General features: G+C 67.0%; 48 protein-coding genes. 18 read left to right on the forward strand and 30 right to left on the reverse strand.

All coding sequences use genetic code 11. The annotated features are described in order from the left end of the window. Positions 1-168: 168 nt before the first annotated feature. A complete protein-coding gene (locus ACE3SS_RS03230; RefSeq protein WP_374591297.1) occupies positions 169-720 on the reverse strand; it encodes a hypothetical protein in 552 nt (183 codons plus the stop codon). 196 nt (positions 721-916) lie between these two features. Between ACE3SS_RS03230 and ACE3SS_RS03235 the strand changes: the two genes are divergently transcribed. Next, a complete protein-coding gene (locus tag ACE3SS_RS03235) occupies positions 917-3,748 on the forward strand; it encodes a M16 family metallopeptidase (RefSeq protein WP_374591299.1) in 2,832 nt (943 codons plus the stop codon). 48 nt (positions 3,749-3,796) lie between these two features. On the opposite strand, the gene ACE3SS_RS03240 is transcribed toward ACE3SS_RS03235, so the two are convergent. From ACE3SS_RS03240 to ACE3SS_RS03260, 5 genes are all read right to left on the reverse strand, one after another. Continuing rightward, a complete protein-coding gene (locus ACE3SS_RS03240; protein WP_374591302.1) occupies positions 3,797-4,120 on the reverse strand; it encodes an H-NS family nucleoid-associated regulatory protein in 324 nt (107 codons plus the stop codon). A gap of 275 nt (positions 4,121-4,395) precedes the next feature. Then, positions 4,396-5,673, reverse strand: coding sequence for a lytic murein transglycosylase B (gene mltB / locus ACE3SS_RS03245; RefSeq protein WP_374591305.1), 1,278 nt, complete (start codon positions 5,671-5,673; stop codon positions 4,396-4,398). A gap of 51 nt (positions 5,674-5,724) precedes the next feature. Beyond that, entirely contained in the window at positions 5,725-7,824 is a 2,100-nt protein-coding gene (locus tag ACE3SS_RS03250; protein WP_374591308.1) for a transglutaminaseTgpA domain-containing protein, read from the reverse strand. Between the two features lie 4 nt (positions 7,825-7,828). After that, positions 7,829-8,848, reverse strand: coding sequence for a DUF58 domain-containing protein (locus ACE3SS_RS03255; protein WP_374591311.1), 1,020 nt, complete (start codon positions 8,846-8,848; stop codon positions 7,829-7,831). 37 nt (positions 8,849-8,885) lie between these two features. Beyond that, on the reverse strand, positions 8,886-9,836 hold the full coding sequence (locus tag ACE3SS_RS03260) for an AAA family ATPase (RefSeq protein ID WP_374591314.1): 951 nt from the start codon (positions 9,834-9,836) through the stop codon (positions 8,886-8,888). Between the two features lie 72 nt (positions 9,837-9,908). Here ACE3SS_RS03260 and ACE3SS_RS03265 point away from each other — a divergent pair, with 72 nt between their 5' ends. From ACE3SS_RS03265 to rfbC, 13 genes are all read left to right on the forward strand, one after another. Beyond that, positions 9,909-10,892, forward strand: a complete 984-nt coding sequence (locus ACE3SS_RS03265) for a histone deacetylase family protein (protein WP_374591318.1) — start codon at positions 9,909-9,911, stop codon at positions 10,890-10,892. Between the two features lies 1 nt (position 10,893). After that, positions 10,894-12,162, forward strand: coding sequence for a mechanosensitive ion channel domain-containing protein (locus ACE3SS_RS03270; protein WP_374591321.1), 1,269 nt, complete (start codon positions 10,894-10,896; stop codon positions 12,160-12,162). 99 nt (positions 12,163-12,261) lie between these two features. Next, on the forward strand, positions 12,262-14,424 hold the full coding sequence (gene ppk1 / locus ACE3SS_RS03275) for a polyphosphate kinase 1 (RefSeq protein WP_374591324.1): 2,163 nt from the start codon (positions 12,262-12,264) through the stop codon (positions 14,422-14,424). 45 nt (positions 14,425-14,469) lie between these two features. After that, positions 14,470-14,946 (forward strand): histidine phosphatase family protein, encoded by a 477-nt coding sequence (locus ACE3SS_RS03280; protein WP_374591327.1) that lies wholly within the window; start codon positions 14,470-14,472, stop codon positions 14,944-14,946. Between the two features lie 57 nt (positions 14,947-15,003). Beyond that, positions 15,004-15,495, forward strand: a complete 492-nt coding sequence (locus tag ACE3SS_RS03285; RefSeq protein WP_374591330.1) for a tol-pal system-associated acyl-CoA thioesterase — start codon at positions 15,004-15,006, stop codon at positions 15,493-15,495. Next, the gene (tolQ, locus tag ACE3SS_RS03290) at positions 15,492-16,181 is read left to right on the forward strand and encodes a protein TolQ (RefSeq protein WP_374591333.1); all 690 of its coding nucleotides are present in this window, start codon (positions 15,492-15,494) and stop codon (positions 16,179-16,181) included. Before ACE3SS_RS03285 ends, tolQ begins: the two co-directional genes overlap by 4 nt. Before the next feature lie 2 nt (positions 16,182-16,183). Then, entirely contained in the window at positions 16,184-16,627 is a 444-nt protein-coding gene (locus ACE3SS_RS03295; protein WP_374591336.1) for a biopolymer transporter ExbD, read from the forward strand. A 31-nt stretch (positions 16,628-16,658) separates the two neighbouring features. Continuing rightward, on the forward strand, positions 16,659-17,492 hold the full coding sequence (locus ACE3SS_RS03300) for an energy transducer TonB (RefSeq protein ID WP_374591339.1): 834 nt from the start codon (positions 16,659-16,661) through the stop codon (positions 17,490-17,492). A 210-nt stretch (positions 17,493-17,702) separates the two neighbouring features. Then, a complete protein-coding gene (locus tag ACE3SS_RS03305; protein ID WP_374591342.1) occupies positions 17,703-20,255 on the forward strand; it encodes an ATPase, T2SS/T4P/T4SS family in 2,553 nt (850 codons plus the stop codon). Between the two features lie 190 nt (positions 20,256-20,445). Next, positions 20,446-21,516 carry a dTDP-glucose 4,6-dehydratase gene (gene rfbB / locus ACE3SS_RS03310; protein ID WP_374591345.1) on the forward strand — a complete coding sequence of 357 codons (1,071 nt, stop codon included), beginning with the start codon at positions 20,446-20,448 and terminating at the stop codon, positions 21,514-21,516. 7 nt (positions 21,517-21,523) lie between these two features. Continuing rightward, complete coding sequence (gene rfbD, locus ACE3SS_RS03315; RefSeq protein ID WP_374591347.1) at positions 21,524-22,420, forward strand: dTDP-4-dehydrorhamnose reductase; 897 nt, start codon at positions 21,524-21,526, stop codon at positions 22,418-22,420. A gap of 8 nt (positions 22,421-22,428) precedes the next feature. Next, positions 22,429-23,319, forward strand: coding sequence for a glucose-1-phosphate thymidylyltransferase RfbA (rfbA, locus tag ACE3SS_RS03320; RefSeq protein WP_374591349.1), 891 nt, complete (start codon positions 22,429-22,431; stop codon positions 23,317-23,319). Continuing rightward, positions 23,316-23,882, forward strand: a complete 567-nt coding sequence (rfbC, locus tag ACE3SS_RS03325) for a dTDP-4-dehydrorhamnose 3,5-epimerase (protein WP_374591351.1) — start codon at positions 23,316-23,318, stop codon at positions 23,880-23,882. The genes rfbA and rfbC overlap by 4 nt, the downstream gene beginning before the upstream one ends. A 54-nt stretch (positions 23,883-23,936) precedes the next feature. On the opposite strand, the gene ACE3SS_RS03330 is transcribed toward rfbC, so the two are convergent. The 14 genes from ACE3SS_RS03330 to ACE3SS_RS03395 form a co-directional block, all read right to left on the reverse strand. Next, positions 23,937-25,115 carry a DUF1972 domain-containing protein gene (locus tag ACE3SS_RS03330; protein WP_374591353.1) on the reverse strand — a complete coding sequence of 393 codons (1,179 nt, stop codon included), beginning with the start codon at positions 25,113-25,115 and terminating at the stop codon, positions 23,937-23,939. 337 nt (positions 25,116-25,452) lie between these two features. Further along, complete coding sequence (locus ACE3SS_RS03335; protein WP_374591355.1) at positions 25,453-26,547, reverse strand: glycoside hydrolase family 99-like domain-containing protein; 1,095 nt, start codon at positions 26,545-26,547, stop codon at positions 25,453-25,455. Between the two features lie 36 nt (positions 26,548-26,583). After that, positions 26,584-27,804, reverse strand: a complete 1,221-nt coding sequence (locus ACE3SS_RS03340) for a lipopolysaccharide biosynthesis protein (protein WP_374591357.1) — start codon at positions 27,802-27,804, stop codon at positions 26,584-26,586. 7 nt (positions 27,805-27,811) lie between these two features. Continuing rightward, complete coding sequence (locus tag ACE3SS_RS03345; RefSeq protein WP_374591359.1) at positions 27,812-28,966, reverse strand: glycosyltransferase family 4 protein; 1,155 nt, start codon at positions 28,964-28,966, stop codon at positions 27,812-27,814. Then, positions 28,963-30,204: a glycosyltransferase gene (locus ACE3SS_RS03350; RefSeq protein ID WP_374591361.1), complete on the reverse strand. Its 1,242-nt coding sequence runs from the start codon at positions 30,202-30,204 to the stop codon at positions 28,963-28,965. Before ACE3SS_RS03350 ends, ACE3SS_RS03345 begins: the two co-directional genes overlap by 4 nt. Continuing rightward, positions 30,201-31,277 carry a glycosyltransferase family 2 protein gene (locus ACE3SS_RS03355; RefSeq protein ID WP_374591363.1) on the reverse strand — a complete coding sequence of 359 codons (1,077 nt, stop codon included), beginning with the start codon at positions 31,275-31,277 and terminating at the stop codon, positions 30,201-30,203. Before ACE3SS_RS03355 ends, ACE3SS_RS03350 begins: the two co-directional genes overlap by 4 nt. Before the next feature lie 23 nt (positions 31,278-31,300). Then, positions 31,301-32,788 carry an O-antigen ligase family protein gene (locus ACE3SS_RS03360; RefSeq protein ID WP_374591365.1) on the reverse strand — a complete coding sequence of 496 codons (1,488 nt, stop codon included), beginning with the start codon at positions 32,786-32,788 and terminating at the stop codon, positions 31,301-31,303. Continuing rightward, positions 32,785-33,480: an exosortase-associated protein EpsI, B-type gene (gene epsI, locus ACE3SS_RS03365; RefSeq protein WP_374591367.1), complete on the reverse strand. Its 696-nt coding sequence runs from the start codon at positions 33,478-33,480 to the stop codon at positions 32,785-32,787. The genes ACE3SS_RS03360 and epsI overlap by 4 nt, the downstream gene beginning before the upstream one ends. Beyond that, positions 33,477-34,355 carry an exosortase B gene (gene xrtB, locus ACE3SS_RS03370; protein WP_374591369.1) on the reverse strand — a complete coding sequence of 293 codons (879 nt, stop codon included), beginning with the start codon at positions 34,353-34,355 and terminating at the stop codon, positions 33,477-33,479. The genes epsI and xrtB overlap by 4 nt, the downstream gene beginning before the upstream one ends. Positions 34,356-34,370: 15 nt before the next feature. Next, positions 34,371-35,738 carry a GumC family protein gene (locus ACE3SS_RS03375; RefSeq protein ID WP_374591374.1) on the reverse strand — a complete coding sequence of 456 codons (1,368 nt, stop codon included), beginning with the start codon at positions 35,736-35,738 and terminating at the stop codon, positions 34,371-34,373. A gap of 308 nt (positions 35,739-36,046) precedes the next feature. After that, positions 36,047-36,856, reverse strand: coding sequence for a GTP cyclohydrolase FolE2 (gene folE2 / locus ACE3SS_RS03380; protein WP_374591376.1), 810 nt, complete (start codon positions 36,854-36,856; stop codon positions 36,047-36,049). Between the two features lie 126 nt (positions 36,857-36,982). Further along, positions 36,983-38,872 carry a 1-deoxy-D-xylulose-5-phosphate synthase gene (dxs, locus tag ACE3SS_RS03385; protein WP_374591378.1) on the reverse strand — a complete coding sequence of 630 codons (1,890 nt, stop codon included), beginning with the start codon at positions 38,870-38,872 and terminating at the stop codon, positions 36,983-36,985. A 13-nt stretch (positions 38,873-38,885) separates the two neighbouring features. Then, the gene (locus ACE3SS_RS03390) at positions 38,886-39,779 is read right to left on the reverse strand and encodes a polyprenyl synthetase family protein (protein WP_374591380.1); all 894 of its coding nucleotides are present in this window, start codon (positions 39,777-39,779) and stop codon (positions 38,886-38,888) included. Beyond that, positions 39,776-40,033, reverse strand: a complete 258-nt coding sequence (locus ACE3SS_RS03395) for an exodeoxyribonuclease VII small subunit (protein WP_374591382.1) — start codon at positions 40,031-40,033, stop codon at positions 39,776-39,778. The genes ACE3SS_RS03390 and ACE3SS_RS03395 overlap by 4 nt, the downstream gene beginning before the upstream one ends. A gap of 257 nt (positions 40,034-40,290) precedes the next feature. On the opposite strand from ACE3SS_RS03395, the gene ACE3SS_RS03400 reads away from it, so the two are divergent. The 3 genes from ACE3SS_RS03400 (at position 40,291) to ACE3SS_RS03410 (ending at position 43,285) form a co-directional block, all read left to right on the forward strand. Further along, positions 40,291-41,427, forward strand: coding sequence for an aromatic ring-hydroxylating dioxygenase subunit alpha (locus ACE3SS_RS03400; RefSeq protein WP_374591384.1), 1,137 nt, complete (start codon positions 40,291-40,293; stop codon positions 41,425-41,427). A gap of 83 nt (positions 41,428-41,510) precedes the next feature. After that, a complete protein-coding gene (locus tag ACE3SS_RS03405; protein WP_374591386.1) occupies positions 41,511-42,437 on the forward strand; it encodes a DMT family transporter in 927 nt (308 codons plus the stop codon). Beyond that, positions 42,434-43,285, forward strand: a complete 852-nt coding sequence (locus ACE3SS_RS03410) for a sulfurtransferase (RefSeq protein WP_374591388.1) — start codon at positions 42,434-42,436, stop codon at positions 43,283-43,285. Before ACE3SS_RS03405 ends, ACE3SS_RS03410 begins: the two co-directional genes overlap by 4 nt. Positions 43,286-43,309: 24 nt before the next feature. Here the strand turns inward: ACE3SS_RS03410 and ACE3SS_RS03415 are convergent, their stop codons facing one another. Continuing rightward, positions 43,310-44,080: a ZIP family metal transporter gene (locus ACE3SS_RS03415; protein WP_374591390.1), complete on the reverse strand. Its 771-nt coding sequence runs from the start codon at positions 44,078-44,080 to the stop codon at positions 43,310-43,312. Positions 44,081-44,249: 169 nt separating this feature from the next. Between ACE3SS_RS03415 and ACE3SS_RS03420 the strand changes: the two genes are divergently transcribed. Continuing rightward, positions 44,250-45,788, forward strand: a complete 1,539-nt coding sequence (locus tag ACE3SS_RS03420; RefSeq protein WP_374591392.1) for an exopolyphosphatase — start codon at positions 44,250-44,252, stop codon at positions 45,786-45,788. 37 nt (positions 45,789-45,825) lie between these two features. On the opposite strand, the gene ACE3SS_RS03425 is transcribed toward ACE3SS_RS03420, so the two are convergent. The 9 genes from ACE3SS_RS03425 to ACE3SS_RS03465 form a co-directional block, all read right to left on the reverse strand. Next, positions 45,826-46,248, reverse strand: coding sequence for a TssQ family T6SS-associated lipoprotein (locus tag ACE3SS_RS03425; protein WP_374591394.1), 423 nt, complete (start codon positions 46,246-46,248; stop codon positions 45,826-45,828). Continuing rightward, positions 46,245-47,939, reverse strand: a complete 1,695-nt coding sequence (locus ACE3SS_RS03430) for a serine/threonine-protein kinase (protein WP_374591396.1) — start codon at positions 47,937-47,939, stop codon at positions 46,245-46,247. Before ACE3SS_RS03430 ends, ACE3SS_RS03425 begins: the two co-directional genes overlap by 4 nt. A gap of 150 nt (positions 47,940-48,089) precedes the next feature. Further along, a complete protein-coding gene (gene nusB, locus ACE3SS_RS03435; RefSeq protein ID WP_374591398.1) occupies positions 48,090-48,620 on the reverse strand; it encodes a transcription antitermination factor NusB in 531 nt (176 codons plus the stop codon). Continuing rightward, positions 48,617-49,081, reverse strand: a complete 465-nt coding sequence (ribH, locus tag ACE3SS_RS03440; protein WP_374591400.1) for a 6,7-dimethyl-8-ribityllumazine synthase — start codon at positions 49,079-49,081, stop codon at positions 48,617-48,619. The genes nusB and ribH overlap by 4 nt, the downstream gene beginning before the upstream one ends. Positions 49,082-49,093: 12 nt before the next feature. Next, on the reverse strand, positions 49,094-50,203 hold the full coding sequence (gene ribBA / locus ACE3SS_RS03445; protein ID WP_374591402.1) for a bifunctional 3,4-dihydroxy-2-butanone-4-phosphate synthase/GTP cyclohydrolase II: 1,110 nt from the start codon (positions 50,201-50,203) through the stop codon (positions 49,094-49,096). Positions 50,204-50,298: 95 nt separating this feature from the next. Next, on the reverse strand, positions 50,299-51,396 hold the full coding sequence (gene ribD / locus ACE3SS_RS03450; RefSeq protein WP_374591404.1) for a bifunctional diaminohydroxyphosphoribosylaminopyrimidine deaminase/5-amino-6-(5-phosphoribosylamino)uracil reductase RibD: 1,098 nt from the start codon (positions 51,394-51,396) through the stop codon (positions 50,299-50,301). 40 nt (positions 51,397-51,436) lie between these two features. After that, positions 51,437-52,018, reverse strand: a complete 582-nt coding sequence (locus tag ACE3SS_RS03455) for a GspH/FimT family pseudopilin (protein WP_374591406.1) — start codon at positions 52,016-52,018, stop codon at positions 51,437-51,439. Between the two features lie 5 nt (positions 52,019-52,023). Then, positions 52,024-52,464: a type IV pilin protein gene (locus ACE3SS_RS03460; RefSeq protein ID WP_374591408.1), complete on the reverse strand. Its 441-nt coding sequence runs from the start codon at positions 52,462-52,464 to the stop codon at positions 52,024-52,026. 10 nt (positions 52,465-52,474) lie between these two features. Continuing rightward, positions 52,475-56,548, reverse strand: a complete 4,074-nt coding sequence (locus tag ACE3SS_RS03465; RefSeq protein WP_374591410.1) for a pilus assembly protein — start codon at positions 56,546-56,548, stop codon at positions 52,475-52,477.

A 56,548-nucleotide genomic window follows, 5' to 3' on the forward strand; every position in this document is an offset into this window, starting at 1 on the left:
TCCAGCAGCCCAGCGCCTGCAGCGTCTTGTGATCCAGCATCCCGTCCTCCCGCTTCTGCCGTTACCGGCATCAGCATAAAGAACGGCTCTCAGCTGCCCACGGAATTCTTCGATGAACCAAAAAAAAGGCCGCTGAACAAGCGGCCTTTTTGTTGGGGCGGACAGCGCTCAGGCGTTGGACTTGCCGGCGGTTGGCGAGGCACCCAGGCGGGCCATCAGGCGCGCCAGGGGTGAATCTTCGGGCAACGAGGGCTCTGGTTCCGCTTCAAAATCCATCTCGGCCAAGGTCACGCTGGCCGGCAGCAGCAGTTGCTGCAAGCGCATCAGGTCGTTGAACGCCTCCTGCGGGAAGCCGGCGCGGTCACCGCGGTGGTCGAGCATCAGCTCGTCGAAATAGGCCTGCACGCTGGCGCGGTCCGACCAGATCTCGGCCAGCTTGTTGGCGATCTTCGGGTAGTGGGTCAGGATGAACAGCGGGCGGTTCTCGGTGGGCAGCGTCAGCGCCCAGCGCACGGTGCCGGTGGGCAGCTCCTGGCGCGCCGGCGCCTGCCGCATCACCTCCGGCTTCGACGACTGCATCTGCGACCGGGTGGGCGCGAGGTTGCCGATCAGGCCCTCGCGGTCGAGAGCCTTCTTGGCCTCTTCGACGTCCACGGGTTCAAAGTCCAGCGCGTCCAGCATCTTGGGGGCGGGCTTGTGGGTGGCAATGATCGACTTCATGTTGTGTCTCCACGCTAGGTATCTGTAAACGGAGATTACATCTTTTCAGAATGTAACGAGAGCGGGAGGGTGCCTACGAGTCGTGACCCAGTTCTCGGTTTGCGGCTCACGAGGCGCAAAACCCCGCGAATGAATGGGTACCCTAAACTCGCCCGCTTGTCGCTGGGGCGCGCATGCGCAGATGGGTAAGGGGCTTATGAATTCGATTCAACGGTTTGCATGGGTGGTTGGCCCGCTGGTGTTGGGGTGGGGCTGTGAGTTCGGGGGGGCGCTGGGGGCGGGGGTAGCGGCGGCTGGCGCGCCAGCTCCGGCGACCGCAGCCCGGGCGCCCGCGCTGCAACGTCCGGCGGCGCCGGTTGGCGCGGCAGGGCTGTCGCCGATGGCGTCGGTGGAGGGCATCACCGAGTACCGTCTGCCCAATGGGTTGCAGGTGCTGCTGATCCCGGATGCCAGCAAACCCACCACCACGGTGAACGTGACCTACCGCGTCGGCTCGCGTTTCGAGAACTACGGCGAGACGGGCATGGCGCACTTGCTGGAGCACCTGCTGTTCAAGGGTTCGCCCAAGCATCCGCAGGTGTGGTCCGAATTCAACCAGCGCGGCCTGCGTGCCAATGGCAGCACCTGGTACGACCGCACCAACTACTTCGCCAGCTTCGCCGCCAACAACGACAACCTCAAGTGGTACCTGGCCTGGCAGGCCGATGCGATGGTGCACAGCTTCATCGCCAAGCGCGATCTCGACAGCGAGATGACGGTGGTGCGCAATGAGATGGAGATGGGCGAGAACGACCCGCAGAACGTCTTGTTCGAAAAGACCGTGGCGGCCATGTACCACTGGCACAACTACGGCAAGGCCACCATCGGCGCGCGCTCCGACGTCGAGGGTGTCGACATCACGCGTCTGCAGGCCTTCTACCGCACCTACTATCAGCCCGACAACGCCACGCTGATCGTGTCGGGCAAGTTCGAGCCCGCCCAGGTGCTGGGCTGGGTGCGCGAGTTCTTCGGCCCGATCCCGAAGCCGGCCCGCGCGCTGCCGCGTCAATACACCCAGGAGCCCGTGCAGGATGGCGAACGCAGCCTGATGCTGCGTCGCGTGGGCGGCGTGCCGTTGCTGTTTGTCGGCTACCACGTGCCGGCGGCGGCCGACCCCGATTACGCCGCGATCAAGGCGCTGGGGGTGATCCTGGCCGACACGCCATCGGGCCGCCTGCACAAGCGTCTGACCGAGCAGCATCTGGCGGCGTCGGTGTTCTCGTTCACCGAAGGGCTCTACGAGCCGGGGTTCATGCTGTTCGGCGCGGAGCTGGGCGCCAAGCAGGACAGCCAGGCGACCCGCGAGGCGCTGCTGGCCACGCTCGAGTCGATCCAGACCGAGCCGATCACCCAGCGCGAGCTGGAACGCGCCAAAGCCAAGTGGCTCAAGAGCTGGGACCTGGCCTTTGCCGACCCGCAGCGCGTGGGCGTGGCCCTGTCGGAGGTGGTGGCCCAGGGCGACTGGCGCCTGTTCTTTTTGACGCGCGACCGCGTGCGCGACCTCAAGCTCGAAGACGTGCAGCGCGTGGCACAGGCCTATCTGCGACCGGCCAACCGCACCTTCGGCGAATACCAGCCGACCGAGTCGCCCGAGCGCGCGCCGCTGCCGGCACGGCCCGACGTGGCCGCGATGTTCAAGAACTACCAGGGGCAGGCGGCGTCGGCGCCGGCGGAAACCTTTGATACCTCGCCCGCGAACATTGATGCCCGCACCCGCACCTTTGCGCTGTCGAACGGCATGAAGGTGGCCTTGCTGTCCAAACCCACGCGCGGCGCGGCGGTGCACGCCAGCCTGACGCTGCGCTTCGGCGACGAGAAATCGCTAGCCGGCTGGGGTGATGCCCCGGCCATGCTGGCGGCCCTGCTCGACAAGGGCACGGCCACGCTCGACCGCGAGGCGGTGCAGGACCAGCTCGACGCCTTGCGCACCGAGGTGGCGGTGAGCAGCCAGCCGGGCGGTGTCACCCTCAACATCACCTCGCGGCGCGAATATTTTGCGCAAGCCTTGGCGCTGATCGGCGACATGCTGCGCCAGCCCGCCTTGCCGCCGGCCGTGCTCGAAGAAGTGCGGCGCCAGTCGCTGTCCACCCTGGAGCAGCAGCGCAAGGAGCCCGAGGCCATCGTGGACAACGCGCTGGGCCGCTACGGCAACCCCTATCCGGCGGGCGACGTGCGCTATGCCCGCAGCTTCGACGAAATCGGCGCCGACCTGAAGGCCGTGACCATCGAGCGGGTGAAGGAGTTTCATGCCCGCTTCTACGGCGCCAACTACGCGCAGTTCGGTGCCGTGGGCGATCTCGACGAAGTGCAGACCCGCCAGGCGCTGGAGGCCGCCTTTGGCCTCTGGAGCAGCGCGGCGGCCTACACGCGGGTGCCCGATCCGCTCGTCGCCGTGGCGGGCACCCGGCTTGAATTTCGCACGCCGGACAAGCAAAACGCCACGTTGTCGATCACGTTGCCCTTGCCGCTGACCGACCGCGATGAAGACTACGTGCCGCTGATGCTCGCCAACCATCTGCTGGGCGCTGGCGGCGATTCGCGCCTGTGGAACCGCGTGCGCGAAAAGGAAGGCCTGTCGTACAGCGTGGAAAGCTCGGTGCAGTGGAATCCGTTCGACGCGCATTCCACTTGGCTGGCGTCGGCGATATTTGCGCCGCAAAACCGCGAGCGGGTCGAGAAGGCCATGCGCGATGAAATCGCTCGTGCCCTGGCGCAAGGGTTCACGTTGCAGGAATTGAATGCCGGCAAACGCAGCCTGCTGAGTTTCCGGCGCCTGGCTCGGGCGCAAGACCCGCGCTTGGCTGCCGGGCTGGTGCAAAACCTGCATCTGGGCCGCACGTATGCCGAATCGGCGCGCGTTGATGCCGCCATCGACAAGGTGACCCTGGCTCAGGTCAACGAAGCCCTGCGGCGCTATATCAAACCCGAGCGGATGGTGTGGGCCGTGGCGGGAGACTTGGCTGCGGTGCCGGCCGAGCAGGCGAAATAAATAAAAAAGCCGGCACGGGGCCGGCTTGATTGCAATGGAGCGCGAAGCTCAGATTGCGAAGTCTTCGAGCTTCTTGCCCGACGCCACGGCGGCTTGCACCCACTTGGGTTGCAGGCCGCGGCCTGTCCAGGTTTCGCCGGTGGCCGGGTTGCGGTACTTGGGGGCCACCTTGCGGCCCGCATTGGCCGACTTACCCGCGACCTTGCCACCCAGATCTGCCATCGTCAGGCCATGCTCGGCCATCAGCGACTTGATCTGGTTGATCACGCCGGAACGCTCGGCACGGCGAGCGTCTTGCAATTGCTTTTCAAGCTCGACCTGTTGCTTCTCGAGCGCGGCTTTTTGTGCGAGCAGACTTTGATATGAGCTCATGGGTTTCCTCAAGACGACTAGGTAATGATTGGGGGCACGCCGTGCGGCAGGAGTATCGGATATCGGCGGTTCATCGATATTTGAATGAACCTGAATGTGACCGAATGGGATCGTACACCCCATTAAACCCGATGAATACAGAGAAATTATAGTGATTTCCCAAATGGCTGTGCAATTTGTGCTTGCCAACTTGCTGACGCAAACCCCTGCCTGAGGGGGGAATAAGCTGCCGCATGAGGAATATGCCGCAGCTTATTGGGTTTTGTGGCCCTGATTTACCGGGCCTGCGCCACCGCCTTGCCCAGCTCAATAACCGCCATCGCGTATGGGCTGGATTGGTTGTAGCGCGTGATGGTGTAGAAATTGTCGGTGCCCACCACATAGTTGGGCGCGTTGGCGCCATTTTCGAGTTTGACCAGTGCCAGCAGCCCTTCGTGGTGCTGGCCTGATGCGCTGAGTTGCACACCCAGTTGCTGCATTTCGGCGGCGGTGAAACTCGGCACGATATCGGGCGCCAGCAGGTGGTCGAGATTGGCGCTGGCCGGGGGCAGGGCGCGCACCGAGTAATAGTTGGCCATGTCGCGCGTCCAGCCAAATTCGGCCAGATAGTGCGCCACGCTGCCGATGGCATCGGCCGGACTGTGGATCAAATCGATGCGGCCATCGCCGTCAAAATCGACCGCGTATTTGCGCCACGAACTCGGCATGAACTGCGGCAGACCCAGCGCGCCGGCGTAGGAGCTGTTGATTTCGAGCGGGTTGGCGTGAATATCGCGGCACAGCAGGTAGTACTGCTCCAGCTCGTTGCGGAAGTACGCACTGCGGTCGCGCGGGGCATTGGCCGGAAAGTCGAAACCCAGCGTGACGAGCGCATCGAGGATGCGAAAGCGGCCCATGTCTCGCCCGTAAATGGTTTCGACGCCGAGCAGCCCGACGATGATTTCAGGCGGCACGCCATATTCGCGCTGCGCCTGCTTGAGCCAGGCTTCGTTGTCGTTCCAGAAGGCCACGCCGGCCTTGACGCGCTTGGGTTCGACGAAGCGGGCGCGGTAGACGGTCCAGTTCTTGGGCGTGCCAGCGGGGGCGGGCAGGATGAGGCGCGCGACGCCGGGCTGGTAGCGCGCTTCGGCGAAGGCGGCCTGCAGCCAGGTCACCGGCAGTTCGGTGCGCTGGGCGACGTCGTGGATCCAGGCTTGCACATCGGCGCGCTCGGCGTAGGGCACGCTGCCGGGTTCGGCGGTGGGGGGCAGGGTGGCGGCTGCCGCGCTGCCGTTGGTGACGGCGGCGGCGACCGGTTCGTTGCCGGGCTCGTCTGCCGGGGTGGGGCTGCTGGCGGCGTCGCCGGGGGCACTCGGGGCTTGGCTGACGGCCGGGGCGCTGGCGGCCGCGCGGTCGGGTGCCGGGGCGACGGGGGTCGTCGGATCGAGGGATACCGACGAGGCGCAGCCGGCCAGGGCCGCGATGAGCGCGGCCACGCCAGCGGCCGATAGCGCGGCGCCGATGTGGGTCGAACAAGAGGGCTCGAGGCGCGAAGGCAGGCAGGGTGTGGTCATGGGCAGAAGCAATCGAGGGCGATGCCGCGCACGGGCCTTGCCGAGCGGGCGTCAGGCGTGCGAGCGGGGTGGTTCGGTGGCACGGAAGGCAGCCTGGAACGCTGCGGTCTGGGTAAGCATACGCGCCGCGCGCAGGGTGGCGCGTGCCTGACGTGTATCGAACTTTTGCTTGCCGGGCCGCGAAGGCGCGCCGTAGCGCTGGGCGTCGAGCTCGCGCAGCAGCCGCATCAGCGGCTGGGCGGTCAGGTTGAGGTGTTCGTGCAGATAGTGGGCCAGGGTGAGCGGGGGCCAGGTTTCGGCGGCCTGGGCGCCGGCGCGGTTCAGGGTGCGAACGATGCGGGCGTAGGCCAGCAGCCAGGGGTCGTGTTGACGGCGCTCCCACCAGGCCCAGGCGGCGGCCAGCAGGCTGATGCCGCTGAACAGCCCGGTGAGCAGGTAGGCCAGGTCCGTCCAGTCGGGCGAATTCATGCCCAGCTTGCGCAGCAAATCGAGCTGCTTGCCTTGCGAGTAGTTGAGCACCCACTGGTTCCAGCGGTTGTTGGCGGCGTCCCACCAGGCTCGCAGGTGGTCGGCCCAGGCCGGGTTGACGCGCCCGAGGGCGCCGCCCACGAAGCCCGGCAGCGGGCGCAGGCTGCGGCCGTGCTCGATGCGATCGGGCGCCACGGCGGCGGTGGGGTCGGCGCGCACCCAGCCTTCGCCCGCCTGCCAGTATTCGGCCCAGGCGTGGGCATCGCGGTTGCGCACCACGAAGTAGCCGTCCACCGGGTTCAACTCTCCGCCCTGGTAGCCGGTGACGATGCGGGCTGGCACGCCCATGGCGCGCATCAGCACCACGAAGCTGGCCGCGTAGTGTTCGCAAAAGCCGGTCTTGCGGTCGAGCCAGAACTCGTCGATGGCGTCGGCGCCGTTCTCGCCGTAAGCGCCTGGCGCCAGCGTGTAGCTGTAGCCGCCGCTGCGGATGTGCTGTAGCAGCAACTGCGCGGCGTCGCGGGCGCTGGGGTGGTCGAGCTGGTGCAGCTGATCCAGCGCCCAGGCGCGGGCGCGGGCGTGGCGGCCAGGGGGGAGGTCGAGATAGGTGTGCAGCGCCGGGGTGATCTGGGTGGGGCCGTGGGCAAAGTGCGTCCAGGCGTGGGTGCTGAGCCGCACGCGGTCGGTGATGGGCTGGTTGGCGCGCCAGCCCAGGCCCAGTGGTGCCACTGCGAGCGAGGGGCTGACGGCGTTGACCTGCGGCGGGCTGGGCGAGGCTTCCAGCAGCGCCACGGTGCTGATGCGCGAGGGCTCGATCGTCACCTCGACGTTCACGGGCTCGCCGGCCAGGCGAATGGGCTGGTCGGCGGGGGCCAGGGCCAGCCATTCCTCGGTGGAGGCTTCGCGCCACTGCACGCCGTCGGTGAAGGCCAACACCGGCCCGCGAAAGTACAGCGAGCTGGGTTTGGGCACGGGGCCGCCGCCGAAGCGCACGCGCATCGCGATGGAGTCGTCTTGCGCGAGCTCGCTCACCTGCCCGAGCTTCAGGTGGCCCGACAGCCCCATCTGCCCCGGCGCGTCTTCCGGGCGTCCCCACAGCGGCCCCATGCGCGGGAAGAGCATGAACAGCACCACCATGATCGGCAACCCGATGGCGGCGGCGCGGGCAGCCAGGCCGGCGGCCAGACTCAGCGGCGGCCGACCGGCGGGCAGGTGCGCCAGGGCCAGCGCCGTCAGCAAGCCCCAGATCGACACGACCATGGCCAGCGCCGTGAGCAGCGACTGCGAATACATGAACTGCGTCAGGATCAGGAAGAAGCCGAGGAAGAACACCACGAAGGCGTCGCGCCGCGCGCGCAGTTCGAGCGTCTTGAGCGCGGTCAGCGACACCACCAGCGTGATGCCCGGCCCCTGGCCGAGCAGGCTGCCGTGGCTCACGAAGGTCAGGCCCAGCGCGGTGAGCAACACCGCCGTGAGCCAGAAGCGGTTGGGCAGCGGGCCTTCCGTCCAGGCGAGCCAGGCGCGCCACAGCAGGGCGAGGGCGCCGAACGCCACGGCCCAGCCCGGCAGGCGGGCGGCGTGAGGCGCGAGCGTCCAGGCCACCACGCCCAGCAGAAACAGCGTGTCGCGGCTGTCACGGCTGACGTGGCTGAAGCGGGCGCGGGCCGGGGCGAGCTTCGGCATGGCGTCAGCGCCCCTCGGGGGCCAGGGCCAGCGCTTCGAGGCAGCGCTGGCGGTGCGCGTCGCCCGAGTCGGGCTGCAGTTCGGCGTGGGGCAGGCGCAGGCCGTAGGCGGCGCCGCTGCGGTCGGCCAGCAGGACCCAGGCGGTCAGGCGCGACAACCGCGCCTCGCCCGATTCGCCACCAGGGCCGCCGGCCAGCTGCCAGTCGAGCCACCACTGCGGACGCTGGCGGGCATCGCGGTCGCGGCTGACCAGCGAGCCGGTGGCCTCCAGCGTGCGGGACGACTTCTTCCAGGCGATCTGGCGCAGCGCGTCGCCGCGTTGGTAGTCGCGCACACCGTCGAGCTCGCCCTGCGCCACGGTGGCGCGGTGCGGATGCGGGCTGGGCGTGAACGTGCTGGGTGGCAGCGGCGCGGCAGGTGTTTCGGGGTGGGGATAGACCAGCACGCGGGCGGCCGGGTACCACAGCGACCAGCTTTGAAACAGCCCGAACGGATAGCGCGTGAGCACCGTCACCCGGGGCAGCTCGACCCAGCCGCGTCGCGTGGCCGTCACGCCCAGGCGCACGATGCTGGAGCTGCCGGCCGGCACGTCGGTCCAGACGTGGCGTTGCTGGCCTGCGGCGGGCAGCCCGGCGTACAGGCCGATGCCGTAGCGCGGGCGGGTGTCGGGGTTGTCGAGCACGACTTCGATCCAGAGCGCTTCGCCGGCATGCACCGATGCGGGGGGGCGCAGGTGCAGGCTGAGCCCGCGCAGGTCGTCGTGCGTCATGTGAATCGACACCGCCCCGCAACCGGCCAGCAGAAAGGTCAGCAGATAGCCGAGGTTGAGCTGGTAATTGATGGATGCAATGAGCAGCACCAGCAAGGTCACGGCAAACAGCCAGCCGGGCCGGGTGGGCAGGATGTAGAGATTGCGGTGCGTGAGCGTGCTGCGCTCGCGGCGCGGGTGGCGGCTTTGCCAGTAGCGCTCCCAGCGCGCGCGCAGCCCCATGGGCGGATGAGGGTGCGTGGCGGGGCGCGGCATGGCGCGAGGTCGAGGCGGCGGCGGGGCGTCGGGCGGGTCAGCGCAACGCGATGGCTGCCAGCATGGCCTGGGTCTGCTCGACGCTGCCGCGTCCGGCTTGGGCCACCGGTACCAGACGGTGGGCGATCACCGCGGCGGCCACGGCCTGCACGTCGTCGGGCGAGACGTGCTCGCGCTTCTTGAGCAGCGCACGGGCGCGTGCCGCGTTGAGTAGCGCCAGCCCGGCGCGCGGACTCAGGCCCTGCGTGAACCAGTGGCCGCTGCGCGTGGCGGCGATCACGGCCTGCACGTAGTCGAGCAGGGCGTCGGACACGAAGATGCGCCGCACCGCTTCTTGCGCCTGCATCAGTTGCTCGGGCGCCATCACGGCCTTCAGCGCGGCAACGGCCTCGCGCCGGTCGCGCCCGGCGAGCAACTGGCGCTCCGACCACGTATCGGGGTAGCCGAGCGTGACGCGCATCATGAAGCGGTCGAGTTGCGACTCGGGCAGCGCAAAGGTGCCGAGCTGGTCGCTCGGGTTCTGCGTGGCGATCACGAAGAACGGCTCGGGCAGGGCATGCGACTGGCCCTCGATGGTCACCTGCTTTTCTTCCATCGCTTCGAGCAGCGCGCTTTGCGTCTTGGGCCCTGCGCGGTTGATCTCGTCGGCCAGCAGCACCTGCGTGAAGACCGGGCCAGGGTGGAAGACGAAGCGCCCGCTGCCCGAACCGCCGTTGGCTTCGCTCGGCCGCTCGTAAACCGTGACGCCGGTCAAGTCGGACGGCAGCAAGTCGGCGGTGAACTGCACCCGCGCGAATTGCAGCCCCAGCGACGCGGCCAACGTGTGCGCCAGGGTCGTCTTGCCGACACCCGGCACGTCTTCGATCAGCAAGTGGCCGCCGGCCAACAGACACGTGATCGAGTCCTCTATCTGCGGGCGTTTGCCCACGATGATCGTGCTAACCTGATCGATCAGGGTCGACAAAGAGGCATGCAAGGGTGTGGTCATGGATTCATACCTTATCAGGCTTGATCTGTGTCGGCTGGCTCTCGCATAACTTGAGTCCGCAGGTTTGACTCCATGTTCGGTCTGGCTCGTTTCTTTTCACCGCGGCGTCATCGGGCGGTCACCACCGGCTACTTCACCCATCCGGCCTGCCTGGATCACGACATGGGCGACGGCCACCCCGAATGCCCCGAGCGCCTGGTGGCGATCGAGGACATGCTCAAGGAGTCGCCCGCGCTCAACGCCAAGCTGATTCGCCGCGAGGCTCCGGCAATCGACCTGCGCCGCGTGCGGCTGGCCCACGAAGAGGGCTACATCGCCAATTTGCACGATTTCATGCAGCAGGTGGCCGCCAGTGGCAAGACGCGCGCCATCGAGCCCGACACCTGGGTCTGCCCCGGCAGCTGGTCGGCCGCCGTGCACGCGGCCGGCGCGGCCGTGGCGGCCACCGACGCGGTGCTCGACGGCGAGGTCACCAACGCCTTCTGCGCGGTGCGCCCGCCCGGTCACCACGCCACGCGCCGCGAGGCCATGGGCTTTTGCTTCTTCAACAACGTGGCCATCGCCGCCCGCTACGCGCTCGACGTGCGCGGCCTCAAGCGCGTGGCCGTGATCGACTTCGACGTGCACCACGGCAACGGCACCGAAGACATCCTGGCCGGCGACGACCGCGTCATCATGGTCGGCCTGTTCCAGCACCCGCTCTACCCTCACAGCGGCACGCCGCCTGCGGCCTCCAACATGCACAACCTGGCGCTGCCGGCGCGCACGCGCGGCATCGAGGTGCGGGCGCAGATCGAAACCCACTGGCTGCCGGTGCTCAACAACTTCAAGCCCGAGATGATCTTCATCTCGGCCGGCTTCGACGCCCACCGCGACGATGGCCTGGCCGAGCTGGGCCTGACCGAGGCCGATTACGAATGGATCACCCAGCGGCTGGTCGAGGTGGCCCGGCGGCATTGCCAGGGGCGCATCGTGTCGTGCCTCGAGGGCGGCTACAACCTGGGGCCGCTGGCGCGCAGCGTCGAGGCCCATCTGCAAGCGTTGACGCGAGATTGACATGAACCACGCCATCAGCCCCGACGAGTTGCAAGCTCTGCTGGGCAACCTGCTCAAGCCTTCCGCCCTGATCGAGGCCGGGGTGCTGGCCGCCTGTCTGGCGCTGTCGTGGCTCGTGGCGCGCGCGTTGCGAGGGGCAGCCGATCGGTCGGGTTCGATCTGGTTCGGGCGGCGCATCGTCGATGGCGTGCTGTTTCCGGTGCTGGCCCTGCTGCTGGCCTTCGTGGCGCGCCGCGCGCTCGTCGGACTGGTGCCGATGGCAGTCTTTCGGCTGGCGGTGCCCGTGCTGGTGTCGCTGGCGCTGATCCGGTTGTGCGTGCGCGTGTTGCAGGCGGTGTTTCCGCGTTCGCAGCTCATGCGCGCCACCGAGCGAACGATCTCGTGGCTCGCCTGGGGGGGCGTGGTCTTGTGGATCACCGGCGTGCTGCCGCTGGTGCTCGACGAGCTCGACGACGTCGCCTTCAAGATCGGCAGCGCGCATGTGTCGGTGCGCAACCTGATCGAGGGCACGTTCAGCGCGGGCATCGTGATGGTGGTGGTGCTGTGGCTGTCGTCGGCCATCGAGGCGCGGCTGCTCAAGGGCGCGACCAGCGACGAGCTCTCGATGCGCAAGATCGCCGCCAACGCCACGCGCGCCGGGTTGATGTTCATTGGCCTGCTCGTCGCGCTGTCGGCCGTGGGCATCGACCTCACGGCGCTGTCGGTGCTCAGCGGCGCGGTTGGCGTGGGCCTGGGCTTCGGCTTGCAGAAGCTGGCGGCCAACTACGTGAGCGGCTACGTGATCCTGGCCGAGCGCTCGCTGCGCATCGGCGACCTCGTCAAGGTGGACAACTTCGAGGGCCGCATCACCGACATCAAGACGCGCTACACGCAGATCCGCTCGCTGAGCGGGCGCGAGTCCATCGTGCCCAACGAGATGCTCATCACCCAGCGCATCGAAAACGCCTCGCTGGCCGACCCGAACCTGCTGCTGTCCACCGTGGTGCAGGTGGCCTACGGCACCGATATCGAGGCGCTGCGCGCTCGGCTGGTCGAGGTGGTGCGGGCGGTGGATCGCGTGCTGCAGGATCCGCCGCCGGCCGTTTACCTGACGGCCTTTGCCGCCGACGGCCTCGAGTTGACCGTGGTGTTCTGGATTCTCGCGTTGGAGGGCGGGCACACGAGCGTGCGCTCGGACGTCAACCTCGCCATCCTGCGCAAGCTCACCGAACTGGGCATCGACATCCCGTTCCCGCAGCGCGTGATGCACATGCCCAGGCAGTCCGACTGAGGCGGTTTGCCGCCACGCGCGCCGCTGGCCTTGCGCTGGCAGCTGTCACGCGGATGATGTACCGTAGCAGGTCACATCACAGGTAGGTGCTTCAGCCCAATGTCGTCTCATTCCTTGCCCGCCGCCATCGCGTCCGAGCCGCCTGCATCGACCGCCACATCGACCGAGCAGTCCGACCGGGCTGCTCCTGACGAGTCCATCGCTGTCGAGCCGATTCAGCTTGCCGACGAACCGCTGCGGTTGCTCAGCCGCGAGCGCGCCATTCTCGAATTCAACCGCCGCGTGCTGGCGCAAGCCCGGCGCGACGACGTGCCCCTGCTGGAGCGGCTGCGCTATATCTGCATCGTGTCGAGCAACCTCGACGAATTCTTCGAGGTGCGCTATGCCGATTACGTCGAGGCGGTGCGCTCGCCGCACTCGGGGCTGACGCAACGCGATCTGCTCGAAGCCTCGTCGGCCGCGCATCAACTCGTGCGTGAGCAATATGCCTTGTTCAACGACGTGGTCATGCCCTCGCTGCGCGAGGCGGGCATCGTGGCGCTGCATCACCACGGCCGCAACGCCGAGCAGCGCCGCTGGGTGGCGCAGTTTTTTGAAAAGCAGGTGCGCCCGCTGCTCATGCCCATCGGGCTCGACCCGGCCCATCCCTTTCCGCAGGTGGCCAACAAGTCGCTCAACTTCATCGTCAAGCTCGGCGGCACCGATGCCTACGGGCGCGACAACTCCATCGCCATCGTCAAGGTGCCGCGCGTGCTGCCGCGCGTGATCCGTCTGCCCGAGTCGATCGCCGGGGGACAGCAGGCCTTCGTGCTGCTGTCCAGCGTGATCCGGGCGCATCTCGACGATCTCTTTCCGGGGCGCGCGGTGGAGTCGTTCTCGCAGTTCCGCGTCACGCGCGACACCGATCTCGATGTGGACGAGGACGACATCACCAACCTGCGCCAGGCGCTGCGCTCGATGATGAGCACGCGCCAGTTCGGCAAGGCGATCCGGCTGGAGGTGGTGGACACCTGCCCGCCCGAGCTGTCGAGCTTTCTGCTGCAGCAGTTCGGTCTGACGGAAGAGGCGCTGTACCCCGTCAACGGACCGGTGAATCTGGTGCGCCTGGGCGCCCTGATCGATCAGGCCGATGCGTCCGAGTTGCGCTTCCAGTCGCATGAGCCGGCCTGGCCGCGCGGCTTGTCGCGGCAGGAGCCGATCTTCGACCAGCTCAAGCGCGGCGACGTGATGCTGCACCACCCTTGGGAGTCGTTCGACCCGGTGGTCGAGTTCTTGCGCCAGGCTGTCGAAGACCCCAACGTGCTGGCCATCCGCCAGACCATCTACCGCACCGGCAGCGAGTCCGCCCTGATGGAGCTGCTGCTCGAGGCCGTGCGCCGCGGCAAGGAAGTGATGGTGGTGGTGGAGCTGAAGGCGCGCTTCGATGAAGAAGCCAACATCAACTGGGCCGACCGCCTGGAGGCGCTGGGCGCGCAGGTGGTGTATGGCATCGTGGGGCTCAAGACCCACGCCAAGATGCTGCTCGTGACGCGCCGCGAGGGCCTTCGCCTCAAGCGCTACGCTCACCTGTCCACCGGCAACTACAACGCCAAGACCGCGCGGCTCTATACCGACGTGGGCTACCTCACGGCCAGCACCGACCTGACCAACGACGCCGATCTGGTCTTCCAGGAGCTGGCCAGCCTGACGCGGGGCAAGAGGCCCAGCCAACTGCTCGTGGCGCCGGGCGAGCTGCACAAGCGCACCATCGAGCTGATCGGCAAGGTGGAGCAGGCCGCCCGCAAGGGGCGCACGGCGCGCATCGTGGCCAAGATCAACGCGCTGACCGACCCCGATCTGATCGACGCGCTGGTCGCGGCTGGCCGGGCGGGGGCCGATATCGACCTCATCGTGCGCGGCGCCTGCATGTTGCCGCCGGGGCTGGCCGGGCAGACCGACCGCATTCGCGTGCGCTCGGTGGTGGGCCGCATGCTCGAGCACTCGCGAGTGCTCTATTACCGCTGGGGCGACGGGGCCGACGACGAGGCGCTGTACCTGTCGAGCGCCGACTGGATGACGCGCAACATGCTGCGTCGCATCGAGATCGCCTGGCCGGTGCGCGACGCGGCCATTCGGCAGCGCGTGATCGACGAATGCCTGGTGCCCTATCTCCACGACCGGCGTGACAGCTGGCTGCAGCGGTCCGACGGGCGCTACGAGCGCATCGACGATGCCGGAGTCAGCGCTCAGCAGGCCTTGATGCGGCGCTACACCGCGCGGTGACGCAGCCGGCGCGCCGGACCGACCAGAAAAGAAGAGGCACAGGGCATGGATCTGATCTTGTGGCGCCACGCCGAGGCGCACCCGTTGCGCGAAGGCGCGCTGTTCGATGCGCAACTCGACTTGCAACGCGCGCTCACGCCCAAGGGCGAGCGACAGGCGCAGCGCATGGCGCAATGGCTCAACCAGCGTCTGGCCGAGTCCACCCGGGTGCTGGTCAGCCCCGCGGTGCGTACCCAGCAGACGGCCCACGCGCTGGGGCGCAGCTTCAAGACGCTGCCGGCGCTGGCGCCCGATGGCACGGTCGAAGACCTGCTGGCAGCCGCGCGCTGGCCCGACTCGAACGAGCCCGTGCTGATCGTGGGGCACCAGCCCACCCTGGGTTGGGCGACCTCGCGCCTGCTGTGCGCCATCGACCAACCCTGGTCCATCAAGAAGGCGGCGGTGTGGTGGTTGCGCTACCGCGTTCGCGAAGGCGTGGGGCAGGTGGTGCTGCAGGCGGTGCAGTCGGTCGATTGCCTGTGATCGCCCACGCGTTGGGGGCCTGACTGCGGTGCCAGACAGGGTTGCCATAATCGGGGCATGACGACCTCGTTCGACAGCACGGCCCCACGGCCCGACTTCGTATTCCCGGTGCGTGTCTACTGGGAAGACACCGACGGCCAAGGCGTGGTGTTCTACGCCAACTACATCAAGTTCTTCGAGCGCGCGCGCACCGAGTGGCTGCGCGTGCTGGGGTTTGGCCAGATGCAGCTCAAGCGCGACGCCGGCGGCCTGTTCGTGGTGGGCGAGACTACCGCGCGCTACTTGCGCCCGGCCAAGCTCGACGATCTGCTGAGCGTCACGGTGCGGGTGCTGCAGCAGGGTCGATCCAGCCTCACCTTCGAGCAGCAAGTCTGGCGCGGCGACACGCTGCTCACCGAGGGCGAGATCCGCATCGGCTGGGTCGAGCCCGATCCGCTCACCGGCGACTTCCGCCCGCGCCGCATCCCGGCCGTCGTGCTGGCCCGCTTGCAGACTGCGGCATCGGCCGCTGCGCCCGACTCATCCTCATCTCTGATGGCCTCCGCATGAATCAAGACCTGTCCATCGTCCACCTGGTGCTGCACGCGAGCTTCGTGGTGCAGTTGGTGATCGCCGTGCTGCTGCTGGTCTCGCTGGCCAGCTGGACGGTGATCTTTTCCAAGCTCTTCGGCCTGGCGCAGGTGCGTTCGGCCAATGAAGAATTCGAGCGCGAGTTCTGGTCGGGCCGCAACATTCAAGAGCTGTATGGCGACGCGGCCCGCGAGGCCGGGCCCCATGCCCCGATGGAGCGCATCTTCGCCTCGGGCATGCGCGAGGTCATGAAGCTGCGCGAGCGCCGCATCACCGATTCGAGCGCGCTGCTCGACGGCGCCCGCCGCGCCATGCGGGCCAGCTTCCAGCGCGAGCTCGATGCCGTCGAGTCACGTCTGTCGCTGCTGGGCTCGGTGGGCTCGGTGTCGCCTTACGTGGGGCTGTTCGGCACGGTGTGGGGGATCATGCACGCCTTCACCGGCTTCGCCGCCTTGCAGCAGGTGACGCTGGCCACGGTGGCGCCGGGCATTGCCGAGGCGCTGGTGGCCACGGCCATCGGCCTGTTCGCCGCCATCCCGGCGGTGCTGGCCTACAACCGCTTTGCGCGCGACATCGACCGCATCGCCATCCAGCTCGAAACCTTCATCGAAGAGTTCTCGAACATCCTGGCACGCAACGTCGGCCAGTTGCCGGGAGCGCACTGAGCATGGCCGCCCTGGCCAATCGTGGCGGCAGCCGCCGCCGGCGCACGATGAACGAGATCAACATGGTCCCGTTCATCGACGTGATGCTGGTGCTGCTCATCATCTTCATGGTCAGCGCGCCGCTCATCACCACCGGCATGGTCGACGTGCCCTCGGTGGGCCACGCCAAGGCCCAGCCGCCCAAGGTGGTGGAGGTGGTGATCCGCGACGGCGCCAAGCTCGAGATGCGGGTGGACGGCCAGGCCGTCGGCACCTACGAGCTCGACCAGCTGATCGGCCAGGTGCAAGCCGCGCAGGCCGACGCGGCGGGCGGGGCCGAGCAGGTGCCGGTGATCATCAGCGCGCAGCGCGACGTGCGCTACGAAGAGGTGGTCAAGGTGATGGACAAGCTCCAGCGCGCCGGCGTGCCTCGCGTGGGGCTGGCCGTGCGTACCACCGGCAACTGAGTCGGCACGACGACGCCAACTTCGCCGACGCATGAGCGCCCAACTGCTTCAAGACCCGCTGCGACCGCGTTCGATCGACGCCTCGGCGCGCGGCGGCCTGCTGGCGTTGGCGGCGCACGCGCTGCTGGTGGTGGCGCTGAGCCTGGGCGTGAGCTGGCACATCAAGACGCCCGAAGGCGGCGAGGCCGAGCTGTGGTCCGAGATCCCGAAGGCCGCTGCGCCGGCCCCGGCGCCCGAGCCGCCGCCGCCACCCGCCGAAGCCGCCAAGCCCGAGCCCCCGCCACCCGAGCCGGCTGCGGAGCCCGAACCCGAGCCGCCCAAGCCGGCTGAAATCGCCATCAAGAAGGCGCCGCCGCCCAAGCCCAAGGTCGAGCACAAGCCCAAGCCGGAGCCGAAGCCGCAACCCAAGCCGAAGCCCGAACCCAAGCCCGCCAAGGTCGAGCCGCCCAAGCCGGCCAAACCCACGGCGGCCGAGCAGGCCCAGGCGGCGGCCATTGAGGCGGCACGCAAAAAAAACCTGCAGCGCATGCTGGCCGGGGTGGGGGGCAGCGACGAGTTGTCCGGCAACCCGAACGTGGGGCGGGGCGCCTCGATTTCGCGCGGCTATCCGGCCAAGGTGGCGGCGGCCATCAAGCGCAACCTGGTGTTCCCCGATGCCATCAACGGCAACCCGGCGGCGGTGGTGTCGGTGCGCTGCTCGCCCAATGGCCGCATCCTGGCGCGGCGCCTGGTGCAGTCCAGCGGCGTGCCGGCGTGGGACGAGGCCGTGCTGCGCGCCATCGATCGCACCGAGATGCTGCCGCTCGACGACAACGGCGGCGTGCCCGCCAGCATGGAAATCGAGTTCAGGCCGCGCGATCTCTGAGGTGGCGGTTTCAGCACCGTCCGAGGGCGTCGTTTCACGCGCGTAAAGCGTGAAACTATTCCGCTTCAGGCGGCCAATTCCGGCGCTTCGTTCTGACAACAGGCCCTAGCATCAAATCAGGTGCGTCTTGCCCGTGGAGCCCGTGCCGGCTTCGTTGGACGCGCAATGCTTGATGCCTCGCCGAGTCCGTCTTGGCGAGAGAGGAATGTCATGACCGACTTGTCCGTGCCGCCGCTGAACGATCCTGGATCGAACGAGTTCGAGAGCGCTTCGCACGACGTGCGCGCCGCCGAGTCGCGCGAGCGCAAGACGCAGCACCGGCACTTTCTGTGGCCGATGCCGCCTTACGCCAGCTACCCGGCCGCGCTGGAGCAGCACGAGCCCCTGCCGTGCGAGATCGAGGGGCTGAACGGCCGCTTGATGCGCGGTCGGCTGATCTTCTTCGTGCCCGAAGAGTCGGTGGCGCACGTGCAGGTGCCGCCGGCCCGCACGACGATGCCGCTGCGCTTCGGGCAGTTCCGCGCCCTCACCGTCACCCAGCCCGTCGGGCCCGATACCTCGCATGCCCACGACCCGCACGCCACCATGCTCGAAGAGCGTCCGCGCGTGCCCTACGTGGTGCATCTGGCGGCGGGCGGCACGCTGGTGGGCGAGACGATCGGCTACGTCGAGCAAGAGTTCGGCTTGTTCCTGTTTCCGCCCCAGAGCGACGACGGCGCCGTCCGTCGCCTGTTCGTGCCGCGCGAGGCCTTCGTGGCCTACGAGGTGGGCGATCGCATCGGCGATGTGCTCGTGGCGCACGACGCCGTCACGCCCGAGCAGGTCGAGCAGGCCGCCGTGCTGCAGCGCCGGCTGCGCACGCAGAAGCTGGGCGACATCCTGCTGACCAGAAAGATCGTCTCGCCCGATCAGCTGCTGTCCGCCATCGACCAGCAAAGCAAGATGCCGATGGTGCGTATTGGCGAGGCGTTGATCGCGATGGATCTGATCTCTCAGACGCAGCTCGACGAAGCGCTCGAGCAGCAAAAGAGCGACCGCACCGTGCCGCTGGGCGAGATCCTGGTGCGCCACCACATGGTCACGCGGCAAGACCTGCAGACCGCGCTGGCGCGCAAGATGGGCTACCCGCTGGTCGACGTGCAGAAGTTCCCGGTCGAGGCGGCCGCGCTGCGCAAGGTGCCGTTCGTGGTGGCCGATCGCCTGCGCGCGCTGCCGCTGCTGTTGCGCGAAGGCACGCTGATCGTCGCGGTCGAAGACCCGGGGCGCCGCCTGGCGCTGGCCGAGCTGGAGTTCGTGACCCAATGCAAGGTGGTGCCGGTGCTCGCCCAGCACACCGAGATCGACGGCGCCGTGCAGGACGCCTACTCGAAGATCGGCGCCGAAGGGGCCTATCGCGGTGGCGCGACGATCGACGATGCCATCGAATTCGAGCAAGACGATTCCGGCCGATTGGTCGAGACGCTCGAGCGCGAGGGGCTGGAGTCGGAGCACGACGATGACCGACCCATCGAGCAGAGCGACAACTCGCTGGTGCGGCTGATCAACACGATGATCATCGAGGCGCACAACGATCGCATATCCGACATCCACATCGAGAGCTACCCGGGGCGCGACAAGATCAAGATCCGCTTTCGCAAGGACGGCATCCTGCGGCCCTACCTGGAGCTGCCCTACACCTACCGCAACGCCATCATCTCGCGCATCAAGATCATGTGCGACCTCGACATCTCCGAGCGTCGCAAGCCGCAGGACGGCAAGATCAACTTCGCGCGCTTCTCGCCGCAGCACCGCATCGAGCTGCGCGTGGCCACCATCCCGACCAACAATGGCCTCGAAGACGTGGTGATGCGGATCCTGGCCTCGGCCAAGCCCATCCCGCTCGACAAGCTCGGCCTGAGCGGCACCAACTTCACGCGCTTCAAGGAGGCCATGGAGCGCCCCTACGGCCTCGTGCTCTGCGTGGGCCCCACCGGCTCTGGCAAGACCACCACGCTGCACTCGGCGCTCAGCCACATCAACGTGCCCGAGCGCAAGATCTGGACGGCCGAGGACCCGATCGAAATCACCCAGCCGGGGCTGCGCCAGGTGCAGGTCAACCCGAAGATCGACTGGACCTTCGCCCGGGCGCTGCGGGCTTTCTTGCGCGCCGACCCCGACGTGATCATGGTGGGCGAAATTCGCGACGAAGAAACCGCGCACATGGCCATCGAGGCCTCGCTCACCGGTCACCTGGTGTTGTCCACGCTGCACACCAACAGCGCACCCGAGACGGTGACGCGTCTGCTCGACATGGGCATGGACCCGTTCAACTTCGCCGACTCGTTGCTGGTGGTGCTGGCCCAGCGCCTGGTGCGCCGGTTGTGCCCGAGCTGCCGGGTGGCCGAGCCGTTCAAACCCGAGGTGCTGGACGAGTTGGTTGAGGACTACCTCGGCATCTGCCCGCCCGACGACCCGCGCTTCACCCGCGAGGCCTTGCTGAAAGAGTGGCACGAGCGCTTTGCGCAAAACGGCCAGCTGGTGCATTACCACAGCCCGGGTTGCGGCCGCTGCGAAAACACCGGCTTCAAGGGGCGGGCCGGCTTGCACGAGCTGATGACGATCTCGCGCGACCTGCGGCGGCTGATCCAGACCGGCGCCCGTGCCGAAGAACTGCAGGCCTGCGCGCTGCGCGAAGGCATGCACACCTTGCGGCAAGACGGTATCGAGAAAGTGCTGCAAGGCATCACCAACATCGAAGAAGTGCGCGCCACCAGCAACATGTAAGCCGTGCACAGTCACCCCCCTTGATTGAGGTGGGCGCGCCGCGTGAAATCGGGCAGCGAATCTCGGCAGCAAGGCCAAGGCTGCGGGTAAGCCACAGCGGGCGAGTGCGCAGGCGGATTTCAAACGTCCGTATAGTTCGCCCTATGATTCACGGCCCTTTGGGCTGACTAGATAACGGTGTCGATTTCTCATGTTGCTGATCACAGGCGGAGCGGGTTTCATTGGTGGCAATTTCGTCCACCACTGGTTTGAAAACAATCAGGAGCCCGTGGTCGTGCTCGACAAGCTGACCTACGCGGGCAACGCGCAGACTATTGCGCCCTTCATTGCCGATGGCCGCGCCACCCTGGTCAAGGCCGACATCTGCGATCGCGACACGGTGCGGCACCTGCTCGCGCACCATCGTCCGCGCGCCATCCTGCACTTCGCTGCCGAGAGCCACGTCGATCGTTCCATCCACGGCCCGGCCGAATTCGTGCAGACCAACGTGGTCGGCACCTTCAGCATGCTCGATGAGGCCCGCCTGTACTGGTCGGCTTTAGAGGGCGCCGAGCGCGAGGCCTTCCGCTTCCTGCACGTCTCGACCGACGAGGTCTACGGCTCGCTGGGCGACCACGACCCGGCGTTCAGCGAAACCAAGGCCTTCGAGCCCAACAGCCCGTATTCGGCGAGCAAGGCCGGCAGCGACCATCTGGTGCGCGCCTACTTCCACACCTACGGCCTGCCCACGCTCACCACCAACTGCAGCAACAACTACGGGCCCTATCACTTCCCCGAGAAGCTGATCCCGCTGATGATCCTCAACGCCCTCGACGGCAAGCCGCTGCCGGTCTATGGCGACGGCCTCAACATCCGCGACTGGCTCTACGTGCGCGACCACTGCGAGGCGATCTGCCAAGTGCTGAAAAAGGGCCAGCTCGGCGAAACCTACAACGTCGGCGGCATCAACGAGATCCGCAACATCGACGTGGTGACCACCGTGTGCCGCAAGCTCGATGCGCTGCGTCCGCGCGCCGACGGCAGCCAGTACGAAAGCCTCATCACCTACGTCAAGGACCGGCCCGGCCACGACCGCCGCTACGCGATCGACCCCACCAAGATCCAGCGCGACATCGGCTGGAAGCCGGCCGAGACCTTCGAGTCGGGCATCAGCAAGACGGTGCAATGGTTCTTGAGCAACACCGAGTGGGTCGACCACGTGCGCTCCGGTGCCTACCGCCAATGGATCGACACCAACTACGCCAACCGCACGGCCGGTTGAGATCCGCATGAACATTCTTTTGCTCGGCAAGGGCGGCCAGGTGGGGTGGGAGCTGCAACGTGCGCTCGCGCCGCTGGGGCAGGTCGTGGCCCACGATGCCGATACCGCCGATTTCACCCAGCCCGATCAGGTCGCCGCCCTGGTGCGCTCGGTGCGCCCGGACGTGATCGTCAATGCGGCCGCGCACACGGCGGTGGACAAGGCCGAGAGCGAGCCCGAGCTGGCGCGCGTCATCAACGCCACCACGCCCGGCGCGCTGGCCGGCGCGGCCCGCGAGTTGAACGCGCTGCTCGTGCACTACAGCACCGATTACGTCTTCGACGGCAGCGGCGTCGTGCCGCGCGACGAGTCGGCCGCCACCGGCCCGCTCAGCGTGTACGGCCAGACCAAGCTCGAAGGCGAGCAGCTTATCGCGCAAAGCGGCTGCCAGCACCTGATCTTTCGCACCAGCTGGGTCTACGCGGCGCGCGGCGGCAACTTCGCGCGCACCATGCTGCGGCTCGCCGCCGAGCGCGACATGCTCAGCGTGATCGACGACCAGGTGGGCGCGCCCACCGGCGCCGATCTGCTGGCCGACGTGACGGCGCACACGATCCGCGCCACGCGGGCTCGGCCCGAGCTGGCCGGCCTCTACCACCTGGTGGCCGCCGGCGAAACCAGCTGGCACGACTACGCGCGCTTCGTGATCGAGTGGGCGCGTGCCAACGGCGGCGTGAACGGCCAGGCCATCAAGGTGGCGCCCGATGCCATCCGGCCGATTGCCACCAGCGCCTACCCCACGCCGGCGCGGCGGCCGCTGAATTCGCGGCTGGCGACCGGCAAGCTGCGCGTGGCTTTCGATCTGACCCTGCCGCACTGGCAGGCTGGCGTGCATCGCATGCTGACTGAAATCTCCGGGAAGTGAGCAAGACCATGAGCGTGCAACGCAAAGGCATCATCCTCGCGGGCGGGTCGGGCACCCGCCTGCATCCGGCCACGCTGGCCATCTCGAAGCAGTTGCTGCCGGTCTACGACAAGCCGATGGTCTACTACCCGCTGAGCACGCTGATGCTCGCCGGCATACGCGACATCCTGCTGATCTCGACGCCGCAAGACGTGCCGCGCTTCCAGGCCCTGCTGGGCGACGGCAGCCGCTGGGGCATCAACCTGAGCTACTGCGTGCAGCCCTCGCCCGATGGGCTGGCGCAAGCCTTCATCCTCGGCCGCGAGTTCATCGGCAACGCCCACAGCGCGCTGGTGCTGGGCGACAACATCTTCTACGGGCATGACTTCCAGGGCCTGCTGCGGCGCGCCACCAGCCGCGACAGCGGCGCGTCGGTGTTCGCCTACCACGTCAACGACCCCGAGCGCTATGGCGTGGTCGAGTTCGATGCCAACCGCAAGGCCATCAGCATCGAAGAAAAACCCAAGGTGCCGCGCAGCAACTACGCCGTCACGGGGCTGTATTTCTACGACGCGCAGGTGTGCGACATCGCGGCCGGCATCAAGCCCTCGGCGCGCGGCGAGCTCGAGATCACCGACGTCAACGCGCATTACCTGCACAAGGGCGAGCTGTCGGTCGAGATCATGGGTCGCGGTTACGCCTGGCTCGACACCGGCACGCACGACTCGCTGCTCGAGGCCGGGCAGTTCATCGCCACGCTTGAAAAGCGTCAAGGCTTGAAGGTGGCATGCCTGGAAGAAATCGGCTACCGATCGGGGTGGGTCTCTGCCGAGCAGATCGAGGCGCAAGCCCAGCCCATGCTCAAGAACGGCTATGGCCAATACCTGATGAAGATGCTGCAAGAAAAGGTGCTGCCATGAAGCTCATTCGCACCGACATTCCCGATGTGGTGATCATCGAGCCGGCCGTGTTCAAGGACGAGCGTGGCTCGTTCACCGAAAGCTACAACGACGCGCGCTTTCGGGCCGCGCTTGCCGAAGCGGGGCTGCCAACGCCGCGCCCCTTCGTGCAAGACAACCAGTCCGTCTCCAGCAAGGGGGTGCTGCGTGGCATGCACTTCCAGGCTGCGCCGCATGCGCAAGGCAAGCTGGTGCGGGTGGTCAAAGGTGCGGTATTTGACGTGGCCGTGGATGCCCGCCCCGAGTCGCCGACCTTCGGGCTGTGGGTGGGCGCCGAATTGTCCGCCGAGAACCACCGCCAGCTGTGGATCCCCGAGGGCTTCGCGCATGGCTTTCTGGCCCTCAAAGACGACACCCACTTCTTGTACAAGACCACCGACTACTACAACAAGGACGCCGAGCGTGCCGTGGTCTGGAACGACCCGGCGGTGGGCATCCGCTGGCCGCTCGACGGGGCACCGGTGCTGGGTGCCAAGGACGCTGCAGTGACCACCACGCTGCGGCAGGCCGTCGCGGCGGATTGATCCGCAAAGAAACAAGGGGGCTTGCGGGCCCCCTTGGTTTTGGTGCGTGGGTTGTCAGCGGATCGTGCCGCGTGTGCTGGTCACTTGCGGATGCAGTTGCGGGGCCTTGCGCGTGTGCGCTTCGAGCAGGCGCTCGTATTGGCCGAGGATCATGTCCCACTGGAAGCTGTCGGTGTGGCGGGCGCGGCTGGCCTTGCGCATCTGATCGAGTTGCTCGGGGTGCTGGATGAGCTGATCGAAGCGCAGCGAGCATTCGACTGCGTCTTTGAAATAGACCGCGCCCTCGCCGGCGACCCAGCGGTTGAAGCGGTTGTCTTGCGCGATCACCGCGTTGCCTGCGCCCAGCGCCTCGACCAGCGAAGGGTTGGTGCCGCCGACCTGATGGCCGTGCACGTAAGCGAGGTTGTGAAAGCGCAGCGAGGCGAGGGTGTTCTGGTCGTAGATCGGGCCCAGGAAGCGCACTTCGCTGCCGGCGGCCTCCATGACGGCACGGTGATAGGGCTGGTTGCCGTCGTACTTGCCGAGCACCGCCAGCGTCATGCCTCGTGGCTTGCTTGAAAAGCCCTTGACGATCTCGAGGATCGAGTTCTCGGGCTCGGGTCGAGCGATCACCGTGAAGTAACGATTGGGTTCCAGGCCGAGCGCGCGAATCGGCTCGTCGGGGGCCGACTCCACCACGGGCGAACCGTAGGGAATCATGACGATCTTGTCGGGCGACACGCGCGTCGACAGGTGCTTTTTCATCTCGGGGTGGTCGGCGATCAGGTGGTCGCCCAGCCAGCAGCCGAACCAGTCGTTGAGCCAGAACCAGGTCTTGGCGACGCGACCCCACTTGGCGCGCTTCCACTCGATACCGTCCATGTTGATGAGGTTGGTTACGCCCTTCATGCGCAACCAGCCGCAGAACACGGCGGTGTTGTAGCCCAGGGTGAGGCACAGCTCGCCCGACTCGCCGGCATGCATGGTGGACTTCCAGTCGAACAGGATGGTGCCCAGCGGGCCCTGTTGCTTGATGGGGATGTGCACGCGGCGCACGTCGCCCCATTTGTCTTCGGTGATCGGGCCGTCGCCATCTTCTTGGCAGTAGACCGTCACGTCCCAGCCGCGTGCCGTGAGGTAGAGCGACAGCTGCTCGGCAAAGGTTTCAAACCCGCCGTGGGCGGCGGGGACACCTCGAATGCCAAGAATACGCAGGCGCTTGGCGGGGGTGTTTGCTCGGTGAAGAAAGGGCATGAAGTACTTCCGGTGACTCATTCAATTGCCGCAGGCATCTGCATCGCAGCAGCGGGCAATGAGACATCGCATGTCTGGCGCAGGGTTCGTTGTGCGTATCGCGACATGGTTCTCGAACTGTATAGCTGGCTGCGGCGGCACAGGCTTGCGATTCCCTGGGGTTGTTCCCGGGGGGACACCCATCTAGGTGGTTTCGTTGTCACTATCGGCTGCCCTTGTCTACAACGAAGGGAGCCAAAACCCTTGTGCGGCGCACGATTGCCGAGGTGGCGTGACATGTGCACGCCGCAAGGGCCGGCGACGTGTCTGGCGTTTGCGCCGCCGTGGCGACGTCGCCTCAGCGCGAAGGCGTGCCGAAGACGGCCCGGGCGGCTTCGAGGTAGCTCAAGCCGGTGCCCTTGGTGGGCTCGATGTAGGAGCCTTCGCCGAACTCGTTCCAGCAGCAGATCACGCTCAGCGGGGCCTTGGCGGGGTTGGCCAGCATCAAGGCCTTGGCGGCGGCCAGATGCTGCTGGAACTGCGCCGGGGTGCTCACGCTCTGGTCGTGCGCGGGGTCGGCGCTGCCACCCCAGGGGCGGTTGTCCCAGCCGGACGTGGTCGGGATCACGTACGGCAGGTCGGACTTGGCCATGAACCAGCGCCAGTGGGCGCGGTAGGCCGCGTCGAGCTCGGCGTAGGAGTGCGACAGGCGCGGCTGGGCCGGCGCCGCATGGTAGTTGTACGCAAAGTAGGCCGAATAGCCCATCTGGCTGCCCGCGCCGTGCGTGAGCGGGTCGTCGGCGCCGGTGCCGCCCACGAAGTAGAGGCCGGGCAACCCCGCTGACCGGGCCATGGCCTGGGCGCGGTCGAACAGCTGCCGGGCGCTGCCGCCGAAGGCGCGGGCCTTCTTGTCGATGTCTTCGCCGCCCATGATGAAGACCACCGGCTTGCCGTCGATCCGCACGTATTCGGGCCGGGTCAGGTAGTGGTCGAGCCAGTAGGCGATCAGGGCGTAGAAGTCTTGCCCTTGGCGCGGCCGTCCATCGTGGTTGGCGTACATCATCGCGAATTGCACGCCGCGCTTGTCCGGGGCGCGCAGGTAGGCGTTGACGGCCTGCGCCATCAGCGGGCGCTGGTGCTCTTCGCCGAGCCAGTAGGCGTCGAACACCACGAAGCCGATACCGTATTGCTGCATCCAGGCCAGGTGCTGGGCCATCGGGGCGTCGTCGCCCTCGTGGTACCAGCCCAGCGTGGGTTTGCGCTCGGGGTAGGCCTTGATGGGCTCCCAGGGCAGGTCGTGGCCGAGACCGAGTTCGTGGTCGCGCCAACCCGGGAAGTAGAAGACGCCGGTTTGCGGCGCGGCGAAGCTCGGCGTGGCGGCCAGCGTGATGATCGACGCGGCGGCGAGCAGGGCCTGCCGGGCGGCGCGAACGAGCGAATTGATGCGGGGCATGGTGAGCACCTCGGGGGTGGTGGTCGGGTTGGGAGATCAGGCGTGGCGACGCCGGTGTTGCCAATGCAGCCAGCCATAAGCCAGCACGAGGGCGGCCACGCTGGCGATGTTGGTGAGCTGCCAGCCGGCCAGACCATGCTGTCGCAGCATCATCGCGCCGGCCGACAGCAGCACCACCAACTGAGCAGCCACCAGCCAGACCTTCTTGCTTTGCAGACCGCGCGCCACCAGCGTCAGGCCGGCGCCCGTCTCGACGAACTGCATGAACAGCATGCAGCCGAACAGCGGCAGCAGCGGGGCCAGGCCGGTGTACTTCTGGCCGAACAACAGGTTGGCCAGCGCGGTCGGGTTGACCATCAGCACGGCGGCTCCGCAGGCCCCGATGCCGGCGAACACACCCAGCGTGCGGGCGGCGTAGCGGGCAAAGTTGCTGCCCGTGCCGGCCGCGGCGCGGCGCGACAGCTCGGGCAAGAGGATCTGTGCGAGCACCGGCGCCACGCGGCTGGCACCCTGGTTGAGCTTCATGCCGGCCTGATACAGCCCCAGCACCGCCGGGCCCATGAAGGTGTTGATGATCAGGCTGTCGAGCTGGCTGTAGGTGGTGAACAGGCCGAGCTCCAGCGCGTAGGCCCACGAGCGGCGCAGCGTGCCGGGGGTGGTGCGCAGCGGGGCCGGGCGGACGGCGCCGAAGTAGCGGTGACAGCGCAGCCGCGTGAGCAGCATGCCGCTGCAGCGCGAGGCAGCGAAGGCCCAGGCAGCGGCCACGGCGTCGTGCAGCCACAGCGTCACGGTCAGCATGACCACGATGTGCCAGGCGGACACCAGCGAGGCGGTGATCGTCTCTTCGCGAAATTGCGACTTGGCGCGAAAGCCCAGCGTGTAGAGCTCGTTGAACGACTCGCAGGTCTGCGCCACCAGCAGCGCGCCGAACAGCGCCGCGGCATGCGGGCTGAGCCAGGGCAGCGTGCACAGCCCCACGCCCAGTGCGACGCCGCCCAGCGTGAGGCGGGCGGTGAGCACCTCGTCCATCGTGCGCTGCGCGTGCTCGGGCTCGCTGCCGAAGCGGTGCAGCACCATCGTGCCGAAGCCGTAGTTCACCGGGATGGTGAGCAGCGTGGCAATGGCCAGCCAATACGAAAACGCGCCAAAGTCGGTCGGCCCGAGCACGCGTGCCAGCACCACGAACACCAGCATGCCCGAGCCCAGGCGCAGGGCGTGTCCGGTGAGGGCCAGCAAGAAACCTTGGGCGAGATTCATCGGGCGGTCAGAGCTTGCCGCGTTGTCGCAGGTGCTCGCGGAAGGTGCTCACCAGCACGCGAGCCGAATCCGCCCAGTCGAAGGCCTTCACGCGCTCCAGCCCCTTGGCGGCCAGGCTGTGCGCGAGGGTGTCGTCGCTCAGCACCCGCCGCATCTGGTCGGCCAGTTGCCCGGCGTCGTGCGGGGCGGTCAGCAAGGCGGCGTCGCCTGTCACCTCGGGCAGCGAGGTGGTGTTGGACGTGATCACCGGCACGCCGCTGGCCAGCGCTTCGGCCACCGGCATGCCGAAGCCCTCGGCGAACGCCGGGTAGACGAACAGGCGGGCGTGCCGCATCAGCATCGGCAAGGTGTCGTCGCCGACCTTCTCGAGCAGCTTGATGCGGCTCTGCAGCCCGAGTTCGTCGATGGTGGTGAAGATGCGGTCGAAGGTGAAGTCGCGCTGCCCCACGATCACCAGCGGCGGCGCGTCGGCCGGCAACTGGGCGTAGGCGCGGATCAGGGTCTCGTGGTTCTTGCGCGGCTCCAGCCGACCCACGGTGAGCAGGTAGCCGCGCGAGCTCAGGCCCAGAGCCGACAAGCGTGGCGCGTCGCGCGAGTCGTCGTTCGAGGCAGGGCGAAAGCGCTGCGTGTCAACGCCGTTGTAGGTGACGCGGATGCGATTCGCGTCGACCCCGTAGTGGCGGGCGATGTCCTGCTTCGAGAACTCGCTCACCGAGAACAGCACGTCGGCGTGCCGCGCAGCGTGGCGGAAGGTGAGCTGCGATTGCCACACGAAGGTCTTCGGGAAGAACTGCGGGTAGGTCTCGAACAGCACGTCGTGGATGGTGACGGCGCAGTCGCCCAGGGGAAGCAGTGGCAGGCGGTACTGCATGTGCAGCAGGTCGATGCCGTGGCGCAAGCGCAGCCAGGGCAGTTGCACCGCGAGGCGCCAGACGGCCCGGCCGTGCGGCATCGAGACCAGCTGCACATTGGGCGCGGCGAACTCGGGGTGCGCGGCGCGCAGCGAGGCGGTGTCGCCGAGAAAGAACACGAAGTCGAGATCGGGCGCCTGCACGATGGCTTGGCGATACAAGCCGAGCACGTGGCTGCGCGAGCCCTGGAAGATGCCGTCCCAGGTGTGGAAGTCCACGCCAATGCGAGGGCGCCGTGGCTTGTTGCTCATGGGTGAGCACCTCGATCAGCAGAAGCTCGCAGCCACTCGATGGTGGAGAACACGGTGTCGATCATGGCGGGGGCGGAGAACAAATGGCTGACGGCCTGACGCTGCGCAAGCTGCGTGGGCGGCACGGGTTGGTCGAGCGCCTGCTCGATGGCGCGGGCGAAGTCGGCGGGCTCGTCGGCCAGGGTGAAGCAGGCCTGTACCTCGGGCTGCAGGCCTTGTACGCCGATGCGGCTGCTCACCAGCGCGGCGCGGGTGAAGAGCATCTCGACCGACTTGAGGTTGACCCCGCTGCCGGCGCGCACCGGGTTGACCAGCACGCGGCCTTGGCGCACCACCGCGGCCATGTCCGGCGGGTTGGCGAGCAGCTCGATGCGGCGGTCGCTGGCAGCCAGACGCCGCACCTCGTCGCTGGGGTCGGAGCCGGCCAGCAGCACGCGCAGACCGGGGCGCTTGATGAGCGGCAGCGCGGCTTCGATCAACCAGCGCACGGCGTCCACGTTGTTGGGCGTGCGCAGGTTGCCGAAGTAGACGACGTCGAAGCGCGGCTCGGTGGGCACGCTCAGCGCCTGGGCGTAGCCGGCATCGACGATGGTGGGCAGCCACTCGACCTGCGGCAAGCCTTGCGCTCGCCACCAAGCGCGGTCGTCGAGCGAGATGTCGAACACCACTTGCGCGGCGCGCATCACGCGGTGCTCGAAGCGCCGCAGCCCGATCACATTGGCCAGCAGCCCCAGGCGCTGCTTGAGGCTGGGCGCATGCGCGAGCTGGCGCTGCATGTAGAGGTGCTCGATGTTGTGCGAGCGGTAGATCAGCGGCACGCCCAGTTGGCGGCTCAGCCACATCGCGCAGGCGCCGCCGTACAGGCCGTCGAGCCAGATCACGTCGGGTGCGAAGCGGCGGGCGTCGGCCAGGCACTGGGCGCGGTCGAGCGTGACCCAGCGCGACGCGGCGTGCGAGGGCAGCCAGGCCAGGCGCAGCAGACGCTGCACGATCTCGCTGGGGCTGCGCGTGATCGGCGTGAGCGTGGCCGGGTTGCAGGTGGCGCGCAGCTGCTGCAACAGCGCGGCGTCGGGGTGCGTGCCGCGGCCCTGGTCCACCCAGCCGTGAAAGGCCAACTGGGCACCGCCTTGTCGCAGCGCTTGCAGGCGGCGCCACACGTCGACCCGCCCGCCCGAGTTGGCCGGCAGCGGGGTGTCGTTGGCAACGACCAGGATGCGCGGCGCGCGGGCCGTGCTCATGGTGCGACGGGGCCGCCCGGAGAGGGCAGGGGAGAAGTCAGGCCATCCCACAAGCCGCGCGTGGCTGCACGGGCCTGCGGAAACTGGCGCTTGAGCACCATCTTCACGCTTTGCCACAGCGAGCGCGCCACCACCCACGGTAGGTTGCGACGAGGCAGGCGCAGGCGGGCGAACAGCAGGCGACTGCGGTGCAGGTGGAAGACCGAGAACGGCGAACCGCCCGATGGCGCCGTGCCGATCGATGCGCCTTCTTTGTGGAAGACCCAGGCATCGGCCGCGTAGCCCACGGCATGCCGACCGCGTCCGCGCAGGGCCCAGTCGAGCTCTTCGTAGTACAGAAAATACTGCTCGCCCATCAGGCCCACGTCGTCGAGCCAGGCGCGCGTGGCGAGCATCGAAGCGCCCAGCGGGTAGTCCATCTCGCGCTCGATGCCTTGCACAAAGGCGGGGTCGTGGGCGCGCACGGCGCTCAGCGGCGTGAAGGCGCCCAGATGGCGCGACTCGGCCGTGCGCGGGTTCATCGCGCCGCCGCCCAGCGCCTGCACGGTGTCGGGGTGCGCGTGGTAGACCACGGTGCAGCCCCACAGCCCGACCTCGGGGCGGCGCGCGGCCGCAGCGGCGAGGCAGGTGATGGTGTCGGGGCGCACCTCGGTGTCGTTGTTGAGCAGCCAGAACCATTGCAGGCCAGTTTGCTTCAAAGCCAGGCGCAGGCCCACGTTGTTGCCGCGGGCAAAGCCGATGTTGGCCTGGTTGTCGATCAGCACGATGCCGGCGCTCGACGTGGCGCCGCTGTCTACGGCGGGCTTGCTCAGCTCGGCCAGGGTCAACGGTGTGCCGGGGTGCCAGCGTTGCCAGGCGCCAGCATGCTGCTGCACTCGCTCGGCCAGACCGAGTCGCAACTTTTCAAGCGAACCATCGGGTGAGGCGTTGTCGCACACGATCAGCTGAGCGAAGCCGGTGAGCGACGCAAACAGGCTGTCCACGCAGGCCAGGGTGTCGCGCCAGCCGTTGTAGTTGAGCAAGACGATGCACAACGGGGACGACGATTGCTGAATGGCCGCTGGCGAGGTCATGCGGGTGGTGTGGCGGTGGCTGCTCAGGCCAGGGCCAGCTGACTCGGAATGGTGTCCTGGAACGCCCGCGATTCGGGGTCATCGACCATGTCTCCGGCCAGCCCATCGCGTGCCTGCTTGCGGAAGAAGAAGGCCATCGCGCAGATGAAGACAAAGGTCAGCAGACCGTAGTGGCTCATGATTTCGGGCTGGGTGAAGTTGATGCCCAGGAAGGCCAGCGAGAACGCGACGCAACTGATGCCGATCGCCCGCTCGGTGTCGTTGCGTTTCGGCGCGGTGGCGATGGATCGCACCACCCGCCAGCCCAGCCACAAATAGGCCAGAAAGCCGAAGATCGACAGCTTGAGCGTCAGGTACAGCCAGCCGTTGTGGGTGTAAATGGTGTGGTCGGGGAAGTTGGCCAGCATCATGTTGAAGCGACGATATTGCCCGCCCATGCCCACGCCCAGCAACGCGGTCGATTCAAGCGCCTTGCGGCCTTCTTGCATTTCAAGCTCGCGCCAACCGAATGACGAGCCCACGCCGCCTTCGTCGGCCACGCTGGTGATGCGCGTGCCGATGGTTTCGAGCATGTCGGGCTTGACCACGGCCAATGCGGCCAGGCCCAGAACAGCCGGCACGGCAACCCACGCCAGAAATCGGCCAAAGCCCCGGTAGCCATATTGAGCCGCCGCGATCAGCAGGCTCACGGCGGTCCAGAACCACAGGGCTCGACCAAAGTTGAAGATGATGCCCAATGCCAGCGCGGCCCATACCGCAATCAACGGCACCCGGAGGTTGATGACCTTGAAGCCGAGCCGCCAGGGGCGCACGTATCGAACGCGCCCCAGCATCATCGACGTGACGTAGGTGATGGCGAACATCGCGAACATGAAGCCGGGGATCTGCACCCGCACCGTGGACATCGAGTGCGTGCTCATGGTGTCGAGGTCGGCGACCAGGCCGGTATCGACCAGGCGCTTGCCCGCGAGGCCCTGGATCACCGCGAGCACGCACACCACCAGGCCAATCTGCATCATGCGGTCGGCCAACCAGCGCACGCTGTTGTCTTTTGGCGTCCAGGCCGCCAGAGGAATGAGGATCAGCCAGTAGAAGAAAGGCCTGCCATCGCGGTAGATGTTCTCGATCTTGTTCTTTTCAAAAGTGAGCCCCGCCAGGGTGGAGGCCGTGACGATCAATGCGATCACCAGCAGGGGCAGCAGAATCGATTTGTCGCGCAAGACGGGCGACTTTTTGTGCAGCAAGAAGGAAACGCCCGCACTGAAGATGATGAAGATGGCCGTGGCGTCGATCTTGGTGTAGGACGGAATGAAGAACGAGGCCAGCAGGAACAGGATCAAGGCCCGCCGCGGAAACATGAAGAAAAACACCAGAGCGGCCATCGCGGCCAGGGCCAGCGCGGTCAGCTCTGGCTGGAGCGAAATGGCGGCGCCCAGCAACAGGCACAGGATCGACGAAGATCCGACGACCAGGCGCTTCGCTTTTGCGCGGAGTTGATCGGCAGTCATCATTTGGCGTCGAAGGCCAGGTCGCCCATCACCCGGGACCGCACTTCGGGCCGAATGGATTGCATGAGCGACTCGAGAAACTCCCGCTGGACTTCGTATTCGGCAGCCGGGGAGGCCCCGATGGTCGATACCCGGATGATCAGCCCATCGGCGAGAAATCCTTTGAAGCCATAGCCCACCTGGGCCATCTTGTGCTGGGTGCCATTCAGAATGATTTTTTGCCCAACCGTTGCCCAATAGGTGATCGGTTCGATCTCTGCGCCGCGAGCGGCCACGAGGTGCTTGGCTGGAACGGAGACGCCACCCAGCTGAATGGGCGCGACCTGCTTGCTGGTGATGACATAGCCTTGCGCGGGGTAGCACACCTCGGGGTAGTGCAGGGCATGCCCTTCTGCTTGGTTCTTGCCGTAGGCGACCGACAGAAAAACCTGTTTGCCCGCGGCATTGATATAGACGCGTGACAGCGTGTCGGTGTAAATCGACTTGATAACGCTTTCGGTGTCCGGGTTGGGAATGGACAGGTTGACTTTCGGGTCCGTCTTCCAGTTTCCGACGTTGTCCGGGAAGTCCTTTTCGAGGACGAGCGCCGGCAAGGTGTCGGCCAGCAGTTGATGGGGCGTCAGTTTGTAGGCTACGGCGCTTGCGGCAGTCATGAGCGCGCACAACGCCCAGCCAATGGTTTTGGAGGTTGTCATGCAGATACCTTCTTGCTCGGCAGGGCCTTGGCCAGAACAGCGTCAACCACAAACATCAGCGTCAGCGACACGACGAAAAGCAGCACGCCCGTGGCGCCATGCACGAAGCCTTGCCCCACTTCGTCTCCGAAGTAGTAGGTGACGAGGCAGATCGCCACAACTCGCACCAGGTTGGCGGCCACCGCGATGAAGGGAATGGCCACCAGCAACAGCGCGTTGTGGATCAGTCTCTGGCGCTTCACGAGGTACATGAAGAACAGGCCCACCGCGATCAGGCTGACCATCGAATTCAGCCCGGAGCACGCATCAGCAACCAGCAACTGGTATTGCCCCACGCTCAGCGACACGCCCACGCGCGCCACCGGATAGCCCAACGCGTACATGATCGACTCAGCTTGGGTCGATATGAACAGCTTGAGCGGCCCGGTCATGGCGTCGATGATGAACCCGGGCACGGGCGCCATGAACATCAGGAAGAAAAGCGGAAAGCGCAGCGTATTGACCGTGGACCAGCCCGACGTCGCGGCCAGCGCGCCGGCGATGGTCGGAATCATTGACGCGACTTCGAGAATGGCGATGTTTTGAGAATGACCGACGATGTAGGCCAGCAGGCCCAGCATGACGCTCAATGCGCCGCTGACCACCGAACGTCGCGGTGCTGCCGGACGGCGCAACTGTTGCGCGGCCTCGTAGAACATCCACAACGCCGCCGCCAGGATGAGCGGGCCATGGCCTTGTTCGTCGGTTTGCCAGAGGGTGTCCGCAAAATGGACGACGGTCGGGACATACAGCGCGCAAAAACCGATCCCGAGCGGAAGGAGGTCTGCCGAGATGAACGGGCGGTGCGCTGAATCAGGATCGGTTTGGTAATTCATGGCTGACAGACGTGATTAGCCTGAGACGTGCGTTTGCAAAACGCCCAGCGTTGGAATCTGAACCCTGTCTTGCAGGACCTGGTGCGAGTGGATTCGGCCATCGAGCCGCTCGATCAGCGTCGCGGCGCCGATTCCAACAGCCAAGCCGACAAGCGTGGCGAAGGCGATGATGAACGGCCAATTCGGCATCGACGATTCAGTGGGTGGCATGGCCGGACTGAGCAACGTGAGGTTGGAAAACGAAATCAAGCTGCTGGTTTCATCTGCGCGCTCAGCCAGGTAGGCTTCCGAATAGTTCTGCGTCAGGCTGGAAATGTGCTGCGCCAAGCCGACCAGCTTGTTGCGCGCGTTGTTTTCTTTCGCGGCCTGGGCCGAGTCGATTTGCAGCTGCTGCGCCAGCAAGCGAGTGGAGTCCGCATAGATGTCGGCGGCTTGCTGTTCTTGTTTCTGAACCCGAAGCGCCTCGGCGTCGAGGCGTTGCTGCAACTCTGCCAATCGAGCTTCGCCTTCCTTGACGCTCGGGTGTTGCGAGCCGTACAGGGTCTTGTATTGCTGCAACTGCGCCCGCTCATGAGCGACGTCGGTTGTCATGGAGTGAATGGCGGCGCTGAGTGATGTGATTTCAGGCAGGCTGTTGGCGCTGTTGCCAAAGGCGTGGGCTCGGCTTTGCGCGTTGATCTGCTCCGCTCGTGTTTCGGAAAGCCGCAGATTGGTTTGAAGCATCTTGCGGTTCTGCTTGCTTTGAAGTTCGTCCAGGCTTTCGACGCCGCCCGCGGCACGAGCGGTCATGAAGGTCTTCCAGGACGCCTCGAGATCGGCCTTGATTTTCTGGGTGTGGATCTTCAGCGCCGATATGCGCGCCTGGGTATCGCGACGCTTGATGGCATTGCTGACATCGATGAATGACTGGGCGTAGGCGTTGGCCAAGACGGTTACGCGCTCCGGGCTCTGGCCGTAGGCGGCGAATTCGATGATGGTGGTGTTCTTGGGAACGGTGATCGCAACGTGTTCTTTCAGCGTCTTCGCGTACCACGACACCACGTCGCCCTTGCCGTCGGTGTCGTGCTCCCAAAGCTCGATGATTTCCGGGGTGTTGATGACCGGATCCATTTCAGCCATGTGGCGGGCAACGCCGTCATCGTGGGCGAGAAAGAACTTGTTCAAGAAGAACAGCAACTGCTGAGGCTCGGTCGTGAGTCCCGGCGTCGTGCGCTTGGTCAACGGATCGATGGCATACATGTCCACCAACACTTGTGCATGGCTTGCGTAAACCTTGCCATTGAACAGTGCCTGCGCGGTAGCGCCCGCCACAGTCAGCAGCACCATGCTCAGGATCAGGAACCAACGTGTCCGGATGCCGGTTAAAAACTGTTCAAAAGTCATCAAATTCTGTTTTCGGCAACGTCGTTGGCGGGGTGCCGTGGCCGTCCTCGGGGCCATTGATCAGGCCTCCGTGCGAGGGGTGTCCGGCGCGGTGCGGATGGTGAATCGCCATGCGCCCCGGCCGGTTGGCGCGCGGTTCAAATAATAGATGAGTGCCCCCTAACAAGAGGGGAGCGCGACGGCAGTAGTTCCCCTCGGCTGACGTGAAAACCTCCCCGCAAGCAGGGGAGTCGAGGGCGCTGGCGTCGTTGTGAGGCCGCCCCGCCGAGCAGGCGGGGCGTGCCTGAGGTGGCGGGGTTTCGAGGGGATTACCCGCGCTCGATCACGGCAAAAGCCGAGTGGTTGTGGATCGACTCGAAGTTCTCGACCGTGGCCTGGTAGCGGCCGATGCGCGGCTCGGCGTTCAGGCGCAGGGCGACGTCGCGCACCAGGTCTTCGACGAACTTCGGGTTTTCGTAGGCCCGCTCGGTCACCCACTTTTCGTCGGGGCGCTTGAGCAGGCCCCAGATCTCGCTGGAAGCAGATTCTTCGGCAAAGCGCACCAGTTCGTGCCAGCCGATGTCTGCCAGCAACTCGGCGCGGATGGTGACGTGCGAGCGCTGGTTGTGCGCGCCGTAGTCAGAGATTTCTTTCGAGCACGGGCACAGCGACTTCACCGGCGCCACGATCTCGGCCCATACGCTGGTCTGGCCGGCGCGGGCTTCGACGATCCAGGCACCTTGGTAATCGAGCAGGCTGCTCACGCCCGATACCGGCGCCTGTTTGCGAATGAAAAACGGAAAGCGCGCCTCGATGCGGCCCTCGGTGGCGTGCAGCAGTTCGAGCATGGCGGCCATTTCGGCGCGCAGCGTGGCGGCTTCGAGCGGGCGGTCGAGCTTGTCGAGCCAGGCCACGAAGCGCGACATGTGCGTGCCCTTGCGTTCGGCCGGCAGGGCCACGTCGAGCGACCAGGTGGCGACCGAGTGGCTGACTTCGCCAGCACCGGCGCCCACGCGCACCTGGATGGGGTAGCGCAGGTCGCGCACGCCCACGCGCTGGATCGCCATGTGCCGTTCGTCACGCTCGCTTTGCGTGTCGGGGATGTGGTTGAGCAAAGGAGGCAAGGTGTGGTCGTTCATCCAGCGAATCTCATTGGGCGGCTGCCGAGAGCCGGGCAGCGTCTTCAAGCGGGTTCAAGCATCGCACGTCTGTCGCATCCTTGCGGGCGGCGGGGCCAAGTCGGTACGACGTCACGGGCGAGGCGCTCAAGCGGCGGCGCTGTGCGCCAGCAGGTCGGCAAACCGCGCGCGGATCGATTGCTCGATGCCGCTGGCGTCCAGCCCCCAGTGGCTCAGCACCTTGGCCGGGTCGCCGTGCTCGACGAATTCATCGGGCAGGCCGAGCATCAGCAGCGGAGTGGTCAGACCGGCGGCCGCCAGGGCCTCGGCCACCGCGCTGCCGGCGCCGCCGGGCAGGCAGCCTTCTTCCAGGGTGACGAGCGCGTCGTGCGTGCGGGCCATTTCGCTGACCATTTCGGCGTCCAGCGGCTTGACGAAGCGCATGTTGACCACGGTCGCGTCGAGTTGCTCGGCCACCCGCAGGGCAGGGTAGAGCAGCGGGCCGAAGGCGAGGATCGCGATGCGCTTGCTGGTGCCGGTGCGGCGCAGCTCGGCGCGGCCCCAGGGCAGGGCGGTCATCTCGCGCTGCACTTCGGTGCCGACGCCGGCGCCACGCGGGTAGCGCACGCAGGTCGGGCCATCGTGCTGGTAGGCCGTGTAGAGCGCCTGGCGGCACTCGTTTTCGTCGGCCGGGGCCAGCATGGCCATGTTCGGCACGCAGCGCACGAAGGCGATGTCGAACGCACCCGTGTGCGTGGCGCCGTCGGCGCCGACGACGCCCGCGCGATCGAGCGCAAACACCACGGGCAGGTTCTGGATGGCCACGTCGTGGATGAGCTGGTCGTAGGCCCGCTGCAAGAAGGTCGAGTAGATCGCGACCACGGGCTTGAGCCCTTCGCAGGCCAGCCCGGCGGCGAACGTGACCGCATGCTGCTCGGCGATGCCGACGTCGTGATAGCGGCCCGGAAAGCGCTGCTCGAACTCGACCATGCCCGAACCCTCGCGCATGGCGGGGGTGATGCCGATCAGGCGCACGTCCTGCTCGGCCATGTCGCACAGCCAGTCGCCAAACACCTGGGTGAAGCTGGGCTTGCCGGGGGCGGCCTTCTTGATGCCCTCGGCCGGGTTGAACTTGCCCGGGCCGTGGTAAGTGATCGGGTCCGCTTCGGCCAGCTTGTAGCCGTAGCCCTTCTTGGTGACCACGTGCAGGAACTGCGGGCCCGAGCGGTCGCGCAGGTTTTCGAGCGTGGGGATCAGGCTGTCGAGGTCGTGGCCGTCGATCGGGCCGACGTAGTTGAAGCCGAATTCTTCGAAGATCGTGGCCGGCACGACCATGCCCTTGGTGTGTTCTTCAAAGCGCTTGGCCAGCTCGTAGAGCGGGGTGTTGCGCAGCACGTTCTTGGCGCTTTCGCGCGCGGTGGCGTAGAACTTGCCGGACATCAACCGCGCGAGGTGGCGGTTCAGCGCGCCCACCGGCGGCGAGATCGACATGTCGTTGTCGTTGAGCACGACCAGCATGTCGGCGTGCATGCCGTTGTGTGGAAAGCCCGCGTTGTTGAGCGCCTCGAACGCCATCCCGGCCGTCATGGCGCCGTCGCCGATGATCGCCACCGCCTTGCGCGACTCGCCCTTGAGCTTGGCGGCCATCGCCATGCCCAGCGCGGCCGAGATCGACGTGGACGAGTGCGCCGTGCCGAAGGTGTCGTACTCGCTTTCGTCGCGACGCGGGAAGCCGCTGATGCCGCCCCACTGGCGCAGGCTGGCCATGCGGTCGCGCCGGCCGGTGAGGATCTTGTGCGGATAGGTCTGGTGGCCCACGTCCCACACCAGGCGGTCGTGCGGCGTGTTGAACACGTAGTGCAGCGCCACGGTCAGCTCGACGGTGCCCAGGTTGGACGACAGGTGGCCGCCCGTGCGCGAGACGCTGTGCAGCACGTAGTCGCGCAGCTCGGTGGCGAGCTGCTGCAGCTCGGAGCGCGACAGCTTGCGCAGGTCGGCCGGCGAGTCGATGGTGGACAGCAGCGGGTGGTTCATCATGTCGTTGGGCATATCAGTTGTCGCGGCTCACCACGCGTTCAGCCAGGGCGCGCAGGCTGGTGGTGTCGGCCAGCTGGCTGCGCTCGAGCGCCGCGAGGGCCTGGGCCAGCAGCGCGTCGGCTTCGTCGCGGGCGCCATCGAGGCCAAGCAGCGACACGTACGTCGGCTTGCCGTGGTGGGCGTCCTTGCCGGCGGTCTTGCCCAGCGTGTCGGAGCCCTGGGTCACGTCGAGAATGTCGTCCACCACCTGGAAGGCCAGACCGACCGCTGCGCCGTAGTCCGACAAGGCCTGCCACGCGGGGGCGTCAGCGTCACCGCAGGCGGCGCCCATCAGCACGCTGGCTTGCAGCAGGGCGCCGGTCTTGCGGCGGTGCATGTCGCGCAGCGTGGCTTCGTTCAGGTCCTGGCCGACGCTGGCCAGGTCGATGGCCTGGCCGCCCGCCATGCCGGCTTGCCCCGCAGCGCGCGACAGCAGGCGGCACAGCGTGGCTTGCAATGCGGCCGGGACTTCGGTGACATCGGGCGTCAGCACCTCGAAAGCCAGCGCCTGCATGGCGTCGCCAGCGAGCATGGCTTGCGCCTCGCCGAACTGGACGTGCACGGTGGGCTTGCCCCGGCGCAGCACGTCGTTGTCCATGCAGGGCATGTCGTCGTGCACCAGCGAGTAGGCGTGGATCAGTTCAACCGAGGCTGCCGCGCGCAAGGCGGCGTCGCGCTGGCCATGCACGGCTTGCGCCGCGGCCAGCACCAGCAGGGCGCGCAGGCGCTTGCCGCCGTCGAGCACGCCGTAGCGCATCACTTCGCCCAGGCCGGCGGGGGCGTCGGCCTGCACCCAGGCGTCGAGGCACGCTTCGACCTCGGCCAGCTCGCGGGTCATCCAGGCTTGAAATTCGGCCGACAGGCTCATGCGGGTGGGTTCCAGTTCTTCAGCTGACCGTCTTCGAGCACCTTGACCTGGTTCTCGACGGCCTGCAGGCGGCTGCGGCAGAAGTTGAGCAACTCGGCTCCGCGCTTGTAGCTGTCGAGCAGCTGATCGAGGGGGAGCTGGCCGGATTCCATGCGGTTCACGAGACGCTCCAGTTCGTCGAGCGCCACCTCGTAACTGGCGGGCTCGGGGGTGGGCGGTGCTGACGCTGGGCTGGTTGAGCTGGGCTTGGCCATGACTCCAAGGCGCAATGCGCGAAAAAGCTGTGCATTTTAGTTGGGCTGAGGCGGTGGTGCTCGCGAATTTGAGAATCCCGAATGGACGCGATTCGGGCGATGGCCTGGGCAACCTCGGCAGCGGCTGGCGCAGGGGTGGGTGGCGCGGCTCGGCCTGCATGGGGGCGCAGGTAGAATCCCCGATTCGCCGTTTCCCGCAACCGGGCTTGCCGCAGGATGGTGGTTGGCGACATTGGTTTTTGGAGATCCTGGGGATCATGTCCGACCTGAGCACCGCACTGAAATCGCTTGAGCGTAGCCGTAGCCAACTGCCCGTTTCGTCATATTTCGACGAGGCCCTTTACCAGCAGGAGCTCGCTCGCATCTTTCAGTCCGGCCCTCGCTACCTCGGCCACGAACTCGTGGTGCCCGAGGTAGGCGACTACTACGCGCTGCCCCAAGAAAACGAAGGCCGTGCCCTGGTGCACACGCCGCAGGGCATCGAGCTCATCTCGAACGTCTGCCGCCATCGCCAGGCCGTGATGCTCAAGGGTCGCGGTAGCGTGGGGGCGTCGCGCAGCAACATCGTCTGCCCGCTGCACCGCTGGACATACAACCTCAGCGGCCAGCTGATCGGCGCGCCGCACTTCGATCACGACCCCTGCCTGAACCTCAACAACTACAAGCTGCGCAACTGGAACGGCTTGCTGTTCGAGGACAACGGCCGCGACATCGCCGCTGATCTGGCAGGCATCGACGCGCGCTTCAAACCGGGCGGCGACCTGAACTTCGACGGCTACGTGCTCGACAAGGTTGAGTTGCACGAGTGCAACTACAACTGGAAGACCTTCATCGAGGTCTACCTCGAGGACTACCACGTCGGCCCCTTCCACCCCGGCCTCGGCAACTTCGTGACCTGCGACGACCTGCGTTGGGACATGGCCCAGGAGTACTCGGTGCAAACCGTGGGCGTGGCCGCCACCTTCGACCGCCCCGGCTCCGACATCTACAAGAAGTGGCGCGAGGTGCTGCTGAAGTACCGCAATGGCGAGAAGCCTTCGCAGGGCGCGGTCTGGCTGACCTACTACCCGACCATGATGGTCGAGTGGTATCCGCACGTGCTGGTGGTGTCGAACATGTACCCGCAGGGCACGCAGAAGACGCTCAACGTGGTCGAGTTCTACTACCCCGAAGAGATCGTGGCTTTCGAGCGCGAGTTCGTCGAGGCGCAGCAGGCGGCCTACATGGAGACCTGCATCGAGGACGACGAGATCGGCGAGCGCATGGACGCTGGCCGCAAGGCGCTGTTCGACCGCGGCGACAACGAGGTCGGGCCGTATCAAAGCCCGATGGAAGACGGCATGCAGCACTTCCACGAGTGGTACAGGAGCCGGATGCCCCTCCTACGCGCTTGACGCGCGCCCCCCAGGGGGCACCGCCGTTGGACCGGCCAAGCCGGATCCAAGGCGGTTGCGGGGTCTCGCGGGTTCGTGCAAACATGTCCAGATTCACCACCCCCCGTTTTTCTCCTCACACGCAGATGGTGCTGGCGACGCTGCTGTTCGCCTGCATGGGCGTGTGCGTCAAGCTGGCCTCGGTGCACTTCAGCACCGCCACGGTGGTGGCCGCGCGTGGCCTGATTGGCGCGGTGATGATGGCGTTCATCGCCCACGCGTCGCGCACCAGCTTGCGCACCACCGTGCCGGCCTTGCACATCAAGCGCGGGCTGGCTGGGGTGGCCGCGCTGGCGCTGTGGTTCTACTGCATGGGCCGGCTGCCGCTGGCGACCGCCGTGACGCTCAACTACATGTCGTCGGTCTGGATGGCGGTGTATCTGGTGCTGCGGGCCTGGCTGGCGGGCGGGCGGCGGGTCGACCCGCGACTGCTGACTGCCGTGGCGGTGGGCTTTGTGGGCGTGGGCCTGGTGCTGCATCCCACGATTGCGCGCGACCAGATTGGCGTCGGCCTGCTCGGCGTGGCCTCGGGCATGCTCGCCGCGCTGGCCTATCTGCAGGTGTCCGCGCTGGGGCGGGCCGGCGAGCCCGAGGTGCGCGTGGTGTTCTATTTTTCGCTGATGGGCACGCTGCTGGGCGCGGTGATCTGGTTGGCGTCCGGCGCGTGGCTGGCGCCGTCGGCATCGGGCGACACACCCGCGCTGGCATGGCTGGAGCTCATCGGCGTGGGCGCGTTCGCCACGCTGGCGCAGTTGTTGATGACCCGGGCCTATGCCACGGGCCGCGCGCTGGTCAACGCCAATTTGCAGTACCTTGGTATTGTTCACGCCGCGTTGTTCGGCATGCTGTTCTTCAACGAGTCCATCGGGGTGGACGGCGTGCTCGGCATGGTCTTGATCGTGGCGGCAGGCATGGCCGCCACGCGCTTTCCGGCGCCGCCACTCACGTCATCCAGCGAGGTTGCCCCATGATCGATGCGTCCCCCCTGCTTTCCGCTGCCGAGCTGTGGTCCTGCTTGAACTCAACCGAGTCCCAACTCGTGGTGCTCGATGCCAGCTTCGACCTGCAGGACGCGCAGTCCGGCCGCCGCGCCTTCGAGCAGGGCCATGTGCCCGGTGCGCGATACGCCGATCTCGATGCCGACCTGTGCGGCGCCAAGACGGGTCGCAATGGCCGCCACCCGCTGCCGGCCCGCGAGCGCTTTGCCGCCACCGTGGGCGGCTGGGGCATCGGGCCGCAGACGCGTGTGGTGGTCTACGACCGCCAAGGCGCCATGTTTGCCGCGCGCTTGTGGTGGATGCTGCGCTGGTTGGGTCATGACGACGTGGTCGTGCTCGATGGCGGCTGGGCCGCATGGCAGGCTGCAGGTGGCGCGGTGGAGGGCGGCGCGGCAGCGGCGGTGGTCGATGCCGGGCCCTATCCCGAGCGACCCACCTTGATGCCCACCCTTGATGCGCTGGCCCTGCAAGCCCGTTTGGGCGCGGTGTGCCTCGTCGACGCGCGAGCGCCCGAGCGCTACCGCGGCGAGGTCGAGCCGCTGGATGCGGCGGCCGGGCACATCCCCGGGGCGCTGAATCGGTTCTTCCAACTGAACCTGGTCGAGGGGCGTTTCAAACCGGCAGCAACCTTGCGCGCCGAGTTCTCAGCCTTGCTGGGCGAGCGGCCCGTGACCGAGATGGTTCACTCGTGCGGCTCAGGCGTCACGGCCTGCCACAACCTGCTGGCGATGCATGTGGCCGGCCTGCCCGGAGCGGGCTTGTATCCGGGCTCCTGGAGCGAGTGGAGCGCCGACCCCGCACGCCCGGTGGCCAAGGGCTGATCGGCTCAGGTTGATGGCCCGGGCTCAGTGCATGAAGTGCACGAGCGAGCCGATCGTGACCAGGCCGGCGGCCAGCCAGGCGATCTGCTGGGCGGTTTCACGCAAGGTCAGGCGCTGCTGCAACTGCGGGATCAGGTCGGCCACGGCCACGTAGATGAAGCTGCTGGCCGCGATCACCATCATGTAGGGCAGGGCCGATTGCCACGGCCGGATCAGGAAGTAGCCCAGCACCCCGCCCACGATTGCTGATGCACCCGAAATGGCGTTGAACATCAGTGCTCGACCCCGCGTGAAGCCGGCGTTGATCAGCACGATGTAGTCGCCCACCTCCTGCGGAATTTCGTGCGCGATGATGGCCGTGGCGGTGACGATGCCCAGGTGGGTGTCCGACAAGAAGGCCGCGGCAATGATCACGCCGTCGCAGAAGTTGTGGATGCTGTCGCCCAGCAGCACGCTCCAGCCGCCACGCCCGGCCTGCTCGGCGTCGAAGCCGTGGTGGTGATGGTGGTGATCGTGCTCGTGGTGGTGGCCGTGGCGATACAGCTCGGCCTTTTCGAGCAGGAAGAAAAACAGCAGGCCCAGCAGCAGCGTCAGGAACAGGCTGCGCGGGTCGGTGTGGCTCTCGAAGGCCTCGGGCAGCGTGTGGATGAGGGCGGTGCCCAGCAGCACGCCGGTCGACAGGCTTACCAGGTGGCGTACCACGGCGCCGAGCAAGGCGTTCGACAAACCGGCCGCGACCCCCACCGACAGGGCGCCGCCAGCGAAGGTGGCGAGGATGATGTAGAGCAGCGTCATGGGGGCCTGTCAAACAAAAAAAGCGCCGGGCGTGAAGGCGCTGGCGCGAGTCATGAAATCTTAGCAATCCTGTCAAGCACGGCGCCCGGCCCGCCTGCGCCGGATCACATCAGATCGACATGTTTTGCGCCGACAATGCCGTTCTCCTCCCCCAAGACACGCCGCATCCGTGACGCTCGCTCCAGACTCCAAGACGCCTCCCGATCTGCTCGCCGCCATCGATATCGGGTCGAACAGCTTTCGACTCGAAATCGCGCAATTGCAAGGTGGCAAGTACAAGCGCATCGAATACTTCAAGGAAACCGTGCGACTCGGTGGCGGGCTCGATGCCCAGGGCCATCTCACCGAAGAGGCTGCCGAGCGTGGGCTGGCTTGCCTGGCGCGCTTTGCCCAGTGCCTGAAAGGCTTTGCGCACAGCCACGTGCGGGCCGTGGCCACCCAGACGCTGCGCGAGGCCCGCAACCGTGACGACTTTCTGCTGCGCGCTCAAGCGGTGCTCGGCTACCCGATCGAGGTGATCACGGGGCGCGAAGAAGCCCGCCTGATCTACACCGGGGTGGCGCGGCTGCAGCCGACCACCTTGCCGCGCCTGGTGATCGACATCGGCGGGCGCTCCACCGAGATGATCCTCGGCCACGGGCGCACGGCGCGCATGGCCGAGTCCTTCCAGGTCGGCAGCGTGAGCCTGTCGATGCGCTTCTTTCCGGAGGGGCGCTACACCGAGGCGGCCTTTCGCGCCGCGCAGGTGGCAGCGGGCGCCGAGCTCGAAGAGGCGCTGGTGCCGTTCGCACGCGCCAACTGGAAAGAAGCCCTGGGGGCTTCGGGCACGGTGGGCGCGGTGTCGCAACTGCTGGCGGCCAATGGCGTGACCGATGGCGCGATCACGCCCGCTGGTCTGCGTTGGTGCATCGAGCAATGCCTGATCGCCGGGCGGCAGGACGCGCTGAATCTGCCGGGCCTCAAGCCCGATCGCCGCGCCGTGTTGGCGGGCGGCTTGTGCATCCTCTACACCCTGGCGGTGCATTTCGACATCGAGGCCCTGCACCCGGCGCGCGGCGCCTTGCGGCAAGGCGTGATCTTCGATCTCGAATCGCGACTCGAATCCGCTCGCCGCAACCGGCCGCACGACGCGCGCGACGACGCGGTGCGCGACATGCAGTTGCGCTTCGGCGTCGATCTCGCCCAAGCCGACCGCGTGCGCAAGCTGGCCAAGTCGCTGTATGCCATCACCGCGCCGAAGGTGTCGCGCCTGCCGGCCGGGCAGGTGGCCGACGAGTCGACGCGCGAGCTGGGTTGGGCCGCAGCGTTGCACGAGATCGGCATGATGGTGTCGCACCATGACCACCACCGGCATAGCGCCTACTTGCTGGGGCACGTCGACGCGGCAGGCTTCTCCCAGTCTCAGCAGCGGCGGCTGGCCGACCTGGTGCTGGGGCAGCGGGGCAGCTTGCGCAAGCTTGAGCTGAAGCTGGCGAGCGAGCCCTTCGTGTGGCAGGTGCTGTGCTTGCGTCTGGCCATCGTGCTGTGCCACTCGCGGGTCGATATCGAGCGCGATGCGGTGTCGCTCACCCATTCGGGCCGCAACGCCCGGCTGGACATCGCCACCCGCTGGGCACGCAGCAATCCGCGCACGGTGTATCTGCTGGACGAGGAGGCCCAGGCTTGGGCCTTGAGCGACGCGTTGCGGCTGGTGGTGCGAACGGTCTGATCCAGCGCCGGGTCACGGCCCCGGCTGTTGGGCAGACTTATTGCCCGGCTGGGAAGACCTTGCGGTACACCGGCCCCCACATCGGGTGGCCGGCTTCGGACTTGCTTAGGGCAAATCTCGAATCCGCTTCCTTGGCGGCACGGAACTCGACTTCGCAGGCGCCAGTGCGCTGCGTGCTGCAGTAGATGAACGCCAGATACTTGTGCGCCGCCGCCTTGTCGCGTGGCGAGGCCAACCCGGCCTGCAGGGCCGCGCCGAACTGCTTTTCGGCCTCGGGGTACTGGCCGTCGTCATACGCCCGCAAGCCGCTGAGCAAGGCCTTTTCGGCTGGCCGGTCGGTCAGGTCCATCACGCCCACTACGGGAGCTTGCGGTTGAGCGCAGCCGAGCAGCGAGCCGATGGTCAGCAGAGCCAGCGCGGCGATGCGGCCGCGTCGCACAAGGTTGAAGGCGTGGTTCATGGTCCGAAACGATGCTTGATGTTGATGGTCTGACCGGCCTCGACGTTGACGGTTTGCACGTGGGGCGCAAAGGCGTCGTTGCGGATCGTGATGGTGTGGCGTCCCTCGGAGAGGGTGAGCTGATTCAAGGGCGGGGCGGTGCCCATGCTGGTGCCGTCCACCTCGATCTGCCCCCAGGGGCTGACGGCGACCTGCACAGTGCCGGTGGCGGGGGCGGCTGGTTTGGCGGCAGCGGCGCTCGCGCGCGCGGCGGCTTGCTTGGCTTTGGCTTCGCGCTCGCGGGCGCGTTTGGCCTCGCGGGTTTCTTTGGGCTCGGCTGCCAACAGTCGGGCTGGCGCGGCGCCAGACGCAGCCGACGCTTCGGCGGGCGCGCTTGCCGTCATCGACACGACGCCATCAGCAGATGAAGCCGCTGCCGCGACCGAGGCCGCCGAAGCCGGCTCGACAGCAGCCAACGCAGGTGAGGCGGTCGGCGCCGGGGAGGGCGCGGGGGCAGGCAGTGCCTGCACGGCGGTTGCAGCCGAGGCCGGTGCGGCGGTCGCCGGGTGCTTGACGCTTTGACGCCAGCTCGCCAGCCCCACCACCGCGGCCACGGCCACCAGGCCGCCGAGCGCCCACCACCAAGGACGGCGCGACGGCGGCGGCGCGGGGTCGCGCAGCGCATCGGGCGAGAGGGTGTCGAGCCATTGGCGCAGCTCGCGTGACAAGGCGCGGGCCGAGTGGGTGCGATGCTCGCGGTTGCGCAGCATGGCGCGCGCCGTGATCTCGGCGAGCTCCTTGGGTACTTGCGGATTGAGCTCGTGCGCCGGCGGAGCCTGCTTGTTGAGCACGGCCTCGGTGATGTCGAGCATGGTGTCGCCGTCGAAGGGGCGTTGCCCGGTCAGCAGCTCGTAGAGCACCACGCCCAGCGAATACACGTCGGCCCGGCGATCGACGGGCTCTTGCCGCACCTGCTCGGGGGCCATGTAGTAGGGCGAGCCGCCCAGCACCTCCAGCGGGGCCAGCGTGGTCGGTGCGCCATCGGCGCTGCGCAGCCGCGAATCGCGCTGCTGGGCCACCCGGGCGATGCCGAAGTCGAGCACGCGAGGCTGGGTGCGGCCGATCATGAAGATGTTGGCCGGCTTGATGTCGCGGTGCACCACGCCCTTGCTGTGGGCGTAGGCCAAGGCGTCGGCCACGCGGCGCACGATCAGCGCGGCCTGCGCCGGGGTCGGGCGCCAGCCGTCTTTCATCAGCTGGCGCAGATCCTTGCCCTTGAGCAGCTCCATCGCGATGTAGGCGCCTTGCGGGCTGATGCCGGCGTCGAACACGGTCACGATGTGCGGGTGGCTCAACCGGCCTGCAGCCTTGGCTTCGTTCAGGAACAGATCGTTGAACGTGTCGCGCGAATCAGCGGGAATATCGACGTTCAGCGTCTTGATCGCAATCAGCCGCGACAGCAGCGGGTCGTGGGCGGCGTACACCGTGCCCAGCCCACCTTCGCCGATGCAGTACTTCAGCGCGTAGCGGCCGATGTGCCCGATGGTCGGCAGGCCTTCGGGTCGCGTGTTGGGTGGCACGGCCGGTGGAATGTCCGGCATCGGCCGCGTCATGGCGCGGGTTTCCTGGTCGTCCCACGGCATGCTGTCCGCCCCGGGTTGGGTGGGCGGCGGCAGGCGATCAGGCGGCGCGGTATCGGCGGCGGTGGTCACAGATAGATGGTTCCAGAGCAACTTTGCAAAGCTTATGGCAACCCATGCCCTTCGCAAGCGCGAAAAAAGGCACGAACCAAGGCCCCAGTTACATCTTCAGTGGGGAAGGAGGGCACTCTTTGGCGCCCTCCGGGGTCACGACGGGTGATTTCAGCGGCGTGTCTTGGCGGCTTCGACCTCGGCAGGCCGCAGCACCTTGGCCGATTGGTCGAGCACGCCGTTCACGTATTTGTGCCCGTCGGTGCCGCCAAAGCTCTTGGCCAGTTCGACCGACTCGTTGATCGCCACTTTGTAAGGCACGTCGAGGCAGTGCGTGAGCTCGTAGGCGCCGATCCAGAGCACCGCGTGCTCCACCGGCGAGAGCTCGGCAGTGGGGCGGTCGAGATGGGGCGTCAGCACGGCGTCGAGCTGGGCGGCCTCGTTGATGCAGCCATGCAGCAGCGCGTCGAAGTGGGCGCGGTCACATTTACCGAATTCGTCCTGCTCGCGCAGGTGGGCCTCGATGGCGCTGGCGTCGGTGCCGGCGATGAGCCACTGATACAAACCTTGCAAAGCGTATTCGCGTGAACGACGGCGGGCTGACTTCTGGCGCGGCTTGCCTGCCGGGCCGGCGGTCTTGGTCGGGCGGCTGGATCGGGCTTCAGCGTCCGGCGTCTCCGGGGTCTTGGCGTCGGCGTTCACGAGAGGTCTTCCAGCAGGTTGGCCATTTCGACGGCGACTCGCGCGGCGTCACGGCCTTTTTCTTCGGCGCGGGCCCAGGCCTGATCTTCGTTCTCGACGGTCAGGATCGCGTTGGCGATGGGCAGTTGGCTGTCGAGCGACACGCGCGTCACGGCCGCGCCGCTTTCGTTGGCAACCAGCTCGAAGTGGTAGGTTTCGCCGCGGATGATGCAGCCCAGCGCCACCAGGGCGTCGAAATCGTCGCTCTCGGCCATGGCTTGCAGCGCGATGGGTACTTCGAGCGCGCCGGGCACGGTCACGTGGACGATGTGCTTGGCGGGAACGCTCAGCTTGCCGAGTTCGTCGATGCAGCTGTCGGCCAGCTTTTGCGTGATGGCCGCGTTGAAGCGAGCCTGCACGATGCCGATGCGCAGATCCTCGCCATTCAAGGGGGTCGATTGACCCTTGTCAGCGCCTTGCATGAGGGTCCTTGGTTATTGGTTGGTGATGGAGTCGTCGGGCGAGATGAAACCGGTCACCTCCAGCCCGTAGCCGACCATGCTCGGCATGCGGCGCTGGCTGCCGAGCAGGCGCATGCGGTGGATGCCCAGGGTGCGCAGAATCTGCGCGCCCACGCCGTAGGTGCGCAAGTCGGTCTGCGTGCGCGTTGCCGGGCGTTCTTCGGGTGGCAGGAAGTGCCCGATCACGGCGGCGGCGTCTTCGCCACAGTTGAGCAGCACCGCCACGCCGCGCCCGGCGTCGCGCAAGGCGGCCAGGGCTTTGGGCAGCGGCCAGGAATGCTGGCGGTTGTCGGCGTCGAGCACGTCCATGATGGACAGCGGCTCGTGCACGCGCACCAGCACCTCGTCGGTGGGCGCCCATTGGCCCAGCGTGAGGGCCAGGTGGATGCCGCCGGTGCGGTCTTTGAAGGCTTGCGCCTCGAAGGGGCCTTGAGCCGTTTGCAGCGTGCGCTGGCCGATGCGCTGGATCAGCGACTCGTTGCGGCTGCGGTATTCGATCAGGTCGGCGATGGTGCCGATCTTGATGTTGTGCTCCTGCGCGAACACTTCGAGATCGGGCAGGCGGGCCATGGTGCCGTCGTCCTTCATGATCTCGCAGATCACCGAGGCGGGTGTCAGCCCGGCCATGCGGGTCAGGTCGCAGCCGGCTTCGGTATGGCCGGCGCGCATCAGCACCCCGCCGTCTTGCGCTTGCAGCGGGAAGATGTGCCCGGGCTGCACGAGGTCGGGCGGCTTGGCATCGCGCGCCACGGCGGCGGCCACGGTGCGGGCGCGGTCGGCGGCCGAGATGCCGGTGGTGACGCCTTCGGTGGCTTCGATCGACACCGTGAAGGCCGTGCCGTGCTTGGTGCCGTTGCGCGTGGCCATGGGCGGCAGTTGCAGGCGCTCGCAGCGTTCGCGCGTCAGGGTGAGGCAGATCAGGCCGCGACCGAAACGTGCCATGAAGTTGATGGCTTCAGGCGTGACGTGGTCGGCAGCCAAGACGAGATCGCCTTCGTTTTCGCGGTCTTCTTCGTCAACGAGGATGACCATGCGGCCGGCGGCCAGCTCGGCGATCAGCTCAGGAACAGGGGAGATAGGCATTCCCCGGATTGTAGGCGGCCGGGGGCTGACGACTCGGTTGTTACCCGGATGAAATCTGTGTTAACCGCACGGTGGCCGGGCACCGTCCGGCTGGATCACGTCGTCGGGCGCGCCAGGATCCGCAGGTCGGGGCCGATCTGCGTGACTTCGGTGAACCGCAGGGTCGGGGCCTCGGCCAGGCTGGCAGGGGTGCCGGTGGCCCACATGCCGCGGCCGCTGCCCAGCAGCTTGGGGGCCAGATAGAGCAGGTATTCGTCGACCAGGCCGGCGCGGATCAAGGCGCCGTTGAGCGAGGCACCCGCCTCGACGTGCAGTTCGTTGATGCCGCGGCGCCCCAGTTCGGTCAGCAGTGCCGGCAGATCGACGTGGGCGTCGCCGCCGCAGAGCGCCAGCACGTCGGCGCCGGCCGATTGCAGCGCGTGCTGGCGGGCCGCGTCTGCGGTCGCGCCCACGATCAGCGCCTGGCCAGGGGCGGCCAGCAGCCGCGCTTGTGGTGGCGTGCGCCATTGCGAGTCGAGCACCACGCGCAGCGGCTGGTGCCGCACGGGCTGCTCGCGCACGTCCAGCCGGGGGTCGTCGGCCAGCACGGTGCCGATGCCGGTGAGGATGCCGTTGGCGCGGGCTCGCCAGCGCTGGCCGTCGCTGCGGGCACTGGTGCTGGTGATCCACTGGCTGGTGCCGTCGGGCAGAGCCGTGTGCCCGTCGATCGACGCGGCCACCTTGAGTCGCACCCAGGGGCGACCACGCTCCATGCGCGAGAAGAATCCGATGTTGAGTTCGCGGGCCTCGCCGGACAGCAGGTCGGTGATGACCTCGATGCCGGCGGCGCGCAGCCGGGCGATGCCTTGCCCGGCGACCAGCGGATTGGGGTCGCCGGCTGCCACGACCACCCGGCGGATACCGGCCGCGATCAGGGCATCGGCGCACGGCGGGGTGCGGCCGAAGTGCGAGCAGGGCTCCAGCGTGACGTAGGCCGAGGCGTCGCGCAGCGAGATGCCTTGTGCCTGGGCCAACTGGATCGCGTGGGCTTCGGCATGCGCCGAGCCGGCCTGCTGGGTATGGCCTTCGATGGTGCGGCCGTCGGTGGTGACCATGACGCAGCCGACGCGCGGATTGGGGTCGGACAGGCCAATGGAGCGCTGCGCCAGCTCGAGCGCGCGGCGCATGTGGGTCAGGTCGGCGTAGGGCGTCACGGCAGATGTGGGGTCACGATTGCGAAGGTGCTCGCCAGCGTCAATTGCTGGCGTCCTTGCAGTCGGCGTCCTTGCTCGGGTCGCAGACGCGCAGTCGGCCGGTGTTGGCCAGGATCACGCTGCGCTTGGTGTCGCCGGAGCCGGCGATGCTCATCGTGAAAGTGCTGGCCAGAAAGGCGCCGGCCGTGGTGCGCGGGAAGCCCGAGCCGCTGAACATGATGTAGTTCACGCCGTTGGGCAAGGCGGATTTGACGGTGACCCCCAGGTCCGAGGGCTTTTCAGATTGGTCGGCCGGGTCGCCCTGGCTGCCGATCTTGACGTCGGCGGCGGTGAGCGTGAAGTCGTTGTCCATGTCGACGAAGACGTCCCACCCCGCATTCCAATCGCCATTGCGTGGCATGACGAAGGTGAAGCGCTGGCGTTTCATCGCTTCGGAGCGCGCGGCCGTGATGGCCGAGCTGAGCGACATGCTGACCGTGCGCAAGCGCGAGTTGCGCTGGAATTGCAAGAAGCTCGGCGCCGCCAGGGTGACCAGGATGCCCAGCAAGGCCATCACCACCAGCAACTCGATCAGGGTGAAGCCTCTGGCGGTCAGCGGGGCGGGGCGCTTGGGGTGTCGCATGGGGGTCATTTCCAGCAGATGCTCTTGTTGGTGCCGCTGCAGGTGCGGGTCGGGCCGACGCTGTTGATGCTGAGGTTGCCGGCCTCGGGGTCGTCGTGGTGCGTCGGGGTGGCGGTGATCTGCACGCATTCTGCTGCGGTCAGGTTGTCGGCGCACAAGCTGCTGGTCAGGGTGTAGGCGCTGCTGCCGAGGTTGTCGCCCGAGTAGGCCTTGAAGGGGCCGTTGTCGCTGTCGCTGGTCGAGATGTAGTACTTGCCGAACTGGGTGTAGTAGCGCTCTTGCTGCTGCAGCACAGCCGTGAGGGCCGCGCGGCCTTCGGCACGCCGGCCCTTGAGCACGTATTGGTGATACGCGGGGTAGGCGATGGCGGTGAGGATGGCGACGATCGCCACCGTGACCATCAGCTCGATCAGCGTGAATCCGCGAGAGGTTTGAGGGGTTGCCATGGTTGCTCGGTTACTGGGTCTTGCGATTGCGGATCTCTTCAAAGTTCGCCAGATCGTGCCAGCTGATGCGGTTGAGGCGGCGCGAGAGCTTCACGCTGCGGTCTTTGCACGAATCGGCCGTGCAGTCCTTGATGGTGACTTCCTTGGTGCCTTCCGCGCTGCGGTTGTTCGCGGCGGCGTCGATGGTCGTGGCGCCTTCAAGGGCGAGCGGGTCGGCCAGGACGCGGTCGATCACGATGCGCGAGCCGCCCCCGGTAAAGAGCGACAAGGTGTACGACGCCGATGACGAGCCACCCGACGCGCAGCCATCGCTCGTTGACATGAGCGTGTTGAAGACCACCGTACCCGGGAGCGACAGCAGCATGCCGACCTGACGTTCGCCGGTGGATGTGCCGGACGGGAAATCGAAATACCAGCCGGCGTAGACCTGGGGCGCTTGCGGGTCGCTGCTCGGGATGCCCCAGCTGAAATCGGCGCCCAGCCAGGTGGAGTCGGTCACATCGAGCTTCTTCAGGTCGGCCGGCGTCAGCGTGCGTTGGCTCGAAGTGCTGCCGTCGAACACCGCGTACACCGACTGGACGGGGAAGCCGCTGGCGCCCGGTTCGCGGTCGCTGGCTTCCAGCATCTTGCCGGTGCCGAACACGGCGACGATGCTGCCTTCAACGCGGAACAGCGCCGGGGCCGACGAGATCGGCTGGGGCGTGCCGCCATGCGTGGCTTCGAATACTCGTTGCGGCGCAAGCTGGCTCAATTGCGCGGCGCTGCTGACGTCGATCTTCCAGAGTTGGCCGTGCAGGTCGCCGGTATACAGGGTGATGGCGGCGCGGTCCGAATCGGTGACGGCGCTGATGTTGAGAACACCCGTGGCGATGTTGGCCGAGCTGTTCTTCGGCAGCAACACCTTGTAGTAGTTGTGGTTCAGGCTCCACGGGTCGGACGGCTTCTTGCTCAGGTCGAGCAGGAAGATCGCCGGGTTGCCATTGGCGCTGGCATGGCCGTCGTCAACATAGTTGTTGACGCCGCTGCCGACGACGGCGAACCACTTGTCGTTGCCGCCGACCTTGAGCTTGAGAATGCGTGGGCGGCCGACGACGTTGCCCAGATCGGCGTCATCCGCGTCGGTGAACTCCCACATCACGTTGCGGGTGGTAAAGCTGGAGGCCGGGTCGGTCACGTCCAGCGCGTACACACCCTGGCCACCGGCTCCCGTGCCGCCTACCAGCACGGTGCGCCAGTCGTTGGTGCTGCCGCCGATGAAGGCTTCGGACACCGTGGGGGTGGCATCGACGTAGCTTTCGTGGGTGTACTTGTTCGAGGTCAGGGCATTCAGCTTGGGGGCCACCCAGCTCGGGATGTAGGCGAACAGTTCGTTGCCGTTGCCGGCATCGAACGCGTGCAGCATGCCGTCGTTGGCGCCCACGAACACCACCTTGCGATCCTGATGCGCCGCGAGGAAGGATTCATAGCTGATGTCGCTGATCGAGCGGGTGGGCGAGCCCATGAAGACGACGCTCGAGTTCACGATGTCGCCCAGCAAGCCCTTGATGGACGGCCGAGGGCGGAAGCCGTTGACGGTCGACTCCTTCGAGCGGTCGCCGCGCAGGTAGTTGACGCGGTCTTGCGCCACCGACGCGCTGTCGAAAGTCTGCCCGGTGGGGTCGTCGGGCGATTTCTCGAAGGCCTTCACGTAGTCGGCGTTGGTGGAGACGTCGGCCCAGGTGAAATTGAGGGCCGAGGTGGTGCTGCCGGTCTGGACGCCAATCACGATGTTGCGCGGCGCGGTGCGCTTGTCGAGCTGATCGGCGGCGCTCCAGTTGGCCTTGCCGAGGTCGAATCCGGTGGTGTTGCTGACGTCGGCGATCTTGTAGCTGATGACGTCGCCCGTCCAGTTCATCGGGTCGACGCGCCCCTGGTAGATCGATTGGGTTTCAGCCACGCGGCGTGAATCGACCGCCAGGTTGCCCACCACGCTGCCGGCGTTGCGCGCCACGTCCTGGAAGATCTTGTCGAGCGATGCCAGCATCGTGGCGGCTTCGTTGCCCAGGAAGTAGTTGCGCGCCTCCAGTGATTTCCGGGGCGTGGAGCGCTGCCAGCTGTCGTTGGGGTCGGGGGTCGCGCCGGCGTCGGCGGCCTTGGTGACGAAGGGATTGCCTTGGTCGCCGCTGATGGTGGCGCCGTTGCTGCTTGCGCTGCTGTAGTCGTCGAACCCGCCGTACTTTGCGGCCAGGAAGTACTGGTTGTTGCGATGCACGGCCGGGTCGGTCTGGTCGGCGCGCTCGTTCACGTCGATCGTGTAGGTGGTGACGCGCATGCCGGGCCGGCCCTTGGTGGCGCCGTCCGTCCAGCCCGTGGTGGGGCGGATGTCGTGGGTGTGCGCCCAGTAGGCCATGCCGGCGATGTAGTAGCTGTTGTTGTCGCCGCTGTCGAGCGGGGCGTCCATGCCGGCGATGCCGCTCAGCGGTAGCCGGGAGTCCACCGGGTTGGCTGGCGTCGCCGTGCTCTGCGTGCGGCCGGCGCCGTCGGTGTACGACAGGCTCGCGCCCTCTTCGAATGCGCCCACGACGCTGGTCCAGTAGGCGAAGTCGGGCTCGTTGGCCGAGTTGTTCGCGCGGCGAGCCATGTCGTGGTCGTCGGAGCGCGAGTTGCCCGGAACCTGTTTGTCGTAGTGGGTGTGCACGTCGCCGATGGTGACGATGTTGTTTTTCACGCAGGCGTAGCTCTTGAGCTTGGTGCTGGCCGGGTGCGGGTCGGCCCAGCCTTGCTGCGGCGTCGCCGGGCTGGTGTTGAGGTTGTAGACCGGGAAGCCGTCTTTCAGATCGAGCGGATCTGTGGACGGAGCCGTGCTCACGCCGGTGGCCGCATCGGGGGTCGGCGGCAGGCCTTGCAGATAGCGCAGGCTTTCGTAATACAGCTCGCTGACCGCGTCGTAGCGCTCGTAGATGCCCGAGCGGCCAAAGCGGTTGATGTAGTTGATGGCGCCGCTGTATTCGAAGCCGGACTGGCGCGCGTCTTTCACGAACACGCCGGTGTTCGCGTCCCATTCGGCGAACCGGTTGGCCGCAGCCAGTTGCATGTAATCGGCATCGAAGTCCTTCTGGCCCAGATAGCTCATCGGGGCGCGCAGGACGCCGCCGTAGCGCGACGGGCTTTTCGACAGCAGGTAGCCGAAAACCGCGACGCGCATCTTGTCGCTGTACTGCTGCAGGTTGCCGGTGGGCTTGTATTGCCCGTTTGGGTAGCGGGTGCAGTAGCCGGGGCGGTAGGTCTCGCGCGAGGCCGCCTCGTTGGCGTCGCCACACACGGCCACGCGGGCGTACAAGGTCTGGATGTTGGCGTTGCGCCCCGGCGAAGAGCACGAGCCTTCGCTGACCTTGCCGATGAAGATCTTGTTGCTGCAATTGGCGATGTGGATGCTGCCGCTGTAGCCGCTGAGCACCGAGGTGGGCAGCACGCCGCTCAGCACCGGCGAGCGAGCCGGCAACTGCTTGGCCGGGAAGTAGACGCTGTTGTAGAAGGGTTCGGTGTAGTCGGTGTTCGAGTCGCCAGGCAGCACGGCGCGTTGCAGCACCGTGGTTTGCGCGTCGTCGATGTAGCGGTCGCCGCCGGTCAGGCCCATGCGCAGGATGTCGATGGCCGAGGCCGAGGCCCAGTTCATGAAGTTGCCGCTGTAGGAGTCGCCGCCGCAGGTGTGGTTGGTGGCGGTGGCGTCTTTGGTGCGAGTGAAGTACTGTTTGGCGGCGTCGTAGCTGTAGCAGCCGCGATAGTCGAAGTAACCGAGATAGGTCTTGGTGGCGTCGAAGGTGTCGTCCAGGCTCGGGCTGTCTTGCTTCACGTAGGCCGCGCCGACGGTCGGAAATTCAACCGACAAGGCCAGCGTGAGGGTGGGCTTGGCCGCGACGCCGCGCAGGTTCATCGGGTCGCCGCCGAGTTGAACCGGCGGCAGGTTGACGCCCGTCACCGACGTGAGCGGCACGCCGCCAATCACCGCGCCGACAACGGCCGCGCCCGACAGGGCAGCCAGCCAGCGCAGCAGGCGTTGACGGGTGGACAGCGGAGTCTTGCCGAAAGAGATCGAGGGTCGCAT

Origin of the sequence: Aquabacterium sp. (assembly GCF_041915145.1) — a bacterium.
GTDB lineage: Bacteria > Pseudomonadota > Gammaproteobacteria > Burkholderiales > Burkholderiaceae_C > Aquabacterium.

Coding starts and splice junctions, on each gene's coding strand:
- ppk1 (WP_374591324.1), top strand. CDS start 12,262: ATGTCGTCTCATTCCTTGCCCGCCGCCATCGCGTCCGAGCCGCCTGCA.
- ACE3SS_RS03330 (WP_374591353.1), bottom strand. CDS start 25,115: ATGCCCTTTCTTCACCGAGCAAACACCCCCGCCAAGCGCCTGCGTATT.
- ACE3SS_RS03285 (WP_374591330.1), top strand. CDS start 15,004: ATGACGACCTCGTTCGACAGCACGGCCCCACGGCCCGACTTCGTATTC.
- ACE3SS_RS03260 (WP_374591314.1), bottom strand. CDS start 9,836: ATGACCACACCCTTGCATGCCTCTTTGTCGACCCTGATCGATCAGGTT.
- ACE3SS_RS03230 (WP_374591297.1), bottom strand. CDS start 720: ATGAAGTCGATCATTGCCACCCACAAGCCCGCCCCCAAGATGCTGGAC.
- ACE3SS_RS03390 (WP_374591380.1), bottom strand. CDS start 39,779: ATGAGCCTGTCGGCCGAATTTCAAGCCTGGATGACCCGCGAGCTGGCC.
- tolQ (WP_374591333.1), top strand. CDS start 15,492: ATGAATCAAGACCTGTCCATCGTCCACCTGGTGCTGCACGCGAGCTTC.
- ACE3SS_RS03305 (WP_374591342.1), top strand. CDS start 17,703: ATGACCGACTTGTCCGTGCCGCCGCTGAACGATCCTGGATCGAACGAG.
- ACE3SS_RS03350 (WP_374591361.1), bottom strand. CDS start 30,204: ATGAGCACGGCCCGCGCGCCGCGCATCCTGGTCGTTGCCAACGACACC.
- ACE3SS_RS03345 (WP_374591359.1), bottom strand. CDS start 28,966: ATGAGCAACAAGCCACGGCGCCCTCGCATTGGCGTGGACTTCCACACC.
- ACE3SS_RS03340 (WP_374591357.1), bottom strand. CDS start 27,804: ATGAATCTCGCCCAAGGTTTCTTGCTGGCCCTCACCGGACACGCCCTG.
- rfbD (WP_374591347.1), top strand. CDS start 21,524: ATGAACATTCTTTTGCTCGGCAAGGGCGGCCAGGTGGGGTGGGAGCTG.
- ACE3SS_RS03400 (WP_374591384.1), top strand. CDS start 40,291: ATGTCCGACCTGAGCACCGCACTGAAATCGCTTGAGCGTAGCCGTAGC.
- ACE3SS_RS03355 (WP_374591363.1), bottom strand. CDS start 31,277: ATGACCTCGCCAGCGGCCATTCAGCAATCGTCGTCCCCGTTGTGCATC.
- rfbB (WP_374591345.1), top strand. CDS start 20,446: ATGTTGCTGATCACAGGCGGAGCGGGTTTCATTGGTGGCAATTTCGTC.
- ACE3SS_RS03265 (WP_374591318.1), top strand. CDS start 9,909: ATGTTCGGTCTGGCTCGTTTCTTTTCACCGCGGCGTCATCGGGCGGTC.
- rfbC (WP_374591351.1), top strand. CDS start 23,316: ATGAAGCTCATTCGCACCGACATTCCCGATGTGGTGATCATCGAGCCG.
- rfbA (WP_374591349.1), top strand. CDS start 22,429: ATGAGCGTGCAACGCAAAGGCATCATCCTCGCGGGCGGGTCGGGCACC.
- ACE3SS_RS03465 (WP_374591410.1), bottom strand. CDS start 56,548: ATGCGACCCTCGATCTCTTTCGGCAAGACTCCGCTGTCCACCCGTCAA.
- ACE3SS_RS03270 (WP_374591321.1), top strand. CDS start 10,894: ATGAACCACGCCATCAGCCCCGACGAGTTGCAAGCTCTGCTGGGCAAC.
- ribH (WP_374591400.1), bottom strand. CDS start 49,081: ATGCAAGGCGCTGACAAGGGTCAATCGACCCCCTTGAATGGCGAGGAT.
- ACE3SS_RS03405 (WP_374591386.1), top strand. CDS start 41,511: ATGTCCAGATTCACCACCCCCCGTTTTTCTCCTCACACGCAGATGGTG.
- epsI (WP_374591367.1), bottom strand. CDS start 33,480: ATGACAACCTCCAAAACCATTGGCTGGGCGTTGTGCGCGCTCATGACT.
- xrtB (WP_374591369.1), bottom strand. CDS start 34,355: ATGAATTACCAAACCGATCCTGATTCAGCGCACCGCCCGTTCATCTCG.
- ACE3SS_RS03240 (WP_374591302.1), bottom strand. CDS start 4,120: ATGAGCTCATATCAAAGTCTGCTCGCACAAAAAGCCGCGCTCGAGAAG.
- dxs (WP_374591378.1), bottom strand. CDS start 38,872: ATGATGAACCACCCGCTGCTGTCCACCATCGACTCGCCGGCCGACCTG.
- ACE3SS_RS03395 (WP_374591382.1), bottom strand. CDS start 40,033: ATGGCCAAGCCCAGCTCAACCAGCCCAGCGTCAGCACCGCCCACCCCC.
- ACE3SS_RS03375 (WP_374591374.1), bottom strand. CDS start 35,738: ATGACTTTTGAACAGTTTTTAACCGGCATCCGGACACGTTGGTTCCTG.
- ACE3SS_RS03360 (WP_374591365.1), bottom strand. CDS start 32,788: ATGATGACTGCCGATCAACTCCGCGCAAAAGCGAAGCGCCTGGTCGTC.
- ACE3SS_RS03415 (WP_374591390.1), bottom strand. CDS start 44,080: ATGACGCTGCTCTACATCATCCTCGCCACCTTCGCTGGCGGCGCCCTG.
- ACE3SS_RS03460 (WP_374591408.1), bottom strand. CDS start 52,464: ATGGCAACCCCTCAAACCTCTCGCGGATTCACGCTGATCGAGCTGATG.
- ACE3SS_RS03235 (WP_374591299.1), top strand. CDS start 917: ATGAATTCGATTCAACGGTTTGCATGGGTGGTTGGCCCGCTGGTGTTG.
- ACE3SS_RS03295 (WP_374591336.1), top strand. CDS start 16,184: ATGGCCGCCCTGGCCAATCGTGGCGGCAGCCGCCGCCGGCGCACGATG.
- folE2 (WP_374591376.1), bottom strand. CDS start 36,856: ATGAACGACCACACCTTGCCTCCTTTGCTCAACCACATCCCCGACACG.
- ACE3SS_RS03255 (WP_374591311.1), bottom strand. CDS start 8,848: ATGCCGCGCCCCGCCACGCACCCTCATCCGCCCATGGGGCTGCGCGCG.
- ACE3SS_RS03335 (WP_374591355.1), bottom strand. CDS start 26,547: ATGCCCCGCATCAATTCGCTCGTTCGCGCCGCCCGGCAGGCCCTGCTC.
- ACE3SS_RS03455 (WP_374591406.1), bottom strand. CDS start 52,018: ATGCGACACCCCAAGCGCCCCGCCCCGCTGACCGCCAGAGGCTTCACC.
- ACE3SS_RS03250 (WP_374591308.1), bottom strand. CDS start 7,824: ATGCCGAAGCTCGCCCCGGCCCGCGCCCGCTTCAGCCACGTCAGCCGT.
- ACE3SS_RS03300 (WP_374591339.1), top strand. CDS start 16,659: ATGAGCGCCCAACTGCTTCAAGACCCGCTGCGACCGCGTTCGATCGAC.
- ACE3SS_RS03410 (WP_374591388.1), top strand. CDS start 42,434: ATGATCGATGCGTCCCCCCTGCTTTCCGCTGCCGAGCTGTGGTCCTGC.
- ribBA (WP_374591402.1), bottom strand. CDS start 50,203: ATGCCTATCTCCCCTGTTCCTGAGCTGATCGCCGAGCTGGCCGCCGGC.
- ACE3SS_RS03280 (WP_374591327.1), top strand. CDS start 14,470: ATGGATCTGATCTTGTGGCGCCACGCCGAGGCGCACCCGTTGCGCGAA.
- ACE3SS_RS03425 (WP_374591394.1), bottom strand. CDS start 46,248: ATGAACCACGCCTTCAACCTTGTGCGACGCGGCCGCATCGCCGCGCTG.
- mltB (WP_374591305.1), bottom strand. CDS start 5,673: ATGACCACACCCTGCCTGCCTTCGCGCCTCGAGCCCTCTTGTTCGACC.